General features: G+C 60.0%; 49 protein-coding genes and 7 pseudogenes. 31 read left to right on the plus strand and 25 right to left on the minus strand.

What is annotated here, in order from left to right; translation table 11 throughout:
- Window positions 1-654: 654 nt before the first annotated feature.
- Entirely contained in the window at window positions 655-1,869 is a 1,215-nt protein-coding gene (locus PQR53_RS29750; RefSeq protein ID WP_408462145.1) for an ABC transporter substrate-binding protein, read from the plus strand.
- 310 nt (window positions 1,870-2,179) lie between these two features.
- On the opposite strand, the gene PQR53_RS29755 is transcribed toward PQR53_RS29750, so the two are convergent.
- The 9 genes and pseudogenes from PQR53_RS29755 to PQR53_RS29795 all read right to left on the minus strand — a co-directional run bounded on the left by PQR53_RS29755 (window position 2,180) and on the right by PQR53_RS29795 (window position 9,050).
- Window positions 2,180-3,406, minus strand: coding sequence for an MFS transporter (locus tag PQR53_RS29755; protein WP_408462148.1), 1,227 nt, complete (start codon window positions 3,404-3,406; stop codon window positions 2,180-2,182).
- A 47-nt stretch (window positions 3,407-3,453) separates the two neighbouring features.
- A complete protein-coding gene (locus PQR53_RS29760) occupies window positions 3,454-3,948 on the minus strand; it encodes a DUF3237 domain-containing protein (RefSeq protein ID WP_408462150.1) in 495 nt (164 codons plus the stop codon).
- Between the two features lie 46 nt (window positions 3,949-3,994).
- The gene (locus PQR53_RS29765) at window positions 3,995-4,315 is read right to left on the minus strand and encodes an NIPSNAP family protein (protein ID WP_408462153.1); all 321 of its coding nucleotides are present in this window, start codon (window positions 4,313-4,315) and stop codon (window positions 3,995-3,997) included.
- Between the two features lie 144 nt (window positions 4,316-4,459).
- Entirely contained in the window at window positions 4,460-5,560 is a 1,101-nt protein-coding gene (locus tag PQR53_RS29770) for an alkene reductase (protein ID WP_408462156.1), read from the minus strand.
- 24 nt (window positions 5,561-5,584) lie between these two features.
- Window positions 5,585-5,716 (minus strand): annotated as a pseudogene (locus tag PQR53_RS29775) (SDR family oxidoreductase); the annotation flags it as partial.
- Window positions 5,717-6,158: 442 nt separating this feature from the next.
- Window positions 6,159-6,560, minus strand: a complete 402-nt coding sequence (locus tag PQR53_RS29780; protein ID WP_408462159.1) for a nuclear transport factor 2 family protein — start codon at window positions 6,558-6,560, stop codon at window positions 6,159-6,161.
- A gap of 43 nt (window positions 6,561-6,603) precedes the next feature.
- Window positions 6,604-6,768 (minus strand): annotated as a pseudogene (locus tag PQR53_RS29785) (L-histidine N(alpha)-methyltransferase); the annotation flags it as partial.
- 101 nt (window positions 6,769-6,869) lie between these two features.
- Complete coding sequence (locus tag PQR53_RS29790; protein ID WP_408462162.1) at window positions 6,870-7,859, minus strand: zinc-dependent alcohol dehydrogenase family protein; 990 nt, start codon at window positions 7,857-7,859, stop codon at window positions 6,870-6,872.
- A 327-nt stretch (window positions 7,860-8,186) separates the two neighbouring features.
- Window positions 8,187-9,050, minus strand: coding sequence for an alpha/beta fold hydrolase (locus tag PQR53_RS29795; protein WP_408462165.1), 864 nt, complete (start codon window positions 9,048-9,050; stop codon window positions 8,187-8,189).
- 506 nt (window positions 9,051-9,556) lie between these two features.
- Here PQR53_RS29795 and PQR53_RS29800 point away from each other — a divergent pair.
- Window positions 9,557-10,435: a LysR substrate-binding domain-containing protein gene (locus tag PQR53_RS29800; RefSeq protein WP_408462168.1), complete on the plus strand. Its 879-nt coding sequence runs from the start codon at window positions 9,557-9,559 to the stop codon at window positions 10,433-10,435.
- Between the two features lie 287 nt (window positions 10,436-10,722).
- Here the strand turns inward: PQR53_RS29800 and ahr are convergent, their stop codons facing one another.
- The 3 genes and pseudogenes from ahr to PQR53_RS29815 form a co-directional block, all read right to left on the minus strand.
- Complete coding sequence (gene ahr / locus PQR53_RS29805; RefSeq protein WP_408462171.1) at window positions 10,723-11,730, minus strand: NADPH-dependent aldehyde reductase Ahr; 1,008 nt, start codon at window positions 11,728-11,730, stop codon at window positions 10,723-10,725.
- 590 nt (window positions 11,731-12,320) lie between these two features.
- Window positions 12,321-12,515 (minus strand): annotated as a pseudogene (locus PQR53_RS29810) (aldehyde dehydrogenase family protein); the annotation flags it as partial.
- 17 nt (window positions 12,516-12,532) lie between these two features.
- Entirely contained in the window at window positions 12,533-13,363 is an 831-nt protein-coding gene (locus tag PQR53_RS29815) for an SDR family NAD(P)-dependent oxidoreductase (RefSeq protein WP_408462174.1), read from the minus strand.
- Between the two features lie 635 nt (window positions 13,364-13,998).
- Here PQR53_RS29815 and PQR53_RS29820 point away from each other — a divergent pair.
- The 5 genes from PQR53_RS29820 to PQR53_RS29840 all read left to right on the plus strand — a co-directional run bounded on the left by PQR53_RS29820 (window position 13,999) and on the right by PQR53_RS29840 (window position 18,177).
- Entirely contained in the window at window positions 13,999-14,745 is a 747-nt protein-coding gene (locus PQR53_RS29820; protein WP_408462177.1) for an SDR family NAD(P)-dependent oxidoreductase, read from the plus strand.
- Window positions 14,746-14,782: 37 nt separating this feature from the next.
- The gene (locus PQR53_RS29825) at window positions 14,783-15,073 is read left to right on the plus strand and encodes a DUF1330 domain-containing protein (protein WP_408462180.1); all 291 of its coding nucleotides are present in this window, start codon (window positions 14,783-14,785) and stop codon (window positions 15,071-15,073) included.
- A 115-nt stretch (window positions 15,074-15,188) separates the two neighbouring features.
- A complete protein-coding gene (locus PQR53_RS29830; RefSeq protein WP_408462183.1) occupies window positions 15,189-15,935 on the plus strand; it encodes an SDR family NAD(P)-dependent oxidoreductase in 747 nt (248 codons plus the stop codon).
- A gap of 260 nt (window positions 15,936-16,195) precedes the next feature.
- A complete protein-coding gene (locus PQR53_RS29835; protein ID WP_408462186.1) occupies window positions 16,196-17,179 on the plus strand; it encodes a LysR family transcriptional regulator in 984 nt (327 codons plus the stop codon).
- 158 nt (window positions 17,180-17,337) lie between these two features.
- Window positions 17,338-18,177, plus strand: coding sequence for an alpha/beta hydrolase (locus tag PQR53_RS29840; RefSeq protein WP_408462189.1), 840 nt, complete (start codon window positions 17,338-17,340; stop codon window positions 18,175-18,177).
- A 55-nt stretch (window positions 18,178-18,232) separates the two neighbouring features.
- Here the strand turns inward: PQR53_RS29840 and PQR53_RS29845 are convergent, their stop codons facing one another.
- The 3 genes and pseudogenes from PQR53_RS29845 to egtB form a co-directional block, all read right to left on the minus strand.
- On the minus strand, window positions 18,233-18,811 hold the full coding sequence (locus PQR53_RS29845) for a TetR/AcrR family transcriptional regulator (RefSeq protein ID WP_408462192.1): 579 nt from the start codon (window positions 18,809-18,811) through the stop codon (window positions 18,233-18,235).
- Window positions 18,812-19,020: 209 nt separating this feature from the next.
- Window positions 19,021-19,917 (minus strand): annotated as a pseudogene (gene egtD / locus PQR53_RS29850) (L-histidine N(alpha)-methyltransferase); the annotation flags it as partial.
- 54 nt (window positions 19,918-19,971) lie between these two features.
- Window positions 19,972-21,171, minus strand: a pseudogene (egtB, locus tag PQR53_RS29855) (ergothioneine biosynthesis protein EgtB); the annotation flags it as partial.
- A 453-nt stretch (window positions 21,172-21,624) separates the two neighbouring features.
- Between egtB and PQR53_RS29860 the strand changes: the two are divergent.
- The 13 genes and pseudogenes from PQR53_RS29860 to PQR53_RS29920 all read left to right on the plus strand — a co-directional run bounded on the left by PQR53_RS29860 (window position 21,625) and on the right by PQR53_RS29920 (window position 34,996).
- Window positions 21,625-22,020 carry a DUF427 domain-containing protein gene (locus tag PQR53_RS29860; protein ID WP_408462195.1) on the plus strand — a complete coding sequence of 132 codons (396 nt, stop codon included), beginning with the start codon at window positions 21,625-21,627 and terminating at the stop codon, window positions 22,018-22,020.
- 288 nt (window positions 22,021-22,308) lie between these two features.
- Window positions 22,309-23,790, plus strand: coding sequence for an aldehyde dehydrogenase (locus PQR53_RS29865; RefSeq protein WP_408462198.1), 1,482 nt, complete (start codon window positions 22,309-22,311; stop codon window positions 23,788-23,790).
- 95 nt (window positions 23,791-23,885) lie between these two features.
- Complete coding sequence (locus tag PQR53_RS29870) at window positions 23,886-24,560, plus strand: SDR family NAD(P)-dependent oxidoreductase (protein WP_408462201.1); 675 nt, start codon at window positions 23,886-23,888, stop codon at window positions 24,558-24,560.
- A 143-nt stretch (window positions 24,561-24,703) separates the two neighbouring features.
- Window positions 24,704-25,627: a LysR family transcriptional regulator gene (locus PQR53_RS29875; protein ID WP_408462204.1), complete on the plus strand. Its 924-nt coding sequence runs from the start codon at window positions 24,704-24,706 to the stop codon at window positions 25,625-25,627.
- 114 nt (window positions 25,628-25,741) lie between these two features.
- Window positions 25,742-26,941, plus strand: coding sequence for a CaiB/BaiF CoA transferase family protein (locus PQR53_RS29880; protein ID WP_408462207.1), 1,200 nt, complete (start codon window positions 25,742-25,744; stop codon window positions 26,939-26,941).
- Between the two features lie 23 nt (window positions 26,942-26,964).
- Window positions 26,965-27,768 (plus strand): enoyl-CoA hydratase/isomerase family protein, encoded by an 804-nt coding sequence (locus PQR53_RS29885; protein ID WP_408462210.1) that lies wholly within the window; start codon window positions 26,965-26,967, stop codon window positions 27,766-27,768.
- Between the two features lie 17 nt (window positions 27,769-27,785).
- A complete protein-coding gene (locus PQR53_RS29890) occupies window positions 27,786-28,559 on the plus strand; it encodes an enoyl-CoA hydratase (RefSeq protein ID WP_408462213.1) in 774 nt (257 codons plus the stop codon).
- A 73-nt stretch (window positions 28,560-28,632) separates the two neighbouring features.
- Window positions 28,633-30,282: an MFS transporter gene (locus tag PQR53_RS29895; protein ID WP_408462216.1), complete on the plus strand. Its 1,650-nt coding sequence runs from the start codon at window positions 28,633-28,635 to the stop codon at window positions 30,280-30,282.
- 233 nt (window positions 30,283-30,515) lie between these two features.
- The gene (locus PQR53_RS29900; protein WP_408462219.1) at window positions 30,516-31,169 is read left to right on the plus strand and encodes a glutathione S-transferase; all 654 of its coding nucleotides are present in this window, start codon (window positions 30,516-30,518) and stop codon (window positions 31,167-31,169) included.
- 160 nt (window positions 31,170-31,329) lie between these two features.
- Window positions 31,330-32,079, plus strand: coding sequence for an SDR family NAD(P)-dependent oxidoreductase (locus PQR53_RS29905; RefSeq protein ID WP_408462222.1), 750 nt, complete (start codon window positions 31,330-31,332; stop codon window positions 32,077-32,079).
- A gap of 67 nt (window positions 32,080-32,146) precedes the next feature.
- A pseudogene (locus tag PQR53_RS29910) lies at window positions 32,147-32,525 on the plus strand (DUF427 domain-containing protein).
- A 367-nt stretch (window positions 32,526-32,892) separates the two neighbouring features.
- Window positions 32,893-33,996, plus strand: coding sequence for an alkene reductase (locus tag PQR53_RS29915; protein ID WP_408462225.1), 1,104 nt, complete (start codon window positions 32,893-32,895; stop codon window positions 33,994-33,996).
- A 175-nt stretch (window positions 33,997-34,171) separates the two neighbouring features.
- The gene (locus PQR53_RS29920; RefSeq protein ID WP_408462228.1) at window positions 34,172-34,996 is read left to right on the plus strand and encodes an alpha/beta hydrolase; all 825 of its coding nucleotides are present in this window, start codon (window positions 34,172-34,174) and stop codon (window positions 34,994-34,996) included.
- A 57-nt stretch (window positions 34,997-35,053) separates the two neighbouring features.
- Here the strand turns inward: PQR53_RS29920 and PQR53_RS29925 are convergent, their stop codons facing one another.
- The 4 genes from PQR53_RS29925 to PQR53_RS29940 all read right to left on the minus strand — a co-directional run bounded on the left by PQR53_RS29925 (window position 35,054) and on the right by PQR53_RS29940 (window position 39,378).
- Entirely contained in the window at window positions 35,054-36,043 is a 990-nt protein-coding gene (locus PQR53_RS29925; RefSeq protein ID WP_408462231.1) for a zinc-dependent alcohol dehydrogenase family protein, read from the minus strand.
- A 262-nt stretch (window positions 36,044-36,305) separates the two neighbouring features.
- Window positions 36,306-37,559 carry an MFS transporter gene (locus PQR53_RS29930; RefSeq protein WP_408462234.1) on the minus strand — a complete coding sequence of 418 codons (1,254 nt, stop codon included), beginning with the start codon at window positions 37,557-37,559 and terminating at the stop codon, window positions 36,306-36,308.
- A gap of 96 nt (window positions 37,560-37,655) precedes the next feature.
- A complete protein-coding gene (locus PQR53_RS29935) occupies window positions 37,656-38,402 on the minus strand; it encodes an SDR family NAD(P)-dependent oxidoreductase (protein WP_408462237.1) in 747 nt (248 codons plus the stop codon).
- A 508-nt stretch (window positions 38,403-38,910) separates the two neighbouring features.
- Window positions 38,911-39,378: a DUF3331 domain-containing protein gene (locus tag PQR53_RS29940; RefSeq protein WP_408462240.1), complete on the minus strand. Its 468-nt coding sequence runs from the start codon at window positions 39,376-39,378 to the stop codon at window positions 38,911-38,913.
- Between the two features lie 326 nt (window positions 39,379-39,704).
- Here PQR53_RS29940 and PQR53_RS29945 point away from each other — a divergent pair.
- Window positions 39,705-39,872, plus strand: a pseudogene (locus tag PQR53_RS29945) (efflux transporter periplasmic adaptor subunit); the annotation flags it as partial.
- Window positions 39,873-39,927: 55 nt separating this feature from the next.
- A complete protein-coding gene (locus tag PQR53_RS29950) occupies window positions 39,928-40,272 on the plus strand; it encodes a TetR family transcriptional regulator C-terminal domain-containing protein (RefSeq protein WP_408462243.1) in 345 nt (114 codons plus the stop codon).
- Window positions 40,273-40,296: 24 nt separating this feature from the next.
- On the opposite strand, the gene PQR53_RS29955 is transcribed toward PQR53_RS29950, so the two are convergent.
- The gene (locus PQR53_RS29955; RefSeq protein WP_408462246.1) at window positions 40,297-43,149 is read right to left on the minus strand and encodes an ATP-binding protein; all 2,853 of its coding nucleotides are present in this window, start codon (window positions 43,147-43,149) and stop codon (window positions 40,297-40,299) included.
- 193 nt (window positions 43,150-43,342) lie between these two features.
- Between PQR53_RS29955 and PQR53_RS29960 the strand changes: the two genes are divergently transcribed.
- Window positions 43,343-43,834 (plus strand): tautomerase family protein, encoded by a 492-nt coding sequence (locus PQR53_RS29960; protein WP_408462249.1) that lies wholly within the window; start codon window positions 43,343-43,345, stop codon window positions 43,832-43,834.
- Between the two features lie 71 nt (window positions 43,835-43,905).
- On the opposite strand, the gene PQR53_RS29965 is transcribed toward PQR53_RS29960, so the two are convergent.
- The 3 genes from PQR53_RS29965 to PQR53_RS29975 form a co-directional block, all read right to left on the minus strand.
- Entirely contained in the window at window positions 43,906-44,727 is an 822-nt protein-coding gene (locus PQR53_RS29965) for an alpha/beta fold hydrolase (RefSeq protein ID WP_408462425.1), read from the minus strand.
- A gap of 76 nt (window positions 44,728-44,803) precedes the next feature.
- Window positions 44,804-45,814, minus strand: a complete 1,011-nt coding sequence (locus PQR53_RS29970; protein ID WP_408462251.1) for a LysR family transcriptional regulator — start codon at window positions 45,812-45,814, stop codon at window positions 44,804-44,806.
- 955 nt (window positions 45,815-46,769) lie between these two features.
- Window positions 46,770-47,600: an IclR family transcriptional regulator domain-containing protein gene (locus PQR53_RS29975; RefSeq protein WP_408462254.1), complete on the minus strand. Its 831-nt coding sequence runs from the start codon at window positions 47,598-47,600 to the stop codon at window positions 46,770-46,772.
- A 138-nt stretch (window positions 47,601-47,738) separates the two neighbouring features.
- On the opposite strand from PQR53_RS29975, the gene PQR53_RS29980 reads away from it, so the two are divergent.
- The 7 genes from PQR53_RS29980 (at window position 47,739) to PQR53_RS30010 (ending at window position 55,107) form a co-directional block, all read left to right on the plus strand.
- Window positions 47,739-49,025: an aromatic ring-hydroxylating dioxygenase subunit alpha gene (locus tag PQR53_RS29980; protein ID WP_408462257.1), complete on the plus strand. Its 1,287-nt coding sequence runs from the start codon at window positions 47,739-47,741 to the stop codon at window positions 49,023-49,025.
- 2 nt (window positions 49,026-49,027) lie between these two features.
- Entirely contained in the window at window positions 49,028-49,498 is a 471-nt protein-coding gene (locus tag PQR53_RS29985) for an aromatic-ring-hydroxylating dioxygenase subunit beta (protein ID WP_408462260.1), read from the plus strand.
- Between the two features lie 8 nt (window positions 49,499-49,506).
- Window positions 49,507-50,526, plus strand: coding sequence for a PdxA family dehydrogenase (locus tag PQR53_RS29990; RefSeq protein ID WP_408462263.1), 1,020 nt, complete (start codon window positions 49,507-49,509; stop codon window positions 50,524-50,526).
- A gap of 30 nt (window positions 50,527-50,556) precedes the next feature.
- A complete protein-coding gene (locus tag PQR53_RS29995) occupies window positions 50,557-51,552 on the plus strand; it encodes a 2Fe-2S iron-sulfur cluster-binding protein (RefSeq protein WP_408462266.1) in 996 nt (331 codons plus the stop codon).
- A gap of 43 nt (window positions 51,553-51,595) precedes the next feature.
- Window positions 51,596-52,948, plus strand: coding sequence for an MFS transporter (locus PQR53_RS30000; protein WP_408462269.1), 1,353 nt, complete (start codon window positions 51,596-51,598; stop codon window positions 52,946-52,948).
- Window positions 52,949-53,099: 151 nt separating this feature from the next.
- Window positions 53,100-54,236 (plus strand): porin, encoded by a 1,137-nt coding sequence (locus tag PQR53_RS30005; RefSeq protein ID WP_408462272.1) that lies wholly within the window; start codon window positions 53,100-53,102, stop codon window positions 54,234-54,236.
- A gap of 436 nt (window positions 54,237-54,672) precedes the next feature.
- Complete coding sequence (locus PQR53_RS30010; RefSeq protein ID WP_408462275.1) at window positions 54,673-55,107, plus strand: PRC-barrel domain-containing protein; 435 nt, start codon at window positions 54,673-54,675, stop codon at window positions 55,105-55,107.
- Between the two features lie 90 nt (window positions 55,108-55,197).
- On the opposite strand, the gene PQR53_RS30015 is transcribed toward PQR53_RS30010, so the two are convergent.
- Entirely contained in the window at window positions 55,198-55,692 is a 495-nt protein-coding gene (locus tag PQR53_RS30015; protein ID WP_408462429.1) for an MgtC/SapB family protein, read from the minus strand.
- A gap of 259 nt (window positions 55,693-55,951) precedes the next feature.
- On the opposite strand from PQR53_RS30015, the gene PQR53_RS30020 reads away from it, so the two are divergent.
- Window positions 55,952-56,779: a helix-turn-helix domain-containing protein gene (locus tag PQR53_RS30020; RefSeq protein WP_408462278.1), complete on the plus strand. Its 828-nt coding sequence runs from the start codon at window positions 55,952-55,954 to the stop codon at window positions 56,777-56,779.
- Between the two features lie 54 nt (window positions 56,780-56,833).
- On the opposite strand, the gene PQR53_RS30025 is transcribed toward PQR53_RS30020, so the two are convergent.
- Window positions 56,834-57,346 carry a phosphate-starvation-inducible PsiE family protein gene (locus tag PQR53_RS30025; RefSeq protein WP_408462280.1) on the minus strand — a complete coding sequence of 171 codons (513 nt, stop codon included), beginning with the start codon at window positions 57,344-57,346 and terminating at the stop codon, window positions 56,834-56,836.
- Between the last annotated feature and the right edge of the window lie 325 nt (window positions 57,347-57,671).

Genomic DNA, 57,671 nt, shown 5'->3' on the forward strand with positions numbered 1-57,671 from the left:
ATGACGGTCCTTCGAGCCCTGAAACGGGCGGCTGCAACCCCTCAGTTCTCGCATGTTTAGATGTGGGAGATGGCTTGCGGCGATAACGCAGCCTTATTGTTAGCTTAGGAGGCCCGTGGGCATGTTCGTGCTGCCCGGTAGTGAGTTCGCATTCGGTACAACCGTTGTCGTGCCCAGAAGGTTGCGAAGTCCTGCCCAACGGTGCGGAGGCCAAGGTGAACGGCGAGACGTTTGACCTGCTACTCTTCCTGTCGGAATCGCGATGTCGTGTTGTAAAGAAGGAGAACTTTATTGTTCGCGTCTGGTGCGACCGCACGGTCGGAGACCACGCTGTGCGAGACAGATCTCAGCGCCAGGAAAAGCTTTGAGTGACGACCATGGGACCATTCCGACAATTACTGAAGGGGCTGCCAGTTCTTCGCAGGCTTGCGTGGAAGGATTGATATTACCGGCGCCCGCGATTCGGTTGAGATACTATCGGTGTTCCGGTTGCAGCTGACATCGATCCGCAGCGAACACATAAAGTGCACGGATCCTATCCGATGGGCCGGAACTATTGGTCAGGGGTCAATTGGCTTCCACTCCGATAAGGCAGTGCACATATTTCGCTTCGGCTGTAGGTGGTGTTGTTGCTCGCAATACCTTGGAGAAGAAATGAAAAAGACGAGCGTCGTGTGCCTCATTTCGCTTTCCTGCGCTGCGGGCTCCGCTGTCGCGTTCTCGATTGGCGCGGCGCCAGCCGCTGACGACGCCGTTACCATCGGTTTCGTCACCGACTTCTCGGGCCTATACGCAGACAATGACGGTCCCGGCGGCCTTGAGGCCGTACGCATGGCAATCGCAGATTTTGGCGGGGAAGTGAACGGAAAGTCTATCAAGCTGCTCTATGCCGATCATAAGAACGAGGCGGACATCGCCGCGTCGCGGGCGCGTGAATGGGTCGATCGGAACGCCCTGAACATGCTGCTTGGCGGCACGAACTCGGCAACCGGTCTGTCGATGAACCAGGTCGCGGGCGAAAAACATCTGGTGTACTTCAACGTCGGCTCGGGAGTCGACGCGTTGACCAACGAACAGTGCACGCCGTACACGGTGCACTATGCGTACGACACGACCGCGCTCGCAAATGGCACGGGTTCGGAAGTGACGAGGCGGGGCGGCAAGACGTGGTACTTCCTCACGGCAGACTATGCGTTTGGCAAGGCGCTCGAAAAAAACACATCTGACGTGGTGAAGGCGAATGGTGGCCAGGTGCTGGGCTCGGTGCGCCACCCTCTATCGGCCGCGGACTTCTCGTCGTTCCTGTTGCAGGCGCAATCGTCGAAGGCGCAGATTCTTGGCCTCGCGAACGCCGGCGGCGACACGGTCAACTCGATCAAGGCCGCCGAAGAATTCGGCATTAACAAGACGATGAAGCTCGCAGCGTTGCTGATGTTCATCGACGACATTCATAGCCTCGGTCTGGAAACCACGCAAGGCCTCGTGCTAACGGACAGCTGGTACTGGAGCAAGGACGCAACCGCACGCACGTGGGCACATCGCTACTTTGACAAGATGAAGAGGATGCCGTCGAGCCTGCAGGCCGCCGACTACTCCGCCGTGACGACGTATCTGAACGCGGTGAAAGCTGCCGGCACGACCGATCCGGACAAGATCATGGCGCAGTTGCACAAGACGCGGATCGACGACTTTTACGCGAAAGGCTACATCCGTCAGGACGGCAGCATGATCCACGACATGTACCTGATGCAGGTGAAAACGCCGTCCGAATCGAAGGAGCCGTGGGACTACTACAAAGTCATCGCAACAATACCAGGCGAGCGAGCGTTTAACCAGAAATCGCAGACGCGGTGTGCGCTATGGCAATAAGCGCTCGCGCGAATCGCGGGATCGCTTCATTGCGTTGTGACAGGCTGCAGAACAGCCGCTTAGGCCATCACCGCGACTACCGTTAAGCGCCATTGCGACGATCCTTAACATGCGTCCAGCTCAGTCCGACTGCTTATGTGTGCTGGACGCCATATCTTTGGTGTGGAATTTCTTCGCCGAAGCGATGTAGGACTGACGACCGGAAAAAGCGAAGCCTTTGTTCCGGTGTCCGTCAGGTTCCGGGTTGATGTCGCTGCTCGATTGCATTGCGCTGTAGGCACCCGGCGTCAGTGCACTTGCAGGTCCTCTATTAAGGAAGACTCCCCGAAACGCATTCGGCAACGGCTTTGCGGCGCTCGGTTGCAAAGTACAAAAGTGCGGCGAGCGGCAGCACCATACCGAGCACGGACACGCCGGCCCAGCCGAAGCGTGCGAACGCCCAGCCGCTTGCCGCCGAACTGATGGCTCCGCCCGCGAAGAACGTCGCCATGAAGAGGCCGTTGAGACGGCTGCGTTGTTCCGCACCCAATGAATAGATGACACGCTGGCTGAGCACGAGATTCGCGGATACCGCAAAGTCCAGCAAGATCGCCGTCGCGATTACCAGTGCGAGCGAGAGATTCGAGTGTCCCTGTGCGAGATCGGAGAAAGCGAACGACGCCGAGGCCAGCAGCATGGCGCCTGCCGTACCTGTCTGAGTCAGTCCCCTGTCGGCAATGCGGCCGGCGAACGGCGGGGCGATCGCTCCGGCGACGCCGGCGAGCGCCACCCACGCGATGCCTTGTTGGCTCAGTCCAAACTTGGGGCCGCTGAGCCACAGCGGCACGGCGGTCCAAAACACGCTGAATGCGCCGAACAAGGCCCCCTGGTAGATGCCGCGCCGCCGCAGCACTTCGGTGCCCAAGAAAATCTGCCCGAGGGAGCGCAGCAGGCTGCCGTAACTGGGCGGCTGAGTCGGCTTGCGCGGCGGCAACGCAAAGCGCAGACCGACGATGACGGCTGCCATCAGAATGGCCGACATCCTGAATACTTCGCGCCATGACCATACGCTCGCAATCAGGCTCGACAGCGGGCGCGCCAGCATGATGCCAAGCATCACACCACTGACGACCCTGCCCACCGCGCGGCCGCGGGCCTCTTCGGGGACGAGATAGGTGATATACGGAACGAGCAATTGCACAGCCGACGCCACCAGCCCGATCAGGAATGCGATGAACAGGTAGGCCGTCGCCCACGACGTCCAACTCAGCGCCAGCGTGAGTAGCATCTCCGCGCCGATCAACGTCAGCGCGAGCCGCCGGTTTTCGAACAGATCGCCAAGCGGAACGATCGTCAGCAGACCGATGCCGTAGCCGGCCAGCGGCAAGGTGACGAGTAGGCCGCTGCTCGCATGGGGCAGCCCCAAGGTGGCGCTGATCAGCCCGGTGAGCGGCTGTGCGTAATACACGTTCGCGATGATCATGCCGCAAGCGATGGCCAGCATCATCTGGATGACGGTCAGTGATCGGACACGGCCGTCTTGGCTAGGCGCTTGCATGACTCACTCCTCGATTTCAGGTAGAGGCAAAGGTGCCGGTCGGTTGCTTAAAGGACCTCGAACACGCTGTAGACCGGACCGTAAGAGAATCGGTGGCCCGTACCGACAGCAATGATCCGGTTCAGCCATTCATACTTGCCGGCGGGTGCTTCGAAGATCGGATTAATGCGGAAGTAGTAGCTGGTCGGGTCGACTTCTTCGCCTTTTTCCAGCCGCTGGATTACGTCGGTCACGCCGTGGCGAATGCCGCGGTAGGCCATCGTGATGTGAGTGCGGTCGTCGGTCTCAAGGATCAGGCGCACATCGAGCGTGGTGCTGCCGTCGCTACGCACGGTCTGCCAGTCGCTGCCGCCATCCAGGACCTTGCCGGACAGACGCTCGCCGACGAATGTGCCGGACGGCACGATCCCGACGCGTCGAAACGGACCGGGCGTCGCGCCAACCATTACGATCGGTTTTACATCGAGGCGCATCACGAACATCGGACGCGTTTGCACACTTTGGAGCGATGCGGGAAGCTCGTCGAAAGCGGGAGTGGTCATCGTGTTCACCGTGACAGTTGTGTGGAGGGCGTTGAGCTTCGGGTGTCTACCGTAGCGGCGAAAAGTCGGTCGGCCGCATGATTCGCGATTCCATCTTCACGACGATGTCGAGCGCTTTCACCTTGCGGCCGAATTCCTGCCAGCGGCTGTCGGCAGCCATCCGGTCGCGGCGTTCGAGCCGATCGTCGAGGCTCTTGTAGGCCCAGATATGCACGATCTGGCTGATATCGCCGATCTCGGTCGTGAAGAAACCAATCAGTTCGCCAAGAAATTCCTGTTGCAGCGGCAGGCCCTCTGCTCTGTACAACTCCAGCCAATCGGCGCCGCGCAGCGGCTTGAACGTATAAGTGCGGATCTCGTAAAGCATGGTTCTCTCCTCAGCGTCCGGCAGGCGTGAATCAGCCTGCCGGCGTGCGTGCTCGCCTTGCAGGCGGCGCTGACTGTGCTTTCCTCGAATCGCAGCCGAATGCGACCAGATCCGCGTCGCCCCTGGACTGCGACCGCTTCCCCGTCAGGCGGCAAACGGCATGAAGTCGATATATGCGCTTTCGTCTCCGCCCCAGAACGCGTCGCGGACGTACTGCGTCAGCGGATGGCCGTGACGGAAACGTTCGGGCAGGTCCGGGTTCGACGAAAACCAGCGTCCGAATGCCACCAGATCGGCGTCGCCGCGTTGCAGGATGTCCTCCGCGCCGTCACGGTCGAATCCACCGGCCGCCACGATCGGTCCTTTGAAAATCTTGCGCAGGAAGGACGACGCGACCGGCGGCTGACCTTCGACCAGCGTCTCGGTCCCCATCACCCGCGGTTCGATCACATGCAAATAGGCGAGACCGTATGCATTGAGACGTTCGGCAAAATAGCCAAAGGTGGCCTCCGGGTTGCTGTCGGAGATTGCACCCCAGCGACCGCTCGGCGACACGCGTACGCCCACGCGATCGGCACTCCAGACCGAAGTGAACGCATCGATCACTTCAAGCGAAAAGCGGGTGCGCTTTTCGATCGTGCCGCCGTAGGCGTCGGTTCGCTTGTTGGTGCCGTCCTGCAGGAACGTGTCGGCCAGATAGCCGTTTGCGTTGTGCAACTCGACGCCGTCGAAGCCGGCTTCCCTGGCTCGCACGGCGGCGAGGCGAAACGATTCGACAATCGCCGGGATTTCGTCGAGTTCCAGCGCCCGGTGCGGCGAATTCGGCACCCAGCCGTTCTTCGTGAACACCGTGGTTTCGTAGGGTACGACCGAAGGCGCCACCGGCGCATTGCCCCTGCTCAGATCGACGTGCGACTGGCGGCCGTCGTGTGCAATCTGCATGAAAATGCGGCCGCCCAGGTCGTGAACCGCGTCGGTCACCTTTTTCCATGCCGCGACATGCTGTTCTGTATAGATGCCGGGTGCACCGATATAGCCGCGGCTGTCATACGACGGATGGGCGCTCTCCGTAATCAGCAAGCCGCCGTCCGAGGTTCGCTGGCGGTAGTACTCGACCATCATCGCGCTCGGACTGTCGTCCGCTTCAGCACGCAGGCGTGTCATCGGCGCCAGCACGATACGATGCGAAAGGTCGAGTGCGCCGACCTTGACCGGTGACAGTAGTTTGAGATCGTTCCCGTGCATTTCGTTTACCTCATATAAATATTTTCAAAGCTCTAAACCGCCATCGGCGTGCAGTGTGTCTCCCGTGATCCACCACGCGGTGTCAGATGCGAGGAAGACGATCGCACCGGCAATGTCGTCAGGTTGCGCGATACGCTTGAGCGCTTGCATTTGAAGCTGCGGCGCTTGCGTCAGTGCGTCGCGCCGCTGCCATGGGAGCTAATCTAGTGGGTTCCATGGCAAAGGAAAAAGACTTTGTGGGCTGGTGGGCATGCCTCGTAGGCATGCGTCCGCAGGAACACGGTCCACTGTTCGTGCTGTGTGCCCTAATCCGCTGCACAAGCGGGGAAATCTGGAAGAATGAAGGCATGCGAAAGCACGCATAACTGTGCTCATCTGCCGCCTTGGGTGCGGCATGGGTTCAGTCCGCGAGGAAGGAGGAGATTTCCGCGGTGACCTGCTTGGCCAGCGTCGTACACAGACCGTGCGGAGCGCCGGATAGACTTTTACGCTCGAATTGCGCACGAGCTTCGCCGCGCAGTGATCGGTGTGCACGTCGGCCCATCAGTAGGTGCAGCGCTTCCGACACGGCGCCAGGCACGGCTGCCCACGCATTCACTTAATCGGTAAAGTCATCGCCGAACATCGGCAGGCCGCTTTGGGATGCCTCACGGGAAGCCTCGTCCTGCAGCACGTCCCAGTGCTCAACCAGCAGGCCATTCTCGATACGCAGGATATCCGCAGCGATCCAGCTTCGCGGGCGACCGTGGCCCGAAAAACGCCCGTGCACGATAACGAAATCGCCCTCGGCTACGATCACGCCATGCTCGTAGCGCAGGCTGGCGGGCGCGGCTTTGATCAGATCGAACAAGCCTTCGCGACCCGGGCCGATGTGGGCACTGTGCTGAATGTAGGCCGGGGACCAGTAACGCTCCGCGACCGCATAGTCGCGGCGGTTGAACAGCGTATCGAACGCGGCTAAAACCAGGACTCTATTGCGTGAAGCTTGCGACTCTGACATTTGTGGCCTCCAGAAAGTCGTGTGCACATCGAACGTGCGTGAATCAATCGCGCTGGACGAGCCTGAACAGGTCGAATTCCGGAGCGGCGCTGACCCAGTACTTACCGATTGTCCACCCTGCCGAATGAGCCAAGGTGGTGAACGATTCGATGCTGTAATTGTGCGAGGTCTCCGTGTGGACCCGGTCGCCCGCCTTGAACGCGTATCCGTGGCCCTCGACATGCGCAAACTTGCCTCCAAGCCATGGCCGCCGATGGAGATCATCGAGATGGACCGCACGCGCCCGGCGCCCCGTCTCCTAAGGCACGCTTACAGCGTCACGACGATCTTGCCGAACTGGCCGTTCTTCTCCAGATAGCGATGCACGTCCACCATTTCATCGAACTTGAACTGACGATCGATAATGGGCTTCAGCGCGCCACTTTCGAGGCCTTTCAGCACATATTCCACTGCGGCCTTGCGGCGGGTGGCGTCGCCGCTTGTCATCCAGATGTTATGGGCCTTGACGCTGGTGACCTTGGCGATCATGTCCAGCACCGGCAGAGCCGTCACTTCCGAGCTAAGCAAGCCGTAGAGGTACACCGTGCCGTTGAATGACAACGCCGCGAGTAACTTCGACAGCGCCGGCCCGCCGACGGGGTCGAACGCGACACGCGCGCCTTTGCCATCGGTGATCCGTGCCACTTCCTTCACCAGGTCCGTGTCCTCCGTCGCAATCACGTGTGTGGCGCCCGCTTCAAGCAGTTGCGCGCGCTTTGCCGAGGTACGCGTGAGTGCAATGCCGGTGGCGCCGGCGTAATTGACAATCTGGATGGCGGCTAACCCCACGCTGCTCGAGGCTGCGGGAATGATCACAAAGTCGCCCTTGCCGACCTTTGCATCTTCGATTAACGCGCCGTACGCCGTGACAAACATCATCCACACCGAGGCCGCTTCAGCATACGAAAGCGACTTAGGATGCTTCACGACCGCATAGTCCGGCGCAATGATGACTTCGCCGTACGTTCCGTAGTCGTTCATCGAGAACGATGGGATGAGGTTGACTTCGTCCCCTACGGCGATGCCGGTCACATCGGAACCCACTGCATTGACGATGCCGGCGGCCTCGTACCCCAGCCCCGCAGGAAACTTGACGGGCTCGATATAGTCGTTGAGACGCCACATCGACTCGGCGCGGTTGATGCCGATTGCCTTGACGTCAATGCGAACCTCGTTCGGACCCGGTGCGCGTACTTCGGTGTCGACGAATTCGAGGACTTCAGGACCACCGGCTTGGGCAAACTTGATAGTGCGTGACATGTGAACCTCTTGATCTGGATGAGTGAAGGAATGAAGCGCCCGATTCAGGCCGTCAGCGCGGCTTCGTAAGTCGGGAAGTCGGAGTAGTGCTTTTCTGTTCGGCCCCAGAAAGCGGCGCGGGCATACGGCGTGAGCGGCAGATTGCGCTTGAGGCAGCACGGCAGATCCGCCTCGAGGTGAAATGACGGACGAACGCGACGAGGTCGCGTCGCCGGATGCGACGATTGCTTCGGCGCTGGCGCCGTCGAAACCGCCCGCAGCGATGATGGGACCCGAAAAGGGTTCGGTGAGGGTAGTCACGACGGGATTTAGCGCATGGGCATCGGCTCAGGCGCATTCATCGGTCTCGGACAAAAACTGTGTGACGTGCGTGACGAAGCGTTCCGGATACTGGTACAGGGAGCCGTGGTTCGCATCCGGGTACAGAATCAACTGCGCGTTCGGAATGTTCTGCTGAAGTATCCACGAATTGATCGAATAGATGATCACATCGTTATCCCCGTTGACCACGAGCGTCGGCTGAGTCAACGTATGCAGATACTCGTATGGGTTGTCGCGCGGTGCGCCCCATTTTGCAAGTGCTGCTAGCTGCGCCGGCGCGACCTTGTCGTTGGCTTCGGGATCCCGATCTTCGCTGCGCAGACGGAACCGCTGCAGGAACCTGGCGCCCGCTGCCTGGCTTGCCTCCGACGGCGAGAAGTGCACACGAAGCCACAGGTGATCCGGCTCTGCGTAGCTCGCACCAAAGATTTCCTGTGCTTCCGGCGTAAGCGACGCCATTCCTTCGCCGCTACGTGGGCCGGTGCCGACCAGGATCAGGCGACGAACGAGTTTCGGTTCCGCTAGCGCTAGAGTCTGTGCAATCAGACCGCCCATGGAGAATCCCAACACGTCGACTTGTGTGAGATCGAGCGCCTTGATGAATGCCGCAGCATTGGCGGCCATTTCTTCGATTGACTCTGGCACCTTGCCGGAGGTGCTGGAGATCCCGGCATTGTTAAACAGGATCACTTCGCGATCTTGTGCGATACCATCAGTCACAGCGGGATCCCAATGATCCATCGTGCCGGTGAAGTGAATGTTGAAGACGAGCGGTACGCCGCCGGTCTTGCCGAAGCGTCGATAGGCGAAGCGGATGCCGTCAGCTTCAACGTAGTGCGACGGGGCGTTCTGGTGGGTATGGTGGGTCATGCTGGTTCTCCTTGTCATGCTGCCGGGATCACAGCGCACTGAGTTCAAGATATCGTCCTGAGGCGCCGTCGTCCTTGGGGTGACCTGATGCGACCTGAAATTTCCTGCGACGCCGATTCGGCGGGCAGGGGATCGCGGAGCAGAAAGGTCCCGAAGAACCGCAGTGGCTTCCAGTACGTCCAGACGAACGCCTATCCCGACACCCCCTGCCGTGCCAGCCGGTGCGCTCCATCTGACGTGCGCGGATCCGCAGCGACCTTCTCGCGTGGCCGCCGGTCAAGCGGATTTGAGCGAGCACTTCGCAGCTACAACAACCGCCTTGTGCACTTTCGCTCCCTCAGCGACATAAATCGTAGGCATGGAGCTGAGCTGCGCAGGTCCTTGATCTGAACGGCGTGCCGTCACGTCTCCACCCGCGAGGGTTATCTAGAGGGGCTTGCGAAAGGTTAGAAGGTTTTGTAGGCTGCATGGCATGCCTGTGAGGCATAGATCGACACAGAGAGCCTATGGAACTTCGCCACTTGAGGTATTTCATCGCCGTTGCCGAGACCGGCAGCCTGACGGTCGCGGCCGAACGCCGGCTGCACACCTCGCAGCCGTCGCTGAGCCGCCAGATCCGCGATCTGGAGGAGGAGGTCGGGGCCGAACTGTTCAGTCGGAGTGCGCGCGGAGTCGAACTCACAGTGGCGGGCAAGGCGTTTCTCGACCACGCGCGGCTCGCGTTGTCACAGGTCGATGCCGCAACCCAGGCCGCGCGGCGTGCGTCGCAACCCACCAAGCAGGTTTTCGCGCTCGGTTTTCTGACAGGCCAGGAAATGACCTGGCTGCCGCGCGCGATGCAGGTGTTGCGCGAGGAATTGCCGAAGGTGGACGTGACAGTGTCGAGTCACTATTCGCCGGACCTAGCCGATTCGCTGGCACGCGGCAAGCTCGACCTCGCATTCCTGCGCGCTGAACCGGGATTCGATCTCGATTATCGCGTGGTGAGCCGCGAGAAACTCATTGTATTAATGCCGAGCGATCACCCGCTGACCGAGCGCGCAAGCATTCGCCCCGAGGATTTCGCGGGCGAGCCCTTCATCATGGCGACGAATAAGGCTGCGGTGCTGCATCAGGTGATCTTGGGGTATCTCCAGGAGAACGCGCTCGATGTTGCGCCCGAACACGGCGTCGACAATCTCGCGATGGCGATGTCGCTAGTGGCGTCCACGCGAGGGCTCGCACTGATGCCGGAGTACGCGAACAATCTGCTGCCGTGGTCGGTGGTGAGCCGCCCTCTCGAAGGCGAGGCCCCGACAATCGATCTCGTGATTGGCTATAGCAGGTCGAATACGTCCCCAGTGTTGCAGCTGTTTCTTTCCAGAGCGGACGAGTTGATGATCTGATGGAGCTGTTCGGCAAATCCGTGTGGCGACGTGTCGTCATTGGTGTTCTAAAGAAATATGCGGTGGCATGCCCTTCGAATAAGGGCCTTGCGTTTCCCGTTGCGCAGCAAGCGGTCGGCGTCGAAACTGGAAGTGCGGCGGGAAGCGGCCCCTCGCTGCGAAGGAACCGCATTGGCTGAACTTGTTGTGTGGCCGACGCGCATAACAAATGATCTGCTTTGTAATGACACGCGTACCGAGTCCGAGTGCTATCAGTAATCGCGCCATCCGCCGCAACGAACAAACCATTAGTTATTGAGTACAACACGATAACGTGCCGTCCCAGCACGCAGATGATCGAGCGCCTTGTTGACTTCTGCCATCGCAAAGTACTCGGTAATCGGACCAATCTTGTGACGATCGCAAAACTCCAGCATTTGTTGAGTGGTTGCGGGCGAGCCCAAAGGCGATCCCGATAGACTTCTTTGGGCCAAGATCATTGGGAATGCTCCTACCGGAATGGGATCCGGCACCGCGCCAACGGTGTGCAACCGTCCTCGCGGCGCTAACGCATTAATGTATGTCCCCCAGTCCAGGTTTGCGTTTGTCGTGTTGAGGATAAAGTCGAAGCTTCCGCTCAGTGCCGCCATCGCATCATTGTCTTTTGAGTTGACGACGTGATGCGCCCCCAGGTTCATCGCTTCGGCGTGCTTCTCCGCCGTCGAGGAAAAGGCAGTGACTTCGCAGCCCCACCGGTTCAAGAACTGGAGCGCCAGGTGACCCAAGCCACCAATCCCTATGACCCCCACGCGGTGCGTAGGCTTTACGTCAAACTGGATAATAGGATTAAACACCGTGATCCCCCCGCAAAAAAGTGGACCGGCATTGTTCGCACTCAGTCCATCAGGTAAGGGAATGGCCCACTCGGATTTGCAACGCACGAGGTCAGCGAATCCGCCGAAGCGGCCAATAATTGTTGCTTCCGCCGACGCACAAAGATTGTGATCCCCGCTAAGGCATAAACGGCAGTGCATGCAACTCGCGCTATACCATCCAAGACCGACACGCTGGCCCACGTGCAACGTCGTAACGCGGCCGCCTGTGGCCTGGACGGTGCCCACCACCTCATGCCCGGGAACAAGGGGATAAGTGCTGAGGCCCCACTCGTTGTCGATCATTGACAGATCGGAGTGGCATATTCCGCAGGATTCGACGCGTATGTCCACTTGATCAGGGCCAATTTCCCCCAACTCGTAAACGAACGGAGAGAGTATCCCAGCTTTCTCGCGAACAGCGAATGCATGGACGGTTGTCATTTCCGAACTCCTGATATCGCGCGAGGGCTGTTTGATAGGTCAAGCGCAACGCGCACAATGTGCAATTAGAGCCAGGCACACGTGATTGCTACAGTGAGCTTCGACTCATGCTCGTAACGTATCGGTCGAACTGCGTGGGCATGTCCCTGGCCTTGGCCTTGGCTGACTGCTCGTCGAGCTGCGGGTGTACCGAGTTGACGCTATCTTCAAGACTCCCCGCTAACTTTGGCGCAGCGACTTTCATACCGCCGACTGTGCGATCCCGTCGGGGTATGTGCTACCAAGGTATCGCGTAGTCGCCCCGCAGTCCTGATAAGAGCTTGACGAGACCTGATCCGTCCTGATGGTTCGGCAAGCGCCGCGTCGCAGGTCGCTCAACTTAGAGCATCGCTGATGCAGTTGGAAGAATTGAGACGGAGGAGGTGGTTTCGATAACGGGTTCTGGAGCCGATGCGGCGGAACCGCCCGCATCTGCAGGCCGGACTCCGGGGACCTCGTTCAGTAACACTCGGCTCCTCATGAGCTAAGACATTTTGCTGGAGGTACAGCAAAGAGGCGCGCTCCTTTTTGTCTGACGCCGGCCATGCCGTTCACACTTGCATGATCGAAACAGTGCGCGAATTCAGATAGGCATCCATTGCTTCGGGACCTCCTTCCGACCCGTACCCGGAATCCCTGACCCCGGAGAACGGCAGCTCAGGCCACGTCGCCGCGTTTTGATTGATCCACAGCATTCCAACCTCTACGCCGCGTGTCAGCAGCCGTGTGTTTCGCAGTGGTCGCGTATCTGTTAGGCACGAGGTCAGACGGTGCCTTGCGTCGCTTCCCCGAAAAGCGTCGTCATGCGGCGCTCGACGATAGCGGGCGGTACCGGCTGTGTGTATAGGTACAACGTAGAGTCAAGAATGGCCTGTCGCACCATGCGCCCAACGTGCTCAGGATCCATGGCTGTCATAGCCAGCGATTTGAGTAAGGGGTTGTCGTATGGCGTGAATGTCCTGGCGTTCGATCGTTGCTCAACTGGTCTAAGCGCGTCCCCGTTCTGTGTGATATTCGTGTTGACGAAGCCGGGGCAGAGGATTGTCACACCGAACCCTTCTGGCGCGAGCTCCTCAGCGGCGGCTTCTGAAATCGAAGCAACTGCAGCCTTTGATGCACTGTATGGAAGATGCCCCGCCAACGGCAGCACGGCTGCAATCGACGCAGTATTGACAATATGTTTCTCCCCTGGCTGCAGGCGCATGCGCGGCAGGAATACATCGAGTCCATGTACGACGCCCCAAAGATTCACACCGAATAGAAACTGCCAGTCGGTCATGGTCGCTTCGAGGATGGTGCGGAACGGTCGCCAGGATACGCCGGCGTTGTTGCACAGAATATCCACTACGCCAAATTCATCATAGGCTGCGTCGGCTAGTGCTTTGACCGATTCATGGTTGGATACGTCGGTTTCTACCGCTATCGCCTTAGCGCCGAGATTGCAGATTTCGGCCACGACGCGCGCGGCCGCTTCGGTGCGAATGTCCGACACCACAATCCGTGCGCCGTCTTGTGCAAGCGTGAGCGCAATGGCTCGGCCGATTCCGCTACCGGCCCCGGTTACGACCACGGTCTTACCTTGCAAGGTTTTCATGACTGAGTCTCCGTGTGGTCCATGATTAGAGTTAGAACGCAGGGTGTCCGGTCTTTCCGGTCAAAGCGACCATCGGCTTGGAGCGTTCCGCGCCCGTCGCAAGCGCTGCAGCGTCGATGGCGAGCGTCAGACAGAGGCCGCCAGGGATCTATTCGCGATATCTGCGCTCTGGTAGTTGACCATTTTTGTCGAACACACTCAGCCAATGACAACTATTTCGGAAGGCTAAATAGTATGCCGTCGTTGATTTGCGAGGGGACGGACGTCCTCAAAACGTGAAGAAAGCGACCGGCGATGAGATAGTGCTTCCGCTTTCACGTTCGGGCAATGGACTTGTCTTCATGAATCGATCGCGCTCTGGAATGAATCGATTGCGATCCACGTACCTCTGAGAATAGCAAGTCGACGAAGGTGACAAACCAGAGCCATGCTTTCAAGGCATGCCTACCAGCCCACAAAGTCTTTCCTTTCGACCAAAGAAGCGTCCAATATTCCGTCCACCAAGCCGCTTGCCCAAGCGACCTCGCCAGGAATCAAGGCTGAGGGTATGCCGGGCAGGCAGGCTATTGTGACCGCTCCCTTGCAGTCAAGATGGGCAGCGGCAATCGAATCCTTGGATAGTAAGGAGCATCAGCATGAATAAGCTCGCGGGCAAAACCGCTCTGGTCACCGGCGCTTCGCGCGGCATTGGTCGCGCTAGTGCGTTGGCCCTTGCCAGGGCTGGCGCCCAGGTTCTGGTTCACTATTCGACCGGCAAATCCGACGCACAGGCGGTGGTGGACGCGATCCGCGACAACGGCGGCCACGCTGACGCGCTAGGCGCCGATCTCTCGAAGCCCGATGGTGCGCATACGTTGGCGAAAGAGGTGCGCAGCATAGTGGGTGAGCGCCTCGATGTACTGGTCGCCAATGCAGGTGTGGGTAAGTCGGCAGCGATCGAAGACCTGAGCATTGAGGACTTCGATCGACTCTTTGCTGTCAACGTTCGCGCGCCTTATTTCCTCGTTCAACAACTGCTGCCAATTCTCGGCGACGGCAGCAGCGTCGTGTTCGTCTCCTCCCTCGCGGCTCATGCGTCGGTTGGCGAACTGTCCGCCTATGCCGCGACGAAAGGGGCCGTGGACACATTGGTGAAGCATCTGGCTTCCGCTTTCGGCGGACGTGGCATTCGAGTCAATGCTGTCGCACCCGGCGTCGTGCAAACCGATATGTCCGGATTTACGAAAACTGACGGCGGGCGTGAATTCACGCTCTCCCTGCAGGCGCTCAAGCGCCTTGCGCAACCCGACGACATCGGCGACGTCATTGCCTTTCTTGCCTCCTCCGAGGCGCGCTGGATTACCGGCGACATCGTACGGGTGGATGGCGGTTCAAAACTCTGACCCCGGTCCAAACAACTTATTTATTTGGGGTATTGAAATGACTGTCTATATGGTCTTTGAACGCGAGAAGACAACCAACTCCGACGAACTCGCGTTGTATGGTCAAAAGGTGGGAGCCGCGCGCGGTAACCACGCAATGACCGCACTAGCCTACAACGGAACGCTCGACGTCCTCGAAGGCGGCCCGATTGAGGGCGTCGTCATCCTCGGTTTCCCAACTGCGGAGGAGGCGCGTGCATGGTACGACAGTCCGGCCTACCAGACCGCGCTAGCACATCGCAAAGCGGGGAGTGACCACCGTGTATTCATCGTTGAAGGCAAGGCTTGACGCACTGTTCGCCCGCATGTTCGGCGAACAGGGACCCAGTGTGCCGAGCGCGTTATCCGGGCAAGACCGGCGAGAGCAGCAAACCAATCTAGATTCTCCAGGCAAAGGAAACACCATGACTAAGCAAGTCGTTTTGATTACGGGCGCGTTGACCGGTATTGGCCGCGCTACCGCACTGGCATTCGCCAAGAAGGGCGCACAGATCGTTATTTCAGGTCGTCGCGACGACGCGGGCAATGCGCTGGCTGAAGAACTGCGCAAGCTGAACGTTGAAGTGGAATACATCCGTGCCGACGTGCGCAATGACGAAAACGTCCGTGCGCTCGTCGATCAGACAGTCGCCCGTTTCGGCCGCATCGACGTCGCTGTGAACAACGCCGGTACGGAAGGCCAACCGGGTCCGCTGGTACAACAAACGGCGCAGACCTACGCCGCTACGTTCGACACGAACGTGCTCGGCACCGTATTGGCCCTGAAGCACGAACTGCGCGTGATGCAGGCTCAAGGCAACGGCAGCATCGTGAATATCTCGTCGACGTACGGTCACGAAGGTGCGGGCGGCGCATCGATCTACGCAGCGAGCAAGCATGCCGTTGAAGGTCTGACCAAGTCGGCGGCGCTCGAAGCGGCCACGACCGGTGTTCGCGTGAATGCAGTGGCGCCGGGTCCGGTGGACACTGGCATGCTTGATCGCTTCACTGGTGGCGCAGAAGGCAAGGCATATATGGCATCGATCGTGCCGGTCGGCCGTATCGCCAGGCCTGAAGAAATCGCCCAGGCGATCGTCTTCGTGAGCTCGCCGGAAGCGTCGTTTGTAACCGGTCACATCATCAACGTTGACGGTGGCAAGTCGGCAGGCTAATTGCTTCCTAGGCGCCATGTTTTGGGGCGAGAAACCGGCCTCGCCGCCGGAAAGCTTCACCTCCGGTTGTCATCGCTTTACTCCGTCAAATCCTTGACAACCGTGTGAACGTCCATTTTAATATGGACAGCCGTATTGTTTTGGCCGCGAATTGATGTGCCGTTTTAGAGGTGTGCGCATTCGGCGACGCGCATCGCACCCGCAACACGTCAACCAGTCCGGTTTTCTGCGCGGAGGCAACAATACCAAGGAATCTGGATATGGACCGGCTGCATGCAATGAAGGTATTCACGAGGGTTGTCGACACGAATAGTTTTTCGCGTGCCGCTGATACGCTGGATATACCTCGTGCATCCGCTACTACTATCGTCCAGAGTCTCGAAGCACACCTGAAAGTCCAACTGCTTCATCGAACAACGCGGCGCCTAAGTCTGACGCCGGACGGTGCCGCCTATTACGAGCGTTGTGTACGGATCCTCGCCGATATCGAAGAAACGGAAGCCTCGTTGTCGCATGGTCGGCGCGCACCGAGCGGAAAACTGCGCGTCGATGTGCCGACAGCAATCGGCAAGCTGATTGTGATGCCGCGGCTGGACGAGTTTCATGAACGTTATCCGGACATCGAACTGATGGTGGGTTTCAGCGACAAGCCTGTCGACTTGATCCAGGAGAGTGTGGACTGTGTGATCCGGATCGGGACCTTGCAGGACTCGACTCTGGTTGCACGGCGTATTGGAATATTTGAGCGCCTGACGGTTGCGAGCCCACTCTACCTGGAACGGCACGGCACGCCGAAGACGCTTGAAGATCTGCAGGACCATCTCGCTGTCAATTATTTCCTGGGTCGTACGAGCCGAAACATGGATCTGACCTTCATAGTCGAAGGCGAGACCGTCGAAGTGAAGATGCCCGGCAAGATAGCGGTGAACGACGTCGACGCCTACGTCGCAGGAGGCTTGAAGGGCGTTGGCTTGATTCAGGCGCCGCGTCTCATGGCGCTGCCTTATCTGCAATCCGGTGAACTGGTCGAGGTGCTGTCGCAGTGGAAGCCAATGCCGTTGCCTATCTCCGCGGTGTATCCCCATAACCGCCATCTATCGCCCACTGTGCGGGTGTTCGTCGATTGGGTGGCCGAACTGTTTGGCCGCTGCGCCCAGTTTTCCAATGAGAAGAGCGAGGGTCGGCAGGAACCGCTTCGGCACGAAGTTCCCGCATCGCGGGATGTTGTAGAACTGGCGATGTGATCCTGTGATAGCAGTCAGAGGTTCGGATCGGACGAATGGGTTCGTACAGCTGGCGAATTGGAGTTCAAAAGCGCCGACGTTTTGCTGTGCATCTTTTGCAAACGAGAAAATAACTTGAATTGTAGGCCAGGAGGCGGCGCAGGCGCGCCTGACAATACATGATATTGACGCGGGATGCGGGTCTATGTATCGAGGATGTTCGCATCGCGGGACATGCACAACCAATTACGCTGCGGAGCTATCGTCCGGCGTCGAAAGGCAAGGTTTTGGCTGTCGTGCTGTATTTCCACGGCGGCGCATTCGATAGCGGCTCGCTCGACGACGCCCATACGGCCGCCATTCACATTGCCCGCGGCACACCTGCCTGGGTTCTCTCAGTGGACTATTCACTGGCCCCGCAATTTCCTTTTCCTGCCGCTCCGGAAGACGGTTATCGCGCGCTGGCCTGGGCGGTCAGCAACGCCCGCGCGCAATGGGCTGATCCACTCAGAGTAGGGGTTGCCGGTCATGATGCCGGCGGCAACCTCGCCACCTGCGTAGCGGCTATTGCGCGTGATCGCGCTGACATCACCCTTTCTGCTCAGGTGCTCCTTGCGCCGCTTCTCGACCCCAGCATGACGCACGTCGCAGACGAGAAAAGAATTTCGTCGGGTGTCGATATCAGCCACTTTGAGCGCGGCTATCGAGCCTACCTCCAGCACCCCGCGCTGCAACTCCACCCTTACGCTGCGCCGCTCGATTCCGTGCGACTTGCCCGCCTGCCGCCGGCCTTCATTATCAGCGCCCCGAGCGACCGGCTCCACGTGGAGGCCGAGATGTATGCGGATAAATTGATTGCTTCTGGGGTGCCCGCCGAGGTCAGGCGGTATCCAGGCACATCAAGAGATGCGTTGGCGACGAGCCAGGAGGTGCTGGGCGACGTCGTCACATTCTTGCGAAGTCGGCTGGACGGGCCCGATTTTGTGCCGGACACGACCGCAGACACTGAAGACCAGTAAGCGAGGCGGCCTGCAGGCCGCGCGAAACAGGGGTCCCAAGCGCAACGCGACCGGCCTACTTCAAGACAACGGAGCAGAGTATTTCCTTCAAATTAACGAGTGGCGCCGGATTGCGCTGCGACTTCGCCATCAGATAAGCGCCCTGCAAGGACGACACAATAAAGCTCGCCAGTCCATCGCAGTTTGTGCCTGATCTCAGTTCGCCGGCTTCGACTGCTGCGGACAGACAGTAGGCGACACACCGCTGCACCTCTGAAAATATTTCGTTGATGCGTAGCCGAATCGCTTCGCTCTCGTTGGCCTCAAGCGCGAAGTTACCGAACAGGCAGCCGTTTCGGGAGTCATTCTGGCTGGCGTGCTTGATGTTGATGTCGATGTACTTGCGCAGGCGTAACATCGGCGCGAGTTCATCGTTGCACAGTGTCTGCAGCAGCGTGCCGCGTACTTCGGATAGGTACACCTCGATCACTTCGAGTCCGAAGGCTTCCTTTGAAACGAAGTGATTGGTGAACGATCCGTGAGGCACGCCCGCTGCCTGCACGATGTCTCTGACGCTGGCGCCGTTGTACCCGCGTTCGTGGACTACGCGCAGGCCTTGAGCGATCAAGGTGTCTTTGTGTGAAGGTTTCGCCATGGTGAAAAAATTGTACGTCCGTACATATTATTTCGCAACCAGGCGACAGGTTCGTCGCTGCATGCCGCGAACATGGGTGACCTTGGTAACACGCGTATTCCGAAAGGGAGGCGATGCGATCTGGTGGTTCGCCCAAATGCCCGTGCGCACGGTAACCAGGAGCGGCGCGAGGCGCAACTCCTGGTCCTGAAATGTTGCAAGGAACGCTGTTAGGCCGTTACCAACTCGAAGATGGCGAATTCCGGCCGAGGACTCGTCCATTGGCGAGAAACGCGCCAGCCGGAACGGGTTGCAAGCTGGCTGAACGACTCGATCGAAAACTTGTAGGAGTTTTCAGTGTGCAATCGCTCACCACGCGCAAACGTGAATGATTGACCCGCCACGCGCACGATTTGATCCGCAAGGCTCACCAGGTGCATTTCGATGCGGCTTTGTTCGGCGTTCCAGATAGCAAGGTGTTGGAACGAAGACAGATTGAAATTGCCGCCCAACTCAGCGTTAATACGTTTGAGCAGGTTCTTGTTGAACTGTGCCGTGACACCTTGCGCGTCGTTATAAGCCTTTTCTAGTGTCGATTGATCCTTGATCAGGTCCGCGCCGACGATGAGTCGGGCATGCTCGCCAAGCAACTGCCGGAAACTGGTGAGCAGATCGCTGGCCTCGGCGGGTGTGAAATTGCCGATTGTAGAGCCGGGGAAAAAACCCACGAGCGTGCCCGCATTGCGCGCAGCGGGTATCGTGAGCGGTTTCGTGAAGTCCCCTGCGACCGGCGTTACCGCCAGTGCGGGGAAGCGTGCCGCGATTCGCGCGGCCGCCGCTTCAAGGGCGACCGGACTGATGTCGATCGGCACGTAGGCGCTCACGTTATGCGCAGCAGCCAGCAGGATGTTGGTCTTTTCGCTCGCGCCGCTGCCGAACTCCACGAGCCTCGTGCCGGCAGGAAACTCCGCTGAAATTTCTGCAGCAATGCGGGTAAGCAAGGCAGTCTCGGTACGGGTCGGATAGTACTCTGGCGTTTCGCAGATCGCGTCAAACAGCGCCGATCCCTCAGCGTCGTAGAAGTATTTTGGCGCGAGACTTTTCGGATGACGCGACAAACCGGCCCGTACGTCTGCTCCGAACCCGGACGCATCAAGAGGCTTTACGGCGGCAGCGGCTTTGTCACGTGCAAGGCGAAGTCCGGAGAACATCCAGCGCTGATGCGGATAAAAGAAGTTACGGTAGCTCGGGCGCGTATGGTCCAATGGGGTGACGATCGCGCCGCCCCTTAACACCATCTGGCTCACCATGAACTTTCCGTTGTACTCGCCTACGGCACCAGTACTAGGTTTGAAGCCGGGGTAGGGGCTGTAGGCGCTTTGCGTCCATTGCCAGGCCACGTCGTCGACCTGTTCGAGGGAACCGAGGTTGGCGGCCAATTCCCACTCGGCCTCGGTAGGCAGACGCGCTTCGGACCATAGCGCAAACGCGGCCGCTTCGTAGTAGCTGAGATGGCTGACGGGCGCGTCCGGGTCGACGTTCTGCAATCCGGCAAGCGTCATTTCGCTCCATTTCGACCCTAACTCGCGCCAGTAAAACGGTGCGTTCCAGCCTTCGCGCTGCACGAGCGCCCAGCCGTCCGACAGCCACAGATCAGCGCGTTCGTATCCCCCCGCGTTCATGAACTCGAGCCATTCCCCATTGGTTACGAGGCGGTCGCTGATTTCGAACGGCGCAATCCAGACGGTATGTCGCGGTCCCTCGTTATCGAAGGCAAACGAGCCTGCCGGGTGGCCGATTTCGGTGAGACCGCCCTGGTGCGTCACATATTTGCCGCGACGTCCTGGCGGCGGATTCGGGTGGCTAGTTTCGTAAGCGGGATGGAGGGGCGATTGGGCGAACAGATGCAGGATGTCCATGAGGACCAGTTCCTGGTGCTGTTCCTCATGGGCAAAGCCGAGCCTCAGAAGATCATCCAGTGCCGATACGCTTGCACTGCTGAGCAACACCAGCATATGGTCGTCGACGTAGCGCCGGTAGCGAGTGATTTGCGCGCCCGCCGGGCGAGTCATCAGCCCGCGGAACGCCCGTGCCTGACGCGCACCGAATGACTCGTAGTACGAGTTGAATAGGAACGCGTAGCTATCGTCGAACGGACGATAGCTCGCGAGGTGGGGGATCAGCAGAAATGTCTCAAAGAACCACGTCGTGTGGCCGAGATGCCATTTGGTCGGGCTTGCGTCCGGCATGGACTGGACGACCATATCCTCTGCCGTCAGCTTTGCCGCGAGCGCTTCTGTCCGACGGCGCACCATCAGGTAACGGCTAGACGTCTCGTTGAGAAGGTCCGATGCGAGCAGCGTCCGATCACTTGCGTTCATAGTTTTATTCACGTCCGGTTGTTTGACATAGTCGCAATGCGGCCTGTTGGCTTGGACAGGCCGCGTCTGTTCGGGAACTGACGCAAGCAGTTGTTGTTTACCGGGGTCTTATGGGATGAGCGCTGTAGAACAGGCGACCCGGCTATCCAATCCGAAGAGCCAAATGGGTGACGAGACATGCTAACCAGGAATCGGGAATTTTGCTGTTCTGGCGCTGCGTCGAATGACGGCATGGACCTACGCATGACGGTGCAGGCGCGACGGATTGCCTTGACCGGTGCGGGCGCCGGCGATTTAGCGGGAAGATTATTCGCTAAATTTCGACATGTGAATTGGGATTGCCCTTAACAAAAGCCACAGCATGTTGAACTAGACTCGCCGACGTATCCAAAGCGTTATGCGCGGGTCCGGCCATGATTCTCGATGGCCCTGACCCACTAACCACTCATCCTCATGCTGCAGCCAACGTACTATTTTATCGACGTCATCAGGCAGGGTGTCGCGCGCGTGAGCCCGCACCGGATTGTCGTGCGACTTGCCGGCCGGGTCATCGCTGACACGCGGGCAGCGTATGCGATCGAGCAACGGTCGGACTCGGGCTACCTGATCCCGTCTGAAGATGTCGATATGCATTTCCTTAGGCCATCTGACGGTATTGATATGCCCGCGCAAATCAGCTCAAAGCGCTGGTTCGATTTCGAGTGTGGATCAACAAAGATCTTGCGCGTTGCGTGGCAGGATTCATTCGCAACTGATGCAATGGGAGTCGGGCGTTACCTCGCATTCGGGGCCCGCCGAGTCGACACAATTGAACGGCAACCTTTAACAACGCTTCTACAACTGCGTTGAGCGGGCCTGCTCTCCTGGCTCAATTACATCGCGTTATCGCCCCGGCTTAGCACACGAGGCGTTCGCAAATCCATCGCTACGCAATCGAGCATTGAGACTTATTCCAGCTTCAGATGAATCTATGAACTTAAGTAGATTGTTGGAATAAAAGCAGCGGGACAGAATGGGTCAACAACGCCAGGGGCAACGGGCGTGGCGGATCTCGATGACGCAACGGAGTCTCTTCAGTTGCGCTCGCTTCCGCCGCATTTGGGCATTCAGAGCGGGAGACCGCATCGTGAGCGAGACATGTCAATCAAATCATTTCACAACTACTATGGCGGCCGAGAGGCTGCGGCCAGGTCCGGACAGACTTTTACGTCCGAGAATCCAACCACCGGCCTGCAGTGGGGGACATTCCCGTTGTCCGACGCTGCGGATGTCGACGCAGCAGCGCGCGCTGCGGACAGCGCGTTTAACGGCAAGTGGGGTACTCTGTCGCACAGCGCACGCGGCCGTCTGATGATGAAACTGGGCGATCTGATCGGTGAGCACGCGGAGCGCCTCGCCGAACTCGATACGGCGCAAAATGGCCGGCTCCATTTCGAGGTGACAGCGCAGATCCGCGCGACGCAAGGCTGGATGTACTACTACGGCGGACTCGCCGACAAAATAGAAGGCTCCGTCATTCCGCTCGATCAGACCAGTGTGCTGAACTATACATTGCGCGAAGCCTTGGGGGTGGTCGGCGTCATCGTGCCATGGAATTCGCCGATTTTCCTTACGGTCATGTCGATCGCGCCCGCGCTGGCAGCCGGCAACACGATCCTGATCAAGCCGTCCGAAGTGACCTCGGCGTCTGCAATCGAACTCGCGAAGCTCGCGGATGAGGCTGGCCTGCCGCCAGGCGTGATCAACGTCGTGACCGGCATGCGCGAGGTTGGTGAGGCGCTCGTCGCCCACCCGCTCGTGAAGAAAATCTGCTTTACCGGCAGCGACCAGGCAGGCCGTGCGATTGCCGCGCGTGCCGGCGAGCGGCTGGTCAGCTGCACGCTCGAGCTCGGTGGCAAGAGTCCTAACATCGTGTTCGACGATGTCAATCTTGACCAGGCCGAGACGGGTATCCTGGCCGGTATTTTCGCCGCAGCCGGCCAGACCTGCATCGCGGGAAGCCGTGCCTATGTGCATGCGTCAATCTACGACGAATTGGTGGAGCGGCTGGTGGCCCGCACCCGGAAAATTCGCTTAGGCGACCCGATGGTCACGGCTACGCAGATGGGTCCGATTGCGACTGCTGCGCAGCTGAAAAAAAATCGCGACATGGTAGCGCGCGCAGCCGACGCCGGCGCCGAGATTTTATGCGGCGGCGACCTTGCGGATGTCCCGGGTCTGCCGCATGGATTCTTCTTCCAGCCGACCATTTTGCAACATGCATCTGCCTCCAGCGAATTAATGCAAAGCGAGGTGTTCGGCCCAGTGCTCGCCATTACACCGTTCAAGGAGTTCGAGGAGGTCGCCGGGATGGCGAACGACACGGCGTACGGTCTTGGCGCCGGCATCTGGACTCGCGACATCAAACGGGCCCACCTGCTTGCGCGCCGGATCAAGGCAGGCACGGTCTGGGTCAATACTTACCGCGCCATGTCGTACAGCTCGCCGTTCGGCGGCATGAAGGCAAGCGGTATAGGCAGGCAAAACGGCATCGAAGCGATCAACCAATACTTGCAGACGAAGAGCGTCTGGTGCGAACTGGGCGACGAGATCGCCGATCCGTTCATGATGAAGGTCTGATGTTCGAATGCGGGACGATGCACGCACAGAGACCGGCGGTGCGCTTTCACGGCACGGCGGTGCGGACACACTATTGAGACATGAAGGAGACGAACATGGCAGGACGTCTGGAGGGCAAGCGCGTTATTGTCACCGATTGGCAGAAATACAGCGGACCGGCGATTGTGGAATTGTTCCGCGAAGAGGGGGCCGAGGTGTTCCCGGATGCCAGCGACCTGTCTGTGCCCGACGCCGCCGACAGGCTGGTGAAGTCGGTGGGCCGCGTTGACGTGCTGATCGCCAATCTGGCGGTTCCGTTCGAGTTCGCCCCGGCGGTTGAGCGTGATGATGCGGAAATGATGCGCACGATCGAAGGCATTTATTACCCGCTACATCGCCTCGTGCGCGCGGTACTGCCGCAGATGCTCGAACGGAAAAGCGGCAAGATCGTCGTGACAGGCAGCGCCTCTGCGTTACGTGGCAGGGCGGGCGGTGTGGCGCTTTACGGCGCCGCCCGCGGGGCGCAACTCGCGTACATGCGCAACGTGGCGCTCGAAGTAGCGCCGCACGTGAATATCAACGCAACGGCCCAAACTTACGTCGACAATCCCACCTACTTCCCGCCCGAATATCAGCAGACTGAGGACTTCCGTGGCCGTCTGGCCGAATGCCCGGCGGGGCGTCTTGCCTCGATGCGCGAATGCGCACAGACCGTGCTGTTTCTGGCCGGCCCGGAGAGCAACTTCTTCTATGGGCAGACCATTCCGTTCGCCGGCGGTTGGACGGTTTGAACACCCTCGCTGGGTGCAACCTTTCCACGCGTGAGCGGGACCGGAGGCCACTTGCGTCTTCTTGATCGCTTACAATCGGCGCGGAAGAAGAAAGGATGGCTTCGGCGAAGTGGCGCGCCCCGTAGGGGCGTCTCGGGGGGAGCATGAATCTCACGTTCAGGCAGTTGAAGGTCTTCGTCAAACTCTATGAACTGAGAAGCTTCACGGCCACCGCGCAAGCCCTGCACATGACGCAGTCCGCGGTCAGCAAGCTGTGTTCGGAGATGGAAGAAGAAGTAGGCTTTCCGTTGTTCGAACGAACCACTCGCCGGGTCGAACCGAAGGACGGCGCCGAGGACCTCTACGGTTTCGCGCTCGAATTGCTGGGTACCTTGGACGCCGCTACCCGCAGCCTGTCGGATCTCACTGCTATTCGAAAAGGCACGCTCAGCATCGCGGCTGCGCCGATGATCGTCTACTCTCTCCTCTGCGAGGCGATGGCGCAATATCACAAGCTGTATCCAGGTGTCCGAATCGAGGTACACGAAATCTCCACGGATCTCGCCATTGAATACGTGATGAACGGCAAGGTCGATTTCGGCATGGTGGCGATCGACAGGCCGCACCCGAAGTTGTTGGTCGAGCCCGTCTACCGCGATCACCTCTGTCTCGCGTGTCCCACTTCGCACCCGCTAGCGAGCAAAGGCCCTGTGACGTGGGAGCGCATTGCGCAGGAAGACCTGATCATGCTGCGCGCGGACAACAATATGGGCCGAATCGTGCAGCAAATCGTGGAAAACGAGGAGATCAAGTCCAGGCCGATGCTCGAAGCAGGCGCGCTCACGTCGCTGCTCGGGCTTGTCAAAGCCGGTGCTGGAGTTGCGGTCGTGCCTGAATACGCTGCCCGGTACAGTCATGACTTCGGTATCGCTACAGTGCCAATTCGTCCGGGCAAAAAAGACACGCGCACGCTTTCGCTGATCCGTCGCAGCAACGCACGCTCGTCGACTGCTGCGATGAAATTCATCGAACTCCTGAAGGAAGTACTCCCCAGGCTCGATGTGCCGCCGCGCTCGTCTACGAGGTAGCCGTAGACTCATTCCACAACACGATCAGTCCATAACATTAAGTCGATTGTCGGAATAAGCCCGTGCGTTCAACATGAAGGCAGATATCAGGATCTCATCACACAGTCCTCTGCCATGACACACGAAACCGAAAAGCTCGCCCGCCTGTCTGAACGACCGTTTGGTCCACTGCAAGGGATCAAGGTGGTGGATCTGACCTCTGTCGGCATGGGCCCTTACGCCACCCAGATTCTTGGAGACATGGGCGCGGAGGTGCTGAAGGTCGAAGCACCCGAGGGCGACGTTTTCCGCCACGCCGCGCCGGCAAGCTCAAATGGGATGGGTGCCATCTACATGAGTTTGAACCGTAATAAGAGGAGCGTGACCCTCGATCTGAAGCATCCTTCCGACCTCGCAGCGCTCAAGCTTCTCATTGAGGGCGCGGACGTGTTCGTCTCGAACGTGCGTCCACGTGCTCTGCGAAAGCTGGGTCTCGGTTACGAGTCGCTCTCGGCGGATAACCCGCGTCTCATCTATTGCGCGGCAGTGGGTTTCGGGCAGCAGGGTCCGTACGCTGAAAGGCCCGCATTCGACGACATCATCCAGGCGATGAGCGGGATTGCAAGTTTGCAAGGCCACAACAGCGGTGTGCCTGCCTATGTGAACACTATTATGGCTGACAAGGTCGCGGGGCTGACGCTCGCGTATTCGATTCCCATGGCACTGTACGAACGCGAGAAGTCGGGGCGCGGCCAGGCGATCGAAGTGCCGATGTTCGAAACGCTCGTGTCGTTTGCACTGATCGAGCATCTGGGCGGCGAGGCGTTCGAGCCGCCGCTCGGGCCGATGGGCTACGGACGAGTCCTCTCGCCGCATCGGCGCCCGTATCAGACCCAGGATGGCTACATCAGCTTGCTGCCGTACACGGACGGTCAGTGGAGCCGGTTCTTCGCCCTGGCGGGGCGGCCCGAACTGGCTGCGGACGAGCGCTTCTCGAGCGCGAAGTCTCGCAGCACGAACTTCGACGCGCTCTACGGAACGCTCGCGGAGATTGTGCTTGAGCGTACGACGCAGGCATGGCTGAACCTGCTGGAGCTTGCGGATATCCCAGTCGCCGCGGTCCTGTCGCTAGACGAACTGCTCGATGACCCGCATCTTGCGCAGACCGATTTCTTCATTGAACGCGAGCACCCCACTGAAGGCACCGTGCGGATGATGAATATCCCGGTGCGCTTTTCGCGCACACCCGGTGAGATCCGTTCCCTGCCTCCGCGACAGGGCAGCCACCAGGGTGAGCTGGAGGCGCTGGCCATCATTCGAGAGCCAGGCATCTGATCCGGGAGCGACGCTTGGAACCTATGGAAACCATTATTTACGAGGTCCGCGAGTCGGTCGCAGAGATTGCCCTGGCGCGCGCACCGGCCAATGCCCTCGACGAGCCGACCCTGCAGAAACTGCTCGATGCGTTGAGGCGCGCGGCCATAGATCCCGAAGTGCGTGTCGTGCTGCTGCACAGCGCCATTGCCAACCGTTTCTGCGCGGGGCTCGATCTAAAGGTTTTGCGTGACTACGGAGCGCAGCAACTGCGCGGCGTACTGCAGAAGTTGTATGTCGATCTGTTCGACGTCCAGTTTAATCTGGGCAAGCCGTCGATTGCGGCGGTCTCGGGCGCGACCCGCGGCGGGGGCATGACGGTCGCGGTGGCCTGCGACCTGGTAGTCGCGTCCACCGCCGCCACGTTCGGCTACCCGGAAATTGACAGTGGTTTGTTGCCGGCGATCCATTACGTGCATCTGCCTCGCATTGTCGGTCGTCAGCGCGCCTTCGATCTGCTTTTCACGGGGCGCACGATCTCGGCGCAAGACGCGCTTGAACTCGGTCTGATCAATCGCGTCGTTGAGGAGGGTCATGTGTTGGACGCGGCGCGACAACTGGCGCAGACACTGGCAAGCAAGCCTGCCGAGACAGTGCGACGCGGACGCGCCGCCTTTATGTCCGTGATCGACCAGAACTATCGGCGTGACATCGCCGCAGCCGTGGAGCAGTTCTGCAATGTGGCGGCAGGTGAGGAAGCACGCGCGGGTCTTGCGGCTTTTTCCGGCAGGCGGGACCCGGACCGGGTGCGAGATTCCCAGGCAGGGTCCAACGAGTTAAATGCATAGAGCGACCAGGACTGACAATGGAAAAGGATGACAAGACTTGCTTCTCGCTGTCACGTGACGAACGGGGGGTGACATATCTGGCTATCGCGGCCGGCAAGATCAACGTGCTGGGTTTCGATGAGATGACGGCGCTGACCCGTGCGGTTAACTCGCTGCGTGACGACCCCGATCTGCGCTGTCTCGTCATAACGGGCGGCCCCCGCGCCTGGATAGGGGGCGCCAATATCAAGGAAATGGTTGAGCTCGCGCCGGCAACGGGACGGGCGTTCATCAGCCGTCTCGGCGAGCTTTGCGAGAGCGTGAGGATGTTGCCGGTTCCGGTCATCGCCGCGATTGACGGCTGGTGCCTGGGACTAGGCGTAGAGTTCGCCGCAGCCTGCGACATTCGCCTTGCCACGCATCATTCGAAGTTCGCCATGCCCGAAGTCAAGATCGGGATTCCGTCTGTCGTGCATGCCGCCATGTTGCCGCGCCAGATCGGCGCGGCACGCACGCGCTGGTGGTTGCTGACCGGCCGAACCATCAATGCCGATGAAGCCCTTTCATGGGGCTTGCTGAATGAGGTGGTCGATCCCACCGAATTGGATGAGCGCGTTGAGAGCACAGTGCAAAGCATTCTCGAGTGTCCGCCGCAGGCGCTCCGGACGCAAAAGGCACTGTGCAACGAGTGGGAAGAGAAGCCCTTGTCGGAAGCGATCGAACTCACTATCGAACCGTTTGGCGAAGCGTTTGCAACAGGCGAACCCACTGTCGCGATGCGCGCATTCCTCGAAAGGAAGCGGAACGCGTAGACCGTGGTGAGCGAATCAGAGTGGCCGCTCGGGGTTGAGCCGTTAGGAAGATACAGAAACAAGGAGACACAAGATGGAGGAAGGCATGCGAGCGACGCAAAGCGCGGCCGGGCGTTGGGAAATGACGCGCGTATTGGTCGCGTCGACAGTCGGCACGCTGTTCGAGTGGTACGACTTTTTTTTGTACGGTTCGCTCGCGTCGGTGATATCGACGCAGTTCTTTAGCGGGCTGACCGGCAGTGCACAGTTTGTCTTCGCATTGCTGGTGTTTGGGGTGGGTTTTGCGTTTCGTCCGCTTGGGGCGCTCATCTTCGGCCGCCTTGGCGATCGGGTAGGGCGTAAGTATACGTTTCTCGCCACTTTGATCCTGATGGGTGGTGCGACGTTTTGCGTCGGCTTGCTGCCGTCCTACGCGAAATGGGGCCTGGCATCACCGGCGCTCCTCGTTCTCATGCGTATTTTGCAGGGCGTGGGCATCGGCGGGGAATACGGTGGCGCCGCCGTGTTCGTGGCTGAGCACGCACCGACGAACCGGCGCGGTGCGTATACAAGCTGGATCCAGACCACCGGCCCCCTAGGGATGGTGGTCGCACTCATGGTGGTGTATTTCTGTCGTCGCCTGACAGGTGACGCGTTCGAGAGCTGGGGGTGGCGGATTCCATTCTTACTCTCGGGGGTGATCCTGGCGATTTCGCTATACATCCGGATGCAGATCAGCGAGTCGCCGCTTTTCCAGAAAATGAAGGCGGAAGGTAAGACGTCCCAGCGCCCGATCGCTGAAACCTTCGGTGAATGGCGCAACTTCAAGGTCGTCCTGATCGCGCTGTTCGGACTGGTGACAGGTGTGACGACAGTTATCTATACGGCGCAGGTGTATTCGTTCTTCTTCCTCACGCACACCCTGCGCGTGGATCCGGGACCGGCTGGCCTCTATGTCGCGATTGCACTTGTCATCACTACGCCGCTGTTCTGGGTTGTCGGTTCTCTTTCGGACCGGGTCGGCCGCAAGCCGATCATCATGCTGGGATGTCTGGTGGGTGCGCTGACTTTCTTCCCGATCTATCACGCACTGACTCACTATGCGAACCCTGCGCTCGAATCGGCCATTCTGTCCGCACCGGTCACAGTGGAAGCCGACAGCGCGACGTGCTCGCTACAGTTCAACCCGCTAGGCAGCCGGCAGGAGCAAAGCGATTGCGACCGTGTCAAGGCGCTGCTGGCACAAAGCGGTGTGCCTTATCGCGCAATAGACGAGTCGGGGGCCACGCATGTCACCGTCACGATCGGCAGGACCCGGTACGCAGGCGCGGCCGTGACTGCAATACAAAGCGGTCTCGTCGCCGCGGGCTACCCGGTCCGTGCCGATCCTGCGCACGTCAACGCCCCGATGATCGTGCTGCTAGTCGTATTGTTGGGCGTCTATCTTGCGATGGTATTTGCGCCGCTTGCTGCTGCGCTTGTCGAGATGTTTCCGGGACGTATTCGTTACACCGCGCTCTCGTTTCCCTACCATTTGGGCAACGGTCTTGTGGGTGGCTTCTTCCCAGCCATCGCCTTTGCGATCGTCGCGCAAACCGGCGACATCTATGCGGGGCTCTGGTACCCGGTGGTTTTTACACTGAGCACAGTGGTCATAGGCGGAGTCTTCCTGAAAGAACAGCGGGCGCAGCAAATGACCGAACTCGGCCGATCCGCAAGTACGGCGACAGAACGGCCCCAATGAACAAATAGTCCGACTGGCGTGGCCTTGCGATTATTGGGCTCGGCTGAATAGTGTTCTCGTCCGCGCCCGACTGATCTTCACGTTCAAAAGTCCCATAATCCGTTGAGCAGGATTGCAACCTGCCTTGATTGCAGAGACGTGATGCGCAAGCCGGATGAACAGGGTTGTCCCGTCGAGCGTTGCTGTCTGCACCAAGGCAAATCGACGCTTTATATTCCACGAAGGATCACGCAATGACTACCGATAACACACCCACGCTGTATGAATCGAAGGCTTCGCCGAACGCTCGCCGGGTCCGGATTTTCCTTGCGGAGAAGCAACTCGAGATTGCGACCAAAGGGGTGGACCTCGGGGCAAAGGAGCAGTTCTCGGACGCCTTCGTAGCGATCAACCCGCGTCGCCAGGTGCCCACGTTGGTGCTGGCCGACGGGACCTCGATTGGCGAAGTGCCGGCAATCTGGCGGTACTTCGAGGAAGCGTATCCGGAGAAGCTCGCTTTGTTGGGCACGACGCCCAAGACAAAGGCCTTGATCAGCATGTGGGAGCGCCGTGCTGAACTGGACGGATTCTCGCCGGTCATGGAAGGCGTTCGAAATGCCGTTGCCGGTCTGAAAGGTCGGGCCCTGTCAGGTCCACATGCCTATGAACAGATCCCGGAGATCGTCGAGCGCAGCAAGTTGCGAGTGGCCAACTTCTTTGCCGATTTCGATGAGCGTCTAAAGGCGGTCGCGTTCGTCGCGGGCGACGAATTCTCGGCGGCCGATATTACGACGCTAGTGACCATCGACTTCGCGGCCGGTGGCTTGAAGATGGCAATCCCGGACGAGCACCAAGCGTTGCACGCATGGTACGACAAGGTGTCGAGTCGTCCGGCTTCGAAGGCGTAACGGGTTTGGCGTCCATGCCTTGGTCAGACGCGCAGTGCTGTACTTGCTGCAAAGCACTATGTAGATGAATAACCGGGTTAGCCCAGACAGTATCCGGCTCGAGCGTCGTTCATGAGTAGACGATTGCGCCGTCATTCCTCTTCGATTTATTGGAAACATCATGAGTCAATCTGTTGTGCTTATCACTGGCGCGCTGACGGGTATCGGTCGCGCCACAGCCGTAGCGTTTGCACGCGAGGGTGCGAAGATTGTGGTGTCGGGACGCCGCGCAGAGGCGGGCGAAGAACTGGTGCGCGAGTTGCGTGGGCACGCCGGCGCCGAGGCAGAATTCGTCAAGACGGACGTGCGGGACGAAAACGAAGTCCAGGCTCTTGTCGATTTCGCGGTTAAACGCTTTGGCCGGCTCGATGTAGCCGTCAACAACGCCGGCACGGAAGGCGTGGCGGCACCCGTGGTCGAGCAGACCCCGGAGACGTACGCGGCTGCGTTCGACACGAATGTGCTTGGCACACTTTTGTGTCTGAAGCATGAAATGCGAGTGATGCTGGCGCAGAAGAGCGGCAGCATCATCAATATCTCGTCCACCATGGGTAGCCGCGGCGCGCCGGGTGTTTCGATGTATGTCGCGAGCAAGCATGCCGTCGAAGGGCTGACGAAAGCGGCCGCGTTGGAAGCTGCGGCTGTTGGCGTGCGTGTGAACGCTGTTGCGCCTGGCCCGGTCGAAACAGGCATGCTCGACCGCTTTGCCGGGAGTGCCGAGCGCAAGCAGGCATTGCAAGCCGGTGTGCCGGCCAGGCGCGTTGGGACACCAGATGAAATTGCCGACGCTGTTCTGTTCCTTGCGTCGCCGAAGTCGACCTTTGTGGTCGGTCAGATTATCGGCGTGAACGGCGGCAAGACGGCGTTTTGATTCGGTTCTACGGATGGCCGAAGCATTGACGGCCGGAAGTCCTTCCCATTTCGAGGTAATGCTATTCATGGAAAAATCAATCAAGATTCCGAATGCCGACCATCCGATCACGATTGAGCGTAAAGGCGCGCGTGTCATCGTGTCGGCGGACGGCACCGTCATTTGCCGACACGATGGATGCGCTTTCTCTGCTGGAGGCGAAGTATCCAGAAGTGCTATACGTTCCGCGCAAGGACGTTGACATGACTAAGCTCGAGCGTACCTCGCTCAGCACATATTGCCCGTATAAGGGCGACTGTAGTTACTACAGCATCCCCGCAGCGGGTGAGCGTTCGGTGAACGCCGTGTGGACCTATGAAGAGCCGTTTCCGGCGGTCGAGGCCATCAAGGATCACCTTGCCTTCTACCCGGACCGTGTGGATTCAATTACGGTCGCCGTGAACTGACGGCCCCGGTACTGCCAGCGGGAGTGCCGAGATACAAAGCTCAGATCGCCTTAACCGGGGACCTCCTGAAGAAAAACGCCGCCCACGGGCGGCGTTTTTCATGGTGCATGCGTAGCGTGAAACTGCATTATTCGGATTGCGTAACAAGTAAATTGGTAACAGCGGGAATGATGAACCCGGCCAATTTCCCTAGACTTACGGTGGTGGTTGCAGCTGAACGTCGTCTTTGCCGGCTTCAGCGGAAGTCCGTGCAGACCATCGGTGAGCCGCCGGATCAAACGGAAGGGTCTCTATGGGGCCTCGCATCCCCGTTATATGTCCGAGCGACCGGCACCGATTTAACTGATTTCATCTTTCGGAGGTGGTTGTGTCAAAGCTTTTTCTTGAAGCCCGTCTGGGCGCTTATTCGCTGTCGCATCGTGTTGTGATGGCGCCGCTCACGCGTATGCGTGCGGGTGAGAACGATGTGCCGGGCGACCTGATGGTCGAGTATTACGCGCAGCGCGCTTCGAAGGGCGGACTGATTGTGGCCGAAGCCACGCCGGTTTCGCCGTGGGCCGTCGGCTATTTCGGCGCGCCGGGGATTTTTACGAACGAGCAGGTCGCAGGATGGAAGCGTGTCGTAGACGCCGTGCATGCAAAGGGCGCACGCATTTTCTTGCAGGTCTTCCACGCCGGACGACAATCGCATACGGATCTGCTGCCGGGCAATGGCGAGCCGCTCGCACCTTCGGCCATCGAATCGGGCAGCTTCTCTCACACGCGTGAAGGATGGAAGCCGTCCTCGGCACCGCGCGCACTGAATACCGAGGAAATCGCTGGTGTGGTGGAGGAATTCCGATTGGGTGCAGAGTTCGCCAAAGCAGCCGGCTTTGACGGCGTCGAAATTCACGCTGCGAATGGCTACCTGATCGACCAATTCCTGCAAACCGGATCGAACCAGCGTACGGACTCGTACGGCGGTTCGGCTGCGAACCGCGCGCGCTTCCTGCTGGAAGTAACGCAAGCGGTGGTTTCGGTTTGGGGCGGCGATCGCGTGGGCGTGCGTGTGGGACCGAGTGGAAAGTTCGGCGGCATGTCGGATAGCAACCCTGCCGAAACGTTCGGTTACGTTGCCGAGCAACTGAACCGCTTCAACCTGGCTTACCTCCATATCATCGAACCGCGTGTCGAAGGTTCAGAGACGGTATCAGAGAGCCCACCGGTCGCCGCTCAACAACTACGCGCTGTGTTCAAGGGGCCGATCATCGCTGCGGGTGGCTTCACGCCAGAGTCCGCGAACGCGGTCATCGAGGCGGGCGTGGCGGATCTCGTTGCGTTTGGCCGTCACTTCGTCTCCAATCCCGATCTTCCGGAGCGCGTGCGTCTTGGCAAGCCGCTGGCGCACTACGACCGTGACACGTTCTATGCAGGTGTGGAACGCGGCTACACGGACTACCCGGCGTTCGATCAGCAAGTCGAAGCGGCCTGATAGCCACGGGCCATGACGCCTGGATGAAGCTGCGGCGCGTGCGCCGTTGCTTCATCATCTTTGTCTGGCTCGGGTGCCACGCACGACGCCTCTGGCACGCAATGAACGCCAGTGCGAGCATGCTATACATCTGGGGAAGAATATCGGATGTATATCAATTAGGAAACCAGACAAGATGATCTCGCTTAATACGTCCGGTCTCGACGTCGAGGATCTGGCGATCAGGGGCCATGGCGGTCCCATCACGCTGAGAAGCTACCGTCTGTCTGGCAGTGGTTCGCAGAAACCTGTGGTGCTGTATTTTCACGGAGGGGCATTCAGAAGTGGGTGTCTGGAGGACGCGGACGCTCCCGCAGTGACCATTGCACGAAGTACGCCGGCCTGGGTGGTGTCCGTTGGTTACTCACTTGCGCCCGCCAAGCCGTTCCCTCACGCGCCGGAAGATGGCTATCGGGCGCTTCTGTGGGCGGCCGCGCATGCGCGTAAGTTCGCCGCGGATGCAAGCAGGGTGGGCCTCGCCGGCCACGATGCCGGCGGTAATCTGGCAACCTGTATTGCTGCGATGGCGCGAGATCGCGGCAACGTTTGCATCGGCGCACAGGTGCTTTTGGCCCCGTTACTCGATCCTGGACTGACGTGGGTATCGGAAGAACGTCATGGGCCGACCCCCGCCGAGCTGAACCTCTGGTCCAGCGGCTATCGCGCTTATCTACCCGGGCCGATGCAGCATTTGCATCCCTATGCTGCTCCGTTGGAGTCGAGCCGGCTGGCCGGCCTTCCTCCGGCGTTCATTGCGCTAGCGGGGCGTGATCCGCTGCGCCGGGAAGCGCAGTGTTACGCGAACAGGTTGAAGGGCGCGGGCGTGCTGGCGGAAGAGGTGTCCTACGCAGAAGTTTCGCACGCTGGGCTGGCAAACAATGTGGGCGTGCTGGCGGATGTCGCGGCTTTCTTCGCCAAACATCTGGAAAGTCATGCTCTGACGAGACGCAAGGCGGCATAAACGTCGAAGCCGTGCGCGGTGGACGGTCCTCCGCGATGTAGCAGAGGACCGGTATGACTAGACGTTGACGACAATCCGGCCGAGGTGCTGGTTTTTCTCCAGCACGCGGTGGGCTTCGATTATGTCATCGAACTTGAAGCGTTGGGCGATAGTCGTCTTCAGCTTTCCCTCTGCCAGCGCCTCAAGAATGAAATCAACGGCAGCCTTTTGCAGCTCAGGTGTGGTGGTGGTCGAAAACAGGTTGTAGCCGTGAATCGTGATGCGCTTGGCGAGTACCTGCAGCATCGGAAGCGGCGTGACTTCCGGGCTGAGCTCACCGTACACAAGCACTGTCCCGGCATAGGCGGTTGCTGCAATCAGCTTCGGAAAGTTGGGGCCGCCGACCGGATCGAACACGAAGTCCGCACCCTTACCGCCGGTGATGCGCATGACTTCCGCGACCAGGTCTTGCTCGTCGGTGGCGATAACGTGAGCGGCGCCGATCTCGAGCAGTTGTTCTTTCTTGACGCTGGTGCGGGTAAGCGCAATCGGGATTGCTCCGATCAGTTTCGCAATCTGGATAGCACCAATACCAACCCCACTGGAGGCGGCCGGAATCAGGACGCTGTTACCAGCGGCAACGCGGCCGCTTTCCACGAACGCTGCATATGGTGTGATGAAGACATTCCAGATCGACACAGCGTCTTCGAAGGAGAGCGGCTTCGAATGCTTGACGACCGCGTGTGCGGGTGCGAGCACCAGTTCGCCGTACATGCCGTAGTCATTCATCGAGAACGACGGCACGGTACTCACCATGTCGCCTACGGTAACGTGGGTAACATCCGCGCCGACCGTATCGACGGTGCCCGACACTTCATAGCCGAGGCGTGCTGGCAGATTGACCGGCTCGACATAGACACCGGTGCGCCACATCGATTCGGCACGATTAAGGCCGATTGCCTTGACCTTGATGCGGACTTCTCGATTGCCGGGTGTTGCGACATCAATATCTTCGAATTGAAGTACTTCGGGACCGCCGTACCGGGCGAACGAGACGATCTTTGCCATGGAATACCTCCGATACACGTGGACGTTGGGCACCGCGGAGTGCGGTGTCTCGGAGAAATTATGGGCGGCGGCAGCTCTGCGATAAATCGGTTTGCGCTGTTAATACAATTCAGCATGGCTTAACAATATGTTCATGCGGGACCGTGCGCGCGCCGTGGGAACCGCTCCGCCTTGCTCGGACCGCGCGGCACGAGCGGAATCGCGAAGTGGCTCGGTGGTGCCGACATGCCAACTCGCCCGACTTTTGAGTCGGGTCGTCGACTTAGGCGTTGGCGGGCTGGTCACGGGGTGTTAGTTGTGCCCGGCCATCTGAAAAGCGCTCGAAGCGGGGCAGACATAACATGGCGATGGCCGCACCGATCAACAACGCAATCACCCCGGTCAGCATCGAGTTGTAACTGTGCGTGGCATCGAACGACAGGCCGGCCAGCGTTGGGCCCGAGGAAGCGCCGATGGCGTAAATCGAGTAGGCAATGGCGTAGACGAATCCGTAGCGCTTCATGCCGAAGTAGCGCGACGTCATATAAGCAATCAGATCGACCTCTGCGCCGAGGGAGAGTCCGGTCAGCATCCCCGCGACAGGCGCGACGCTGACGCCAGCGAACAGCAGTAGCGTGCAACCAAGCGCTGTTCCGCAAAAGAGCACGGCGGCAACATACGGGGCGAAGAAGCGATCGATCAGATAGCCGACCACTATCCGCCCACCCAGTACGCCGAGGCCGATCAACGAGACGATTCGTGCGACGGCCGCCGCGCTCAGGCCAGCATCGTGTAGCAACGGCGTCATGTGTACCACCAGCGCCGAAACAGCTACCGCAGACGCAGCGAAAGCGAGACTCATACTCCAGAACACACCAGTGCGCAGCACTTCGGAGCGCGTAAATTCCGCGGCATGGCCACGCGGTTTCGAGGTTACCTGGGACTTGAAGCCGAAGTACACAAACGGCCATGGCACCAACGTGAACAGCGCAATGAGCTGATAGCCGGCGCGCCAGCCGTGATCTTGGATCGTCACGGAAAGCATGGAGGGCAGCACCACGGCGGCGAGCCCCATTCCCGCGAGCGAAATGCCGAGCGCGAGGCCTCGGGCAGTGTCGAAGTTGCCGTTTACCGCACGGCTATAGGCAATCGGCGTCGCTCCTCCGCCGACCAATGCGGCGACGCCATACAGTGCGTGGAAGCCGTTGATCGATCCTTCAAAGCGGCTGATCAGGAAGAGCACCAGCGAGAGCAGCGGAATGGACACCAACGCGACCGGCCGAACGCCGATGCGGTCAATCAGATAACCGAGTACTGGCGAGGTCAAGGCGAGCACCAGCGTGAGATAGAGGAAAGAGCATGAAATTTCGCCGCGCCCCCAGCCAAATTCAGACTGAAGCGGCGTGATGAAGCTGCCAAGACTGTAGAACGGGATGGTGGTGAGGCCCGAAAAGCAGCCGACGGTCGCCGCCAGCAGGACTGGCCAACTACGCCGGAATTCGGCGCGCTCGGTGGGTGAAATGATGGAACGCTTCATTGACTGTCTCCTGATCGTCTCGAACAATGATTTTTGTATGAGCCGTTGCCTGACCCACAAAATGTCGGCACTTACCCGCGCTTGGCGTAACCGCGGTTATAGCCTGGAGCCGCCATCGATTCTTAGCGTGGCGCCGGTGATCCAGCGTGCCGATTCGGAGGCAAGAAAAACCACCGCACTCTCGATGTCCTGCGGATGCGCAAGGCGCTTCAGCGCCTGTATTCCGAGAGTGAATTCGCGACCCTCAGCGGAATTCGTGAAGATCGACGGAGTGGTTTCGACGATGCCTGGCGCAATCGCATTGACGCGTACATCGCGTGGGCCGAGCTTCGCTGCGAAGTAGCGTACGAGCGCGTCAGCCGCCCCCTTGCTAGCCGCATGGGCTGGCAGTGAGCCGATCGATGTGCGCGCCGCGAGCGAGGAAATCAGTACGACGCTGGTGCCCTTGCACATCACGGGCATCAGTTGCTGCATCAAAAAGTAAGGCGCGCGCACATTGACCGCCATCAATTCGTCGAAGTCCTCGACGGTCGTGTCTTCAAGACTGCCCGCCTTCCAGATGCCTGCGTTCATCACCAGAATGTCGAGTCGATGCCCGACGATGGCGCGTACGCGGCGGGCGAGTCCGTGCAGGCCGTCTGACCGGCTCAGATCCGCACAGACCTTCTGGGCGTTGCCACCGCCGGTGCGAATCTCAGCAACCAGCGACTGCGCATCCTGATCGCTGTGCTTGTAATGAATCAGCACCTGGGCACCGGCTCGCGAAAGCGCGAGCGCGCTGGAGCGGCCAATGCTGCCGGAGGCGCCTGTTACCAACGCGGTCTTCCCCGTGAGCTTGATCATGACAAAAGGCAGGTATAGGAAGGTAACAGGCGATTTGAAAACCGGCAGCCCGCAGGGCTAAGACGCGTCGTAGCGGGGTAAGCGTCGCGGATGTGCTTGCTGCCCAATCTAGCGGAGGGCGCTCGAATTGAACAAGACTTTCGAGGCATGCGCCCATGCACGGTGAGCATGGGCGAAGCGCGGCGGCGCAGGACGATGGATGGATAGATGAAGATGGACTTCCGTACACGTTTGGTTGGCGTCCGGTTAATCACGAGCACACCCCCGGCCGTTGCAAAAGTCGCGCGTGCTGATGCCGGGACACTGTCGGACCTATCTTGCGTCCGCAGGCGTCTCGGAGTTACCTGGCGGTGCGGCCGGTTTCAGCGGATTCAGCCCGGGTTGCTGCTGAGCCGTATGACATGGAGTGCCTGCCTGACCGGCGGGATGAAATTGCCTGGAGTGCTTGCGAACGCGTTGGGATCGGCCCGTTGAACAAACCTGGTGAATTGCGCGAGGCACAGCGAGCTCAGTAGGATGCCTGCCCAATTTCCTCAATAGGTCTCGCGAGAATCATTTGTGCGAGATTCATCGGGCGACGCGTGGCACGACTTGCCGGCCCGTAGACAGCGTCACCGCGCGCGATCCTGGCGCCAGTGAGCGCGCAAACCCCTTGTGACCGCGAGATGCGCCTGACCCAAAGCTGCTCGCAATAGTTGCCAGCCCGCGAATCCCGCCATGTGATCGAAACGCTGTTCGCGCTGAAGCGCTCGACCACGGTGATGCTCGCCGTCACCGCCGGCGCAACCTTAGCCCGCTCCCCGTCGGCTACGATGCTGCGATGCACGGGACTGCTGATCGCGCCGGCACGATGCGTGCGATTGTTGAGCGCGTGATCGGGGCGGTCGACATACTCAGCCATTTTTTCGAGCCAGAAGACCATGTGCGACCACGGGTCGACGTCACCTGTCATTGCTGTTGCCGCTATTGCACTCACGATGGGTCTCCTTTCGTCGCCATCCGTCTGGTCAGCTATGGCGTAGTGTTTCATTTCGCCGCGGCGCAGATCCCGGTCGGCGTTTATGGCCAGCGGCACCTCATTCGTTGCATCGTATAGCCTCATTCGGCTGAGATAAATTGTGGCTGCTTAAACACTCCATTTAGACGAGCCCAACAATGGAGGGCGAACGGCAGCGCCAGGAGTACGGACTGGAGGCAGCAGAGCAACTGAGATTCAAGCGGTGGTCATGCATTGTTGGTGTGGTCTGAATTCTGTATCGGTGCGAATCGGATTTATCGAGGACCACAAAGCAATCAGAATTCGTCGGTGTCGCCACGGTCGTAGCAATGACCATCACCGACTACCAGGAGTACTCCGGGCGTATTGAGGCGGTGGAGCACGTGCAGGTTCGGCCGCAGGTCTCGGGTGCCATCGTCGCCATCCATTTCGAGGATGGCGCGCTGGTCAGGAAGGGCGATCCGCTCTTTATACCTTGCTGAAACGCGATCTCGCGCCGCTTGCGAGACTCGAAGCCTATTTCAACGCTTGCATTCGATCGATAAACCGTTCGGGACTAGGAAGGGTTGTCTGCTCGGCAATTTCAGCGTGGAGGCGAGCGAGCACAGCGAGAGCATCCGTCAGCGCCTGCTGGAGGTGTTTGCGCATCTCCAATCGAGCGTTTCCGCCTGTTTGCAGGAAGCTGTCGAGCGCGGAGATATCCCCGCGAATTGCGCTTGCGACGATCTGGCCGCGCTCGTGATTGCCACGATGGAGGGTGCGGCTTTGCGCATGCGTGTCGATCCCGACTGCGTGTATCTGGACAAGCTCGAAGGGCTGTTGATGCAAACCGTCAGGGGGTACGCCGGTGAGCGTGACGGCGGACGTTTCTGACCCTACGTTGCGTTAGCCGCGCGATCAAAGCGACTCGAGTAGCACTCGTGCGGCTTTCAGGTCAAGCGTTTCGAAGCCCTCGCCAAAGCGTTGGTACACGGGAGTGAGCAGATCGCGAGCGACCTTGGCTTTGCGCTCATGTTGCTTCAGCTGGGCGAGGGTGGTGGCGCAGCGCAGTTCCCATGCAAGGAAGCGACGGCTTCGCGCCCGTTCGAGCGCATCGGCGAGCATGGTTCCAGCAGCGGATCTGGCTACCGGATCAGGGCTGCCCAGCATAAGCTCGGCCTTGGCCCGTAGCAGTTCGGGAAGAGAGCATTCATCCTGTGTTTCGAGCGCGCGTTCGACGGCAGGATGAATCAGCGCTACGGCTTGTACCGTCCGGTCATGCTTCGCGAGGAGACGGGCCGTTGCGGTTAGAAACGGTGTGAGGGAAACATAGAAGCGCTTCGAGCCGATCCCGACTAGTGCCGGGTAAATCTTTTGTTCGTAAGCGCCAACGCGTCCCTCAAGTAGCTCCATGAACCCTTGCCACATTTGTGCGCGTGCATTCCAGGTGGAGATGCCGTGGCGTCTCGTTTCGATGGCCATCTGTGAGACAGCATGGTCGAGCGCGCCGTGATCTCCGGTTAGCAGCGCGAGCGTGCAGACTGCCTCGCTCAGCGCGTAACAAAGCGACACTGGGTGATCGAGCTCGCGGGCGTCATCGAGCGATTGTTGCGCGGCAAAAGTCGCTTGTTCGGGGCGGCCGAGATACCACAACGTGTGCGCAAGCGCCGCGTGCGACAGCATTTTTTCGTCATACAAGAAGCGGATACGCTGCGCGCGCGGAAGCTGCGCGCGCGAATTGGCCGCGAGTTCGAGGTTCTCGTACGCGTCATTCAGTTCGCCGCGAAAGAGGCGCGACATACCGGTCAGGCGATATGCCGCCAACCGATCGCAAGGCCATTCCGACGCCATCGCCACGGCGCTGAATTTCTGGGCGAGCGGCTCGGCCTGTGCATACTTGCCGTTAAGGTACAAACACATCCATGCTCCCCACATGGCGAGCAACTGATACGCGGCACTGCCAGTCTGGGTGGCTAATTCGAGGGCCGCTTCGAATGCGTCGCTGGTCTGTGCTGCGACCGTATGGCAGAGCAGAGACATACCCCGTGCGGAAAGTAACTTCATCGCGCGCTCGTCGGTGCATTCGCCGTTTTTTACGAGCCACTCCAGTGCCCTGTCCACGCGTGCGAGACACTCCTCCAGCAGCGCGAGCTGCATTGAAAGCGGGATGCTCGCAATCGTTAGATCAACCGCGAGGGAGGGGTCGCCCTCGGCCGAAAATGCCCATCTGATTGCCGCGCGCAGGTCCGGCAGATGTGGTGTGTAACGGGTGTTCCAGTCGAGATCGACGTGTGCCGCCGCCTGTTGCTCGGCATGCACGAAGATATCCAGGAAGTGATTCGCGTGGCGGCTGGACCATTCACGCAACGTGCCGCTGGCACGCAGTTTGTCGTACGCGTAAGCACGAGTCGTTTCGAGCAGCCTGTATTTGATCCGACCGTCGCTGGGCACCGTAGAGACGAGCGACTTGTTGACCAACTCGATGATCACGTCCATGACTGCGTGCGGCGGAATCTCCTCACTACTCGTGACCGCTTGCGCGGACTCGAGGCTGAACGGGCCGGCGAACAGGCTCAGCCGGTTTAGCGCCGTGCGTTGCGTTTCGGCTAGCAGGCTGTAGCTCCAGTCGAGCGTAGCGCGCAGCGTCTGCTGGCGCGGAAGTGCGGTGCGTGCTCCCTGCGTGAGCAGTTGGAAGCGGTCGTCGAGGCGGTCGGCCACACCTTGCAAGCCGACCACCGGCACGCACGCGGCCGCCAGTTCGATCGCGAGCGGGATGCCGTCGAGCTGGCGGCAGATGCGGACTTTGAGCGGCAAAGCACTGGTGGACTTGCCGGAGCACAGTATGTCCGTGCCGATGCGTTCCTCGAAAAGCCGGATTGCACCGAATTCGCGCGGGTCGTCGACGCTGTCGTCGGGCGGCACCTCCAGCGAGGGCACCCGGTAGACGTACTCGCCGCCAACCCGCAGTGGTTCGCGGCTCGTGGCGAGGATCGTCGCGCGCGGCGCGACTCGCAGCAGCGTTTCGGTAATCTGTGCAGCGCTCTCAATCAAATGCTCGCAGTTATCGAGCACCAGCAGCAAATGGCGGCTGTATAGACTCGCTGCCATCCGGTCGAGTGAAGGCGTTCCGTCGCCAGGCGGGAACCCTAATGCCACGGCAAGGGTGGTGGACAAATAATCAGCGGAGGCGGCCGCCGCCAGTTCGGCGAGGTAGACGCCGTCGGTAAAGTGCGGTGCAAGTTGCCGGGCGGCTTCCACGGCAAGCCGTGTCTTGCCGACGCCGCCGGAACCTACTAGCGTAATGAGCCTACGCGAAAGCGCGACTTCGGCCACCTCGTGCAAGGCTTTTTCGCGTCCGATGATGGGCGAGATGTTCGCCGGGAGCCGCACCCCGTGCAACACCGGGGCCAGTGCGGGCGCTGTCGGCAAAGCGTTAGTCGTGGATCCTTTGGGGTTCACTTCGCCGATGAACTGATAGCCTCGCCCAGCTACTGTGCGTATGGCGACGCGATCTTCCCCAAGCATGCGACGCAGCACGGAGACTTGTCCTTCAAGGGTGTTTTCCTCGATGATGCGGTTCTGCCACACCAGCGAAATAAGCTGATCTTTGCTGAGGATCGAGCCGCGCGCTTCGACCAGGGCGAGCAGTAAATCGAACGCACGGCCGCCAATTTCCACCTTGACGCCGTTATGCGTCAGCTCACGCCGGCGGGGAACGACGACCGTCGCGCCAAACGAAAAATCGTCGATTTGCAGCGTTCGCGTTTCCATCGCAGACCTTACGGGCGATTGATGAGGAAGAGCCAAGATTACCTGGCGAGTATCGCACAACGTGCAAGATTGCTACTAACTGCTGATGCGCGGCGACAGGAAGCACGACAGTAAGCTGCGCGCCTGGAGAAACGCGCGAGCGTGCGCAATAGGCGGCCGCCGAGCCACACATTGTTGGCGTGGTCTGAGCAGAGTGTTTGTTTTCACCGCATCGATTTACCGCTGGCGGTTCACTAAAGTGGAACTAAGTGGCTCCGCCGGGGCCGGGCAGTACAAATCAATCGAGGCCACCCATATGCCGTTGCTACGCTTTGATGTTGTGAAAGGCCGAACCGACGCTGAACTAAAAGCGATGCTGGACGCTTCTCATCGCGCAGTGTTGTCGGCGTTTAACGTGCCGGCGCGCGACCGCTATCAGATCGTGCACGAACACGAGGCTTCCCGAATGATGGTCGAAGACACCGGCCTCGGATTCGACCGATCTTCGAAGGTTGTGATCGTCAGCGTGACGAGCAGGCCGCGCAGCGAAATGTCCAAGCGCCAGTTTTACGCCGATTTGTGCCGCGAGCTAGCCGGTCATGCCGGCATTGAGCCGAGTGACGTGGTGGTCACCTTTACGATCAATTCGGATACTGACTGGTCCTTCGGCGGCGGCAAAGCGCAGTTTTTGACCGGCGAGCTTTAGCCGTTTCCGAGTCGGCGATCGTGCGCAATCCCATACTTACGCTGGATCGGTACGCGCGCACGCTGATTCGTTCAGTCTGCGAGAAATGCGAAGAGGTCGGCGTTGATCTGTTTGGGCGCAGTTGCGCACAGGCCGTGCGAGCCACCCGGATAAATCTTAACGATCGAATTGCGCACGATTTTCGTCGCGACCAGCGCAGAGTTCGCGATCGGGACGATCTGATCGTCGTTGCCGTGGATGAACAGCGTCGGCACGTCGAAGCTCTTTAAATCTTCAGTAAAGTCAGTCTCGGAGAAAGCGCTGATGCACTCGTACTCGGCATGAATGGAGCCCAGCATGGCGGCATGCCAGAACGAATCGATCACTGCCTGCGCGCGATGCACCCCAGGTCGGTTGTACCCAAAGAACGGCAACGCCAGATCCATGAAGAACTCCGCGCGGCGCGTCGCGGTGTTTTCCCGCATGGTGTCGAATACACCCAGCGGTAAGCCACCCGGATTCGCCGCTGTCCGCACCATGAGCGGCGGCACCGCGCCGATCAGGATCACCTTCGAGACGCGTTCGGTGCCGTTTCGGCCTATATAACGGGCCACTTCGCCGCCGCCGGCCGAGTGACCGACTAGCGTCGCCTCCTTAAGGTCCAGCGTGTCGAGCAGTGTCGCGAGGTCATCGGCATAGGTGTCCATCTCATGCCCCTGCAATGGCTGGTCTGAACGGCCATGGCCGCGGCGATCATGGGCAATTACACGGTAGCCGTGATGAAGCATGTACAGCATTTGCGCGTCCCAGGCATCCGCGTTCAGCGGCCAGCCGTGGGAGAACACAACCGGTGCGCCGACGCCCCAGTCCTTGTAGGAAATTTGGGTGCCGTCTTTCATCCTCAAATATTTCATAGTGCGGGCTCGGTGATATCCCGATACGGTCGCCAGCCTCAATGACTGGTCCACTGAGTGGCTCAAGCGCAAGGTCTCAAATCGCCTCTTCGGCCATGCGTGCGTTCTCGCGCCCGGGGGAAACCGGAAATTCGAAGTTGGCATGACAGGGCGGGTGGCGTCCCGCAGGTCGAGTTCCGGGGTTTGACAGCAGCGCGCTCCCGGCAAAGAGTTTGGCGACCCAGTCGACAAAGACACGCACCGTCAACGACAGGTGGCGATTGTGCGGATAGATCGTGGAAATGGGCAGCGGTAGGGGTTTCCACTGCGGCAGGATTTCAACCAGACGGCCGGTTTTCAAGTGTGGCAGGGCCATAAAGCGTGCGGCCTGGATGATACCGATGCCATCAAGACCGCTTTCCAGGTAGGCCTCCGCATCATTTACCGCCATGTTGCCTTTCATCCTTACCTCAATGGCCTGACCGTTTACTTCGAATGTCAGGCTCATGATTCGCCCCGTACGGCTCGAAAAATAGTTGGTGGCGACATGGTCGTTGAGTTGCTCGATCGTCGCCGGCGTACCATAGCGTTGCAGATAGATGGGGCTTGCGACGGTAATAGCCTGATAAATGCCGACTCTTCGCGCGACAAGACTTGAATCCTCCAGGGCACCGACGCGTACTGCACAATCGACGCCCTCCTGAATCAGGTCGACCAGTCTGTCGCCGAAGCCGAGCATCAGGTCGATCTCCGGATACGAGGCGTAAAACTCGTGAATCTTCGGCATGACAATAATGCGGCCGAGGGCTCCGGGCATGTCGACGCGAAGTTTGCCTCGGGCCGCGCGGTTCTGGTCGTTGAAGGAGCCTTCCGTTTCTTCGATGTCTGCCAGGATACGGATGCAGCGTTCGTAATATCCAGCGCCGTCCGGTGTGAGGTTGACGCGCCGGGTCGTGCGTTGCAGCAGACGTGCCTTCAGATGCTCTTCGAGTTGCTGTATGGTCACCGTGACGGACGCACGTGGCAAACCGAGCGTGTCTGCGGCGCGCGTGAAGCTGCTCGTCTCGACGACGCGAGTGAATACCTTCATGGCATGCAATCGATCCATTTCGCTTCCCCTCAACGCTCGCTTTGAAATCCCAGCTGCCGGCCCGATTGCTCGAATGAGTGACGTTAGGCTAGCGCGGTGCGACGGTCCGGTCCTGTAATAAACCTGATACGACCTGAGACGACCTGCGGCCGCCTTGAGCGCCGCCGTCCGGGCAAGGGAAAGCATTGGCCAGACCCGGGGAGAGTTAAGGGAAACAGTGATGTCGTAGAAGAATCGATGCGTCGGCGAACTGGTGCATTCGCATCAACTTCTGCGCATCGCGCGATGCCTGCCACCAAAATGGACCCATGAGGTCGGTCCGGATCAAACGGCTTGTCCTTTTCGATGCCCAGGGACTTGATCTGGTCAATCATCACGCGATCACGTTCGAACTTGGGATAGGGGCCCGGTGGAGGGACGCGGGTGGCGCGGTGACCCGCCCGGTCCACATCGGCAGAAGAGGGCGCTGATGGTTCAGACGGCCAACTGTCCTCACAGGGTGCACCATGACGATTGCCTCAGGCACGGTTAATCATCAACCACCATGCAGAGACGCGGACTGCTGCTTACCTATGGCAATCGTTGTGCGGAACTACATCTCCTCAGCGGTTCGGCCGGATTTGTGCCGATGGCGCGGCTGTCGGCAGGGTAGCCGCTACAGGTGCTGGCGGCAGCAACGGCACGGAGTGATCTGGCAACGCCTGGACCTCGGCCAGCCGGCCTGGTAGCATCAGTGCGAGATTTCCCGTCACCGACATACTCATGTTGGATGTGTGCGGCTGGTCGACCGGTTCGACGGACTGGTGGAACATCCGGCTAGTCGTGGCTAGTCGCGCGCGCCACGGCCTCCGTCTTTCGTGAAAACACGCCCAGACCCGATGGCGCACTTTGCTGCGCAGACTGAGCGACACCGGTCCCGTTGCTGGACCGGGCGAAGTCGATAGCCGCCTGATCAAGGAGAGGGACGCTTTCGCTACAGCGCGCGTTGCAACCGCGCTGCCACGTTCCTTAGAACAGGCAGGAATTTCTGCTCCAGCGTTTCCACGCTAACCCGTCCGGAAAATACACTCACGCTGAGCGCGGCCTCGATCTCGCCGCTGCGATTTCTCACCGGCACCGCCATCGCGGACATACCGATCTCCAACTCCTCATTGCTGATCGCATAGCCTTCTTCCGCCGCACGCCTGACGGCCTGCAAGACCGCAGCCGGCGTTGCGAGCGTGCGCGCCGTCAGCCGTTTCATCGGCGTGGCGTCGAGATGCCGGTTGATTTCTTCTTCCGTCAAATCTGATAGCAGGACGCGGCCGGTTGCGGAGCAATACGCGGGCAATCGGCCGCCGAGCTTCACCCCCGTCGAGACGATTCTGATCGCTTCCGCGCGCGCGATGAACACCGAGTAACCCTCGTCCATGACCGCCAGCGAAACCGACTCTTGCAGTTCGTCGCGCGCGTTCGCGAGAAGCGGCTGCGCGATTTGCGTCAACGAAGACGTGCTGAGGTACGCGCTGCCCAGTCTGAGCATGCGCGGCAGCGGCGTAAAAAACTTGCCGTCGTGCGCGAGATAGCCGAGATCGACCAACGTCAGCAGGCACCGGCGCGCGGCGGGCCGGCTCAGATCCGCAAGATGCGCCGCATCCGAAACGGTCATCCGCGTGGTCGATGCGCCGAACGCCTCGATGATCGCAAGCCCCTTGGCGAGGCCCGCCATGCCTTCCTTGGCGCGCACCCGTCCGCCCGATTCGATGCCGTCTTCGGGCGATGGCGCGTCTTCCTGCTCGTTGACAGGTTCTTTGACTGATGTCATATTTAATTGCAATATCGAACAACGTACGGTATTCGAACACATTAGGCCGAACCTGTCAACTTCCGTGGCACCCCAAGGATTGTCTTCAATCCCGGCCGGCCACGTTTAACGGTCCGCGCAACACATGGAGCAAGCAACTTGAACATCATCCCCATCAAGCCGGCGCGGCGCGCCAGCATCGCCTGGCCGTCCGAAGGCCTCACGCGCGTGCCCTACACGCTGTTTCAGGATGAAGACGTCTACGCCGACGAGCAGGACGCGATTTTCCGGGGCCCGAACTGGAGCTACCTGTGTCTCGAAGCGGAGCTGGTGAACGCGGGCGACTTCCGTAGCAGCTTCATCGGAGATACACCGGTGGTGGTCACGCGCGATACCGACGGCGAACTCTATGCGTTCGAGAATCGCTGCGCGCATCGCGGTGCGATGGTGTGCCTGGAAGACCAGGGCAACGCGAAGGATTTCAGCTGCGTCTATCACGCGTGGACTTACAACCTGCAAGGCGATCTGCTCGGGGTCGCGTTCAAGGACGGCATTGGCGGTAAGGGCGGCATGAAGCCGGACTTCTGCGAGGGCGACCACGGCTTGCGCAAGCTGCGGGTCGCGACGCTGCACGGCCTCGTATTCGGCAGTTTTTCAGACGACGTTCCCCCGCTCGATGAATATCTCGGCGAGGAAATCGTCGAGCGCATTGGACGCGTGCTCGAAGGCCGCACGCCGGTCGTGCTCGGCCGCTTCACGCAGATGCTGCCGAATAACTGGAAGCTTTACTTCGAGAACGTCAAGGACTCGTACCACGCGAGCATCCTGCATCTGTTCTTCACGACGTTCCAGCTGAACCGCTTGTCTCAGCGTGGCGGCATCATCGTCGATCCGAGTGGTGGCCATCACGTCAGTTATTCCGCTGTCGACCATGCTGCGGAGGCGGAGACGGAGGCGGCGGCACAGGCAAAAGCCGCCAGCGATTACGCGGATCAGAAGATCCGCTCCGAAAGCGAGCACCGGCTCGAAGACACCTCGGTGCTCGCGGGCAGGGATGAATTCGGCGACGGCGTCACGCTGCAGATTCTTTCGGTGTTTCCCGGCTTTGTGCTCCAGCAGATCCAGAACGCCATCGCGGTGCGCCAGATTTTGCCGCGCGGCACGCAGCAGACCGAACTGAACTGGACCTACCTCGGCTTCGAAGACGATACCCCGGAGTTGCGTGAAATGCGTCTGCGGCAAGCGAACCTCGTGGGACCGGCCGGTTATGTGTCGATGGAAGACGGATGCGTCGGCGGTTTTGTGCAGCGAGGCATCGATGGCGCAAGCGACAGCCGCTCGGTCATCGAGATGGGCGGCGATAGCGCTGAAAGCAGCGAAAGCCGCGTGACGGAAGCGTCGATTCGCGGCTTCTGGAAGGCCTACCGCAACGCAATGGGGTACTAGAAATGGCGCAAGACATCCATCAACTGATCGCTCGCGCGCAAGCCGAATACGTACGCTGCATCGACGACGGCGACCTCTCGCAGTGGCCGGCGTTCTTTACCGAAGCATGCATCTACAAGGTCACGACCGCCGACAACTACAAGCGCGGCCTTGCGGGCAGCATGATCTACGCGGCCTCGCGCGGCATGCTGATCGACCGCGTCGCTTCGCTGCGCGACGCCAACATCTATGAGCGCCACGGTTACCGGCATCTGCTTGGACAGCCTTACGTGGTGAGCGAAAACGAACAGGAAGTGCGTAGCGAAACCTCCTTCATGGTGGCGCGCATCATGCGCGACGGCACGACAACGCTGTTTGCCACTGGCCGCTACTGCGACGCGTACATCGTCGAAGAGGGTTGCGTGAAGCTGCGCGAACGGATCGTCGTATGCGACAGTTCGCGCATCGACACGCTGCTGGCATTGCCGCTATGAAACAGGCAATGAACCACTCCATGACCATTGCGCTGGCGATCGGCGACCCGAACGGTATCGGCCCGGAAATCGCGGTGAAGGCAGCGGCGCACAGCGCGCGCGACGTGGCCGATGCCGGGCCGTGGCGGCGTCTTGTTCTGTTCGGCGATGCCTTCGTCATTCGCTGGTATGCGCAGCGCTGCTGTCGCGGAATGACCCTTCGCGAAGTGCGGGCGGACGATTTGCCGGCGGCCGAACCCGGCGCGATCGACATTGTCGACGTCGCGTCACTGCCTGCCGGAGCATTCGTGCCGGGTGAAGTTGCGGCCGCGGCCGGAACCGCGACGCTCGCCTATGTCGGCGCCGCGCTCGCTGCCGCGCGTGCGGGTAACGTCGACGCAGTAATCGCGTGTCCGCATTCGGAAACGGCGATCAATGCAAGCGGCGTGCGCTTCGCCGGTTATCCGGGCTTCGTTGCTCAGCAGATGGGCGTGCTGGCTGATGACGTGTATCTGCTGCTGATCGGCGGCGGCCTGCGCATCGTCCATGCGACCTTGCACGAAGGCATCGCATCGGCGCTCGCGCGGCTCGACCAGCGTCACGTCGTACGCGCCGCCCGAGCTGCCGCGCAAACGCTGCAATTGATGGGTATCGAGCGTCCGGTGGTCGGGGTGATGGGCATTAATCCGCATGCGGGTGAAGGCGGACTTTTCGGCCACGAGGACATCGACATCACCGAGCCGGCGGCGCGGCAGTTGCGCGACGAGGGCATTGCCGTGATCGGACCGCAAGGCGCGGATCTGTTGCTGACGAATCCCGATATCGACGTGTTCGTCGCGATGTATCACGACCAGGGGCACATTCCCGTGAAGCTGCGCGCAGGCCGCCACAGTGCGGCGCTGTCGATCGGCGCGGGCGTGATGTTCTCGAGCGTCGGCCACGGCAGCGGCTTCGACATTGCCGGCACGCTGCGCGCCGACGCCGCGCCACTGCTAGGCGCGCTGCGTCTCGTGACGACGGGGACTGTGCTCCCCGCACGGGCTGGGTGAAACGTCTTAACCGCTTATCGAGGTCACATTTTGGATTACCAGATTTCCATCGCGGGAAGCGATGTCGCGTTCCGCTGCGCGGCGGGCGAAACCCTGCTCGACGCCGCCGAACGCTCGGGCTACAGCGTGCCGTACTCGTGTCGAAAAGGCGTGTGTTCAACCTGCGAGGGCGGCGTGGTGGCCGGCGCAGGCAGCTCGTCCGTGCAGGGCGAGGTGGCAGGACCGGCCGAACGTGTGCTGATGTGCTGCTTGCGGCCCTCGTCGGATATGACGATCGCGCCGCGCAAGATCGAAAAGCGTGAGCCGGTCATGCGCAAGACGCTCGACATGTCGGTGTATCGCGTCACGCAACCGGCCGCCGACGTCAGTGTCGTGCAGTTGCGCCTGCCCACCGGCGTGCGTGCGAAGTTTCGCGCCGGGCAGTATCTGCAGATCGAACTCGAAGACGGCAGCCGCCGTAATTATTCGATGGCGAATCCGCCTCACGAAAGCGACACCGTGCAGCTTCACGTGCGCCACGTGCCGGGCGGCAGATTTTCCGGCAGTGTGCTGCGCGGACTCGAGAAAGGACAGAAGCTGCGTGTCGAATTGCCATTCGGCGAGTTCACGCTACAGGATGAGTCGACGAGTCCCGCGATTCTGCTGGCAACCGGCACGGGCTTCGCGCCCGTCAAGTCGATCATCGAGGACGCGATCAAACGCAAGCTCGGCCGTGCGATTCATCTGTATTGGGGCGCGCGTCGTCAGGAAGACCTGTACCTGTTCGAGCTGGCGCACAAGTGGCACGCAAGCGGCAAGCTGACATTCGTGCCGGTGCTGTCCGAGCCGCACGATAGTTGGACCGGCCGTCGTGGATTCGTGCACGAGACGGTACTGGAAGATTTCGGCTCGCTCGCCGGCTATCAGGTCTATGCGTGCGGCAACCCGGCTATGACGAATAACGCGCATCGCACCTTCGTCGAAGCCGGCTTGCCCGACGAAGACTTCTTTAGCGACGCTTTCGTGCACACCGATATCCGTCCTTAGAAGACGCGACGCTTTTCCACACAAGAACCAGGAGACAATACCCGTGGCATCCCCCCTTATCGACGTAGCCGAGGTCATTGAACGCCAGAAGGTCGGCTCAGGCCAGTGTCTGGTGGTACTGCTCTGTGCGCTGCTGATGTTCCTCGATGGCTTCGACACACAGGCGATCAGCTACATCGTGCCGGTGCTCTCGCGAGACTGGCATCTGCCGCGCGAGATCCTCGGCTCGATCTTTTCCGCGGCGCTGGTTGGCCTGATGATCGGCTACCTCGCCATCGCGCCGCTGTCGGCGCGCTTCGGCCACAAACGGATGATGTTGACGAGCACAATGCTGTTCGCCGTGTTCACGATGCTGACCGTGTTCGCGACCAATGTTACCGAACTGATCGGCCTGCGTTTCCTGACCGGCATCGGGCTCGGCGCCGCCGCGCCGAGTGCCGTCGCGCTGACCTGCGAGTTCGCGCCGAAGCGTCTGCGCGCCACCTTCGTGCTGCTGGTGTATTGCGGCTTCTCGCTGGGCTTCGTGGTGGCCGGACTGACTGCCGGGATGCTCATTCCCGCATACGGCTGGAGATCGTTGATGCTGGCCGGCGCGCTCGCGCCGTTCGCGTTGACGCTGCCGCTCGCGTGGCTATTGCCGGAATCGCTTGCCTTCCTGCAACGGCGCCCGCAAGGCAGCGAGCGGATGCGCGCCGTTTTGCGGCGGCTCTTTCCTCGTGTCGACGTGCCGGTCGGCAGCATGTTCCGGCTCGAAGATCAGAACGAAAGCCGCGCGAGCGTCGCGGCGCTTGTCAGGGGACCCACGTCGATCGGTACCGTGCTGCTCTGGCTGATCTTCTTCCTCAACCTCGCTGAGTTCTACTTCATGCAGAGTTGGTTGCCCACGATGCTGACCGGCCTGAAGTATTCCCCGTCGACGATTGTCTGGGTGACGGCGTTGCCGACTATAGCGGGCGTGCTGTCGGCCGTGCCGCTGGGCCTCGCGATGGATCGCGTCGGACCGTACGCGACGCTGACGGTGATGTACCTCGCGGGCTCGGTGTTCATGTGGCTTGTTGGCGGCGCGTTCTCCGGCAGCGTCGCGTGGTTGATGGTGATGGTCTTTTGCGCCGGCTTCTGCATCAGTGGCGGGCAGAAAAGCGTGATCGCACTCGCCGCTGTCTACTATCCGCTGAACCTGCGTTCGACCGGGGTAGGCTGGGCGCTCGGCATTGGCCGGCTCGGCGGTATCGCGGGGCCGCTGATTGCGGGCATCCTGTATTCAGCGCACTGGACGCCCGCGGAAATCTTCCGCTTCTCGGTGTGGCCTGTGCTCGTCGCCGGTCTCGGCGTGTTCGTGATGGGGCGAATCTACGGTTCAGGTACCGTGGTTTCCCGGACGAGCACCGCACGATAGACCGGAGATTCAGTTTTCAGCCGGCGGCCCATCGCTTCCGGCTGACTCATCGAAGTACCTCCGCCAAAACAATCATTTAAAAAACCTGGTGACGTCTGCCGCTTTCTCGCGCTCCAGCGAGATGGCGTGGACTCGTCACGTCTGAGACATTATGAAAAAAACCTCAATCGCCTTGCTGATTCTGCCGCTCCTCGCGAGCACGGCTCATGCGCAAAGTTCAGTCACGCTGTACGGCTTCCTCGACGCCGGACTCGTGTACGTGAACAACCAGTCCGGGCACGCGAACGTGCAAATGATCAACGGACAGACGAACGGTAGCCGCTGGGGATTGCGCGGCAGCGAGAATCTGGGCGGGGGCCTGAAGGCCATCTTCACGCTTGAAAACGGTTTCGACACGTCGAACGGCAAGCTGCTGCAAGGCGGCCGCGAATTCGGCCGCCAGGCGTTTGTCGGGCTTCGCAGCGACACGTGGGGCACGGTGACGCTCGGCCGCCAATATGATCCGATGACGGAACTCATCGGGGCGATTGCCGCGACTTCGATGTGGGCATGGCTCGGAACTCATCCCGGCGACTTCGACAATCTGAACTCGACGTTTCGCGTGAACAACGCGGTGAAGTATCAATCGCCGACGTTCTACGGTCTGCAGGCGAGCGGCATGTTCGCGCCCGGCGGCGTGCCGGGCAACTTCGCGTCGGGGCGTGTCTACGCATTTGGGCTCAAGTACGCGAAAGGTCCATTGAGCGCCGCGCTCGCATACGACAACATCAACAACCCGTCAGTGTCGGTGCTCGATAGCGCGCTTTCGCCGGGCCAGGCAGGCTACGTGAGTCCGAGCAGAACCCCGGTGTTCGGCGGCTTCGCTTCGGCGAATGTGTGGCAGATCTTCGGGGCGGCGGCTTCTTACAGGATCGGCCAAGGCAGCATTGGGCTGGTCTATACGAACGCGCGGTTTCAGGATATCCGGCGCACTGCGTCCACGCCGAACACAGGCAACGCGAGTTTCAACAGCTACGAGATCAATGGCCGCTATAACATTACGCCCGCATTGCTGATCGGTGCGTCGTTCGACTATACGAATGAGTCCCGCGCCAAATACGAGCAGATCGATTTCGGTCCGAACTACTCGCTCTCCAAGCGTACCGACATCAATCTGGTCGGCGTGTGGCAGCACGCGTCGGGTGTCGATTCGACAGGACATGCCGCAGTCGCGGCAATCAGCACGTTAGGCCAGTCGTCGACGCCGACCCAGGTGGCTGTCAAGTTTTCATTACGGCATCGCTTTTGAACACCGCCTGCGCCCGACTTTGCTAGCCCACGATAATCAATAACGCACTGGCATGCCGTAGAAAACCGGCATGCCAGTCACGTGGCGCGCGTGCATACCTCGCGATGCCTTCGATTCAGGTCGCGGATTACCACGTCGCCGGAATGCGATAACCGGACATGACCGGCTGGCCGCCGGATTGTCCGGGCTTCAGTCTAGGCTCCGCACAGCTGCGATTCTTTCGCGTTTCTGCCATGCGTTTCGCAATTCTGCATTCGTTCACGAGGCGTGCGGAATGGCATCCAGGCGCACGAAAATAACACGATCCATCACCGCTTTTTTATAGCGGCTTGCCGTGAGACCTTCTAACATGAACTTACGCCCCGCACGGTCTGGCATTAGCCTCTTCATTGCTGGCCCGGTGTCGCACAGTCAACACCAGAACGAAGGGAATCTCATGAAAACGAATCTCCTTGTATTGCTGCTCGCGTCGTCGCTCGCACTCGCTCCAGACGCGAACGCCCAGGTGGCCGGCGCCCAGCCGCTTGGTGTCAGCGTGGAAGAGTCGGCTGCGATCGTGGCAGGCTGGAGCGTGAGAAAGTCGATCATGGACAAGCCGGTCTTCAACGAGAAGGATGAGCGTGTCGGCGTCATTCATGACATTATCGTGGCACCGGACCGGTCGGTATCGTTTGCAATCGTCGCCGCAAACCAGTTTCTGGGGGTGTCGCATCACGACGTGGCCATTCCGATTGAGCAGCTCGATTTCGTCAATGGCAAACTGGTGCTTGCCGGTGCGACGAAAGATGCGATCAAGGCGCTGCCGGAGTTTCAATACGCAAAGGTACGCGCGACACCTAAGGCGAGGTCCGCCTACAGCGAGCATCACTGACCTATGTCTCGAATCGTCCACGATCGATGCATTTGACGCGCGGCACATTCGTTCCATGAGCAGTGCGCGGATTAGTGCGCGGCCGCGTGACTATTCGTCGTGCCGCATGACCGCCGCCTGCTCTTCAGGCGACTTTCTTAACCAGCGCCGGTGCAGCGCACGTTCAATGCTGCCGCCCACCGAGAGCAGCAGCAGGAGCAGGGCGGTGGCAATACCCGCAATCTGCCATGCGCCGATGCCGCACACAATGCCGAGCGCGGCGGTGACCCAGATCGAAGCCGCCGTCGTCAACCCGCTGATCCTGCCGGTGGCGTTGTTTTGCAGGATCACCCCGGCGCCGAGAAAACCGATGCCCGTAATGACGCCCTGAATCGCACGGCCGGCGTCGCTGCCTTCGGTGAAGCCGTGCAGTTCGAAAGACATGCCGGCCATCGTCACGAGACAGGAACCGAGCGCAACAAGTCCTAGCGTCTTGACGCCGGTTGGCTTGCCATGCAGGTTTCGATCGAGCCCGACGATACAACCCACCAGCACTGCCGCGACCATGCGCAAGATCGCCTGAAGCAATAGCACGTGTGAAATCATCGGCATCCCCGCTAAGGTTTCCAGCTAACGTCGCATTCGGCCAGCACCTGGCTGCTCACTACAGTCTAGCGTCGAGGGGAACAAACTACTTGAGCGTCAAGCGCCGCTCAGGAGACGCGACGGGAGCATTGCTCCGGATTGTCGCGATGATTAGCGACGGCTTCTCGGCCAGCCACATCTAACCATATAACGAATCCGCCCTAAGAAGCCTTGAATTCGACGTAAGCTTAGGTATGCAACGAGGAGGCTTCTGCGTGTCATGAAGCAAACGACAGGATTGACCCCGGATCACGGGTTACGTTGCCAACCGATGAACGTCGCTTTCACCAATGGCGGGCTGAATTCGGTGCAGGGACTTCGGCTCGTTATGCCGACAGGTACCACTGTTGTGCAGGCTGCGGGCTGCGACGACCTCGGAGTGAATCACTCCATCCTGATAAGTGCTCCATATGTCGCAGTCATTCCGGCGGACGCGCAGTTCGCCACGATCGCTGACAACGATCCCGAGGGATGGGTTATCGCACTCAAAAGGGGCGTACTTGGGCAAGTCTCGCAAGATGCGTTTGTCGCGGTCCCGAAATGGTCTAAGTCTTGGGATCCGTTCCTGTGTGAGGCCGCGGACACATTGGGCGCTTTGCATCATGCGGAACTCATCGACGCCGCCTGCGCCGACGCTTTCGCCGATGTAATCTCGGTGCACATCGCTCTCCACTACGGGCACTGTGCTGGTGCGGCCGAGCGCGTCACGCCCCTTACGCGTCAAATGCTGACTCGCGTTCAAGCCTTCGTTCATGACCACATAGCCGAGACCATTTTGGTCGAGCAACTCGCAGTGCAGGTGCACATGGGTGCATCAAACTTTGCACGCGCTTTCAAAACGGTGACAGGCAACCCGCCCCATCTGTACGTGACACTCGAACGAGTGAAATTTGCCAGGACGATGTTGTGCCAGGAGACCCTTCCCCTGGTTGATGTTGGCGCGCGCGCGGGGTTTCAGACTCAGCAGCATTTCACCGAAGTGTTTCATCGATACACCGGTGTGACGCCGCGCGCATATCGGCTTGCCCACCGTCCCGTCGGTAGCTGATTAATCTGGCGAAGTTGCGAGCAAAACGACGACCCCGGACTCCCGCGCTGGCGATTAACCAGAGCGGTCGAGTTCGGCGTCCGCCGCCGTGGTCGCGTCGACCGGATCGTCGCGCTGCCGCATCAGCCAGTAGACACTCCCCAGCGCCACCAGCGCAAACGCAAGCGCGGCGATCTGCGCGGGTGCGCTGGCGGGGTCGAGAATGATGAATTTGCGAGCGATGGCAAGCAGCGCAACGAGAACCACCGTCTTGACTTGAACGATATGATCGCGCCGCGCCATCACTCGCGTAATCGAATGTTTGAATTCCATTGCGATCAACAACGTCATGACCATACCGAAGACCGTTTGAAACACTGCGTGATCGAGCGGGTTCAGCGCGTCCGAAACCAGCAATGCCGTAACCGCGTGGATCAATTGCCAAAGCGACACGAGAATGATGACGGAGATCACCAGGCTCAGCACATGCGCAACAAGCTGTTCGAAGCGTTCATAAAAGGTGAGGACATCCCACTGCAGACGCAGTGCATCGAAATCCCTGCGCAGCCAGCTTTTCTTTCTTTCCATGATTTGGCTCCCGAGCGGCCGCCGATACGCCGCGCGCACACAGCGGGGTGCGGATTGCACATGCATCGTGCGAAGGCCAGTTGACGATGTGGCAGCTCATGCGCCACGGTCTTTCGAATTCCTGCTGTTTCTTTGCAGATAGCTGCTTGAAAACGCGACGGGCGCACGTCATTGTCGAACGTTATAAGTCACGCCGCCTGCGCACACCGTCCGGATTGGCGAATGCGCCATCATTGCGCCTTGCCGCGCGAAGCGAATTGCCCGCATCGGGGAGGCGCACGCCAGGATCGCAGAATCCCGACAAGTCTTCGCAGGAATGAGAAAG

It is taken from the genome of Paraburkholderia fungorum, assembly GCF_046027605.1.
GTDB lineage: Bacteria > Pseudomonadota > Gammaproteobacteria > Burkholderiales > Burkholderiaceae > Paraburkholderia > Paraburkholderia fungorum_F.

Excerpts from the sequence above, each read along its gene's own strand:
- PQR53_RS29750 (WP_408462145.1), top strand. The coding sequence starts at position 655 with ATGAAAAAGACGAGCGTCGTGTGCCTCATTTCGCTTTCCTGCGCTGCG.
- PQR53_RS29755 (WP_408462148.1), bottom strand. The coding sequence starts at position 3,406 with ATGCAAGCGCCTAGCCAAGACGGCCGTGTCCGATCACTGACCGTCATC.
- PQR53_RS29760 (WP_408462150.1), bottom strand. The coding sequence starts at position 3,948 with ATGACCACTCCCGCTTTCGACGAGCTTCCCGCATCGCTCCAAAGTGTG.
- PQR53_RS29765 (WP_408462153.1), bottom strand. The coding sequence starts at position 4,315 with ATGCTTTACGAGATCCGCACTTATACGTTCAAGCCGCTGCGCGGCGCC.
- PQR53_RS29770 (WP_408462156.1), bottom strand. The coding sequence starts at position 5,560 with ATGCACGGGAACGATCTCAAACTACTGTCACCGGTCAAGGTCGGCGCA.
- PQR53_RS29780 (WP_408462159.1), bottom strand. The coding sequence starts at position 6,560 with ATGTCAGAGTCGCAAGCTTCACGCAATAGAGTCCTGGTTTTAGCCGCG.
- PQR53_RS29790 (WP_408462162.1), bottom strand. The coding sequence starts at position 7,859 with ATGTCACGCACTATCAAGTTTGCCCAAGCCGGTGGTCCTGAAGTCCTC.
- PQR53_RS29795 (WP_408462165.1), bottom strand. The coding sequence starts at position 9,050 with ATGACCCACCATACCCACCAGAACGCCCCGTCGCACTACGTTGAAGCT.
- PQR53_RS29800 (WP_408462168.1), top strand. The coding sequence starts at position 9,557 with ATGGAACTTCGCCACTTGAGGTATTTCATCGCCGTTGCCGAGACCGGC.
- ahr (WP_408462171.1), bottom strand. The coding sequence starts at position 11,730 with ATGACAACCGTCCATGCATTCGCTGTTCGCGAGAAAGCTGGGATACTC.
- PQR53_RS29815 (WP_408462174.1), bottom strand. The coding sequence starts at position 13,363 with ATGAAAACCTTGCAAGGTAAGACCGTGGTCGTAACCGGGGCCGGTAGC.
- PQR53_RS29820 (WP_408462177.1), top strand. The coding sequence starts at position 13,999 with ATGAATAAGCTCGCGGGCAAAACCGCTCTGGTCACCGGCGCTTCGCGC.
- PQR53_RS29825 (WP_408462180.1), top strand. The coding sequence starts at position 14,783 with ATGACTGTCTATATGGTCTTTGAACGCGAGAAGACAACCAACTCCGAC.
- PQR53_RS29830 (WP_408462183.1), top strand. The coding sequence starts at position 15,189 with ATGACTAAGCAAGTCGTTTTGATTACGGGCGCGTTGACCGGTATTGGC.
- PQR53_RS29835 (WP_408462186.1), top strand. The coding sequence starts at position 16,196 with ATGGACCGGCTGCATGCAATGAAGGTATTCACGAGGGTTGTCGACACG.
- PQR53_RS29840 (WP_408462189.1), top strand. The coding sequence starts at position 17,338 with ATGATATTGACGCGGGATGCGGGTCTATGTATCGAGGATGTTCGCATC.
- PQR53_RS29845 (WP_408462192.1), bottom strand. The coding sequence starts at position 18,811 with ATGGCGAAACCTTCACACAAAGACACCTTGATCGCTCAAGGCCTGCGC.
- PQR53_RS29860 (WP_408462195.1), top strand. The coding sequence starts at position 21,625 with ATGCTGCAGCCAACGTACTATTTTATCGACGTCATCAGGCAGGGTGTC.
- PQR53_RS29865 (WP_408462198.1), top strand. The coding sequence starts at position 22,309 with ATGTCAATCAAATCATTTCACAACTACTATGGCGGCCGAGAGGCTGCG.
- PQR53_RS29870 (WP_408462201.1), top strand. The coding sequence starts at position 23,886 with ATGGCAGGACGTCTGGAGGGCAAGCGCGTTATTGTCACCGATTGGCAG.
- PQR53_RS29875 (WP_408462204.1), top strand. The coding sequence starts at position 24,704 with ATGAATCTCACGTTCAGGCAGTTGAAGGTCTTCGTCAAACTCTATGAA.
- PQR53_RS29880 (WP_408462207.1), top strand. The coding sequence starts at position 25,742 with ATGACACACGAAACCGAAAAGCTCGCCCGCCTGTCTGAACGACCGTTT.
- PQR53_RS29885 (WP_408462210.1), top strand. The coding sequence starts at position 26,965 with ATGGAAACCATTATTTACGAGGTCCGCGAGTCGGTCGCAGAGATTGCC.
- PQR53_RS29890 (WP_408462213.1), top strand. The coding sequence starts at position 27,786 with ATGGAAAAGGATGACAAGACTTGCTTCTCGCTGTCACGTGACGAACGG.
- PQR53_RS29895 (WP_408462216.1), top strand. The coding sequence starts at position 28,633 with ATGGAGGAAGGCATGCGAGCGACGCAAAGCGCGGCCGGGCGTTGGGAA.
- PQR53_RS29900 (WP_408462219.1), top strand. The coding sequence starts at position 30,516 with ATGACTACCGATAACACACCCACGCTGTATGAATCGAAGGCTTCGCCG.
- PQR53_RS29905 (WP_408462222.1), top strand. The coding sequence starts at position 31,330 with ATGAGTCAATCTGTTGTGCTTATCACTGGCGCGCTGACGGGTATCGGT.
- PQR53_RS29920 (WP_408462228.1), top strand. The coding sequence starts at position 34,172 with ATGATCTCGCTTAATACGTCCGGTCTCGACGTCGAGGATCTGGCGATC.
- PQR53_RS29925 (WP_408462231.1), bottom strand. The coding sequence starts at position 36,043 with ATGGCAAAGATCGTCTCGTTCGCCCGGTACGGCGGTCCCGAAGTACTT.
- PQR53_RS29930 (WP_408462234.1), bottom strand. The coding sequence starts at position 37,559 with ATGAAGCGTTCCATCATTTCACCCACCGAGCGCGCCGAATTCCGGCGT.
- PQR53_RS29935 (WP_408462237.1), bottom strand. The coding sequence starts at position 38,402 with ATGATCAAGCTCACGGGGAAGACCGCGTTGGTAACAGGCGCCTCCGGC.
- PQR53_RS29955 (WP_408462246.1), bottom strand. The coding sequence starts at position 43,149 with ATGGAAACGCGAACGCTGCAAATCGACGATTTTTCGTTTGGCGCGACG.
- PQR53_RS29965 (WP_408462425.1), bottom strand. The coding sequence starts at position 44,727 with ATGAAATATTTGAGGATGAAAGACGGCACCCAAATTTCCTACAAGGAC.
- PQR53_RS29970 (WP_408462251.1), bottom strand. The coding sequence starts at position 45,814 with ATGGATCGATTGCATGCCATGAAGGTATTCACTCGCGTCGTCGAGACG.
- PQR53_RS29975 (WP_408462254.1), bottom strand. The coding sequence starts at position 47,600 with ATGACATCAGTCAAAGAACCTGTCAACGAGCAGGAAGACGCGCCATCG.
- PQR53_RS29985 (WP_408462260.1), top strand. The coding sequence starts at position 49,028 with ATGGCGCAAGACATCCATCAACTGATCGCTCGCGCGCAAGCCGAATAC.
- PQR53_RS29990 (WP_408462263.1), top strand. The coding sequence starts at position 49,507 with ATGAACCACTCCATGACCATTGCGCTGGCGATCGGCGACCCGAACGGT.
- PQR53_RS30005 (WP_408462272.1), top strand. The coding sequence starts at position 53,100 with ATGAAAAAAACCTCAATCGCCTTGCTGATTCTGCCGCTCCTCGCGAGC.
- PQR53_RS30010 (WP_408462275.1), top strand. The coding sequence starts at position 54,673 with ATGAAAACGAATCTCCTTGTATTGCTGCTCGCGTCGTCGCTCGCACTC.
- PQR53_RS30015 (WP_408462429.1), bottom strand. The coding sequence starts at position 55,692 with ATGATTTCACACGTGCTATTGCTTCAGGCGATCTTGCGCATGGTCGCG.
- PQR53_RS30020 (WP_408462278.1), top strand. The coding sequence starts at position 55,952 with ATGAAGCAAACGACAGGATTGACCCCGGATCACGGGTTACGTTGCCAA.
- PQR53_RS30025 (WP_408462280.1), bottom strand. The coding sequence starts at position 57,346 with ATGGAAAGAAAGAAAAGCTGGCTGCGCAGGGATTTCGATGCACTGCGT.